General features: G+C 63.7%; 54 protein-coding genes and 1 tRNA gene (2 of these 55 only partly in view). 28 read left to right on the forward strand and 27 right to left on the reverse strand.

Annotation, left to right across the window (positions count from 1 at the left end):
- Positions 1-128, forward strand: the 3' portion of a protein-coding gene (locus tag ACW5CM_RS10110) for a hypothetical protein (RefSeq protein ID WP_457124918.1). It extends 253 nt beyond the left edge of the window; only the last 128 of its 381 coding nucleotides appear in the window; the start codon falls outside the window, past its left edge; its stop codon occupies positions 126-128.
- A 2-nt stretch (positions 129-130) separates the two neighbouring features.
- Here ACW5CM_RS10110 and ACW5CM_RS10115 read toward each other — a convergent pair whose 3' ends face one another.
- Positions 131-2,314 (reverse strand): MMPL family transporter, encoded by a 2,184-nt coding sequence (locus tag ACW5CM_RS10115; RefSeq protein WP_457124919.1) that lies wholly within the window; start codon positions 2,312-2,314, stop codon positions 131-133.
- A 153-nt stretch (positions 2,315-2,467) separates the two neighbouring features.
- On the opposite strand from ACW5CM_RS10115, the gene ACW5CM_RS10120 reads away from it, so the two are divergent.
- Positions 2,468-3,046: a MarR family winged helix-turn-helix transcriptional regulator gene (locus ACW5CM_RS10120; protein WP_438255229.1), complete on the forward strand. Its 579-nt coding sequence runs from the start codon at positions 2,468-2,470 to the stop codon at positions 3,044-3,046.
- Here ACW5CM_RS10120 and ACW5CM_RS10125 read toward each other — a convergent pair whose 3' ends face one another.
- The 3 genes from ACW5CM_RS10125 to ACW5CM_RS10135 all read right to left on the reverse strand — a co-directional run bounded on the left by ACW5CM_RS10125 (position 3,047) and on the right by ACW5CM_RS10135 (position 4,912).
- Positions 3,047-3,385 carry a histone-like nucleoid-structuring protein Lsr2 gene (locus ACW5CM_RS10125; protein WP_457124920.1) on the reverse strand — a complete coding sequence of 113 codons (339 nt, stop codon included), beginning with the start codon at positions 3,383-3,385 and terminating at the stop codon, positions 3,047-3,049.
- An 82-nt stretch (positions 3,386-3,467) separates the two neighbouring features.
- Positions 3,468-4,325: a LuxR C-terminal-related transcriptional regulator gene (locus tag ACW5CM_RS10130; RefSeq protein WP_457124921.1), complete on the reverse strand. Its 858-nt coding sequence runs from the start codon at positions 4,323-4,325 to the stop codon at positions 3,468-3,470.
- Positions 4,326-4,399: 74 nt separating this feature from the next.
- Entirely contained in the window at positions 4,400-4,912 is a 513-nt protein-coding gene (locus ACW5CM_RS10135; RefSeq protein ID WP_438254918.1) for a methylated-DNA--[protein]-cysteine S-methyltransferase, read from the reverse strand.
- A gap of 196 nt (positions 4,913-5,108) precedes the next feature.
- Between ACW5CM_RS10135 and ACW5CM_RS10140 the strand changes: the two genes are divergently transcribed.
- Positions 5,109-8,774: an AAA family ATPase gene (locus ACW5CM_RS10140; RefSeq protein WP_457125046.1), complete on the forward strand. Its 3,666-nt coding sequence runs from the start codon at positions 5,109-5,111 to the stop codon at positions 8,772-8,774.
- Positions 8,767-8,967: a hypothetical protein gene (locus ACW5CM_RS10145; RefSeq protein WP_438254920.1), complete on the forward strand. Its 201-nt coding sequence runs from the start codon at positions 8,767-8,769 to the stop codon at positions 8,965-8,967. The genes ACW5CM_RS10140 and ACW5CM_RS10145 overlap by 8 nt, the downstream gene beginning before the upstream one ends.
- Before the next feature lie 70 nt (positions 8,968-9,037).
- Here ACW5CM_RS10145 and mscL read toward each other — a convergent pair whose 3' ends face one another.
- Genes mscL through ACW5CM_RS10160 form a run of 3 tightly spaced genes read right to left on the reverse strand, consistent with a single transcriptional unit; the run spans position 9,038 to position 10,357 of the window.
- Positions 9,038-9,445 carry a large conductance mechanosensitive channel protein MscL gene (gene mscL / locus ACW5CM_RS10150; RefSeq protein WP_438255232.1) on the reverse strand — a complete coding sequence of 136 codons (408 nt, stop codon included), beginning with the start codon at positions 9,443-9,445 and terminating at the stop codon, positions 9,038-9,040.
- Positions 9,446-9,471: 26 nt separating this feature from the next.
- On the reverse strand, positions 9,472-9,744 hold the full coding sequence (locus ACW5CM_RS10155) for an FmdB family zinc ribbon protein (protein WP_438254921.1): 273 nt from the start codon (positions 9,742-9,744) through the stop codon (positions 9,472-9,474).
- Between the two features lie 16 nt (positions 9,745-9,760).
- A complete protein-coding gene (locus tag ACW5CM_RS10160; protein WP_457124922.1) occupies positions 9,761-10,357 on the reverse strand; it encodes a 5-formyltetrahydrofolate cyclo-ligase in 597 nt (198 codons plus the stop codon).
- 51 nt (positions 10,358-10,408) lie between these two features.
- On the opposite strand from ACW5CM_RS10160, the gene galU reads away from it, so the two are divergent.
- The 4 genes from galU to ACW5CM_RS10180 all read left to right on the forward strand — a co-directional run bounded on the left by galU (position 10,409) and on the right by ACW5CM_RS10180 (position 13,001).
- Complete coding sequence (gene galU / locus ACW5CM_RS10165) at positions 10,409-11,296, forward strand: UTP--glucose-1-phosphate uridylyltransferase GalU (RefSeq protein WP_438254923.1); 888 nt, start codon at positions 10,409-10,411, stop codon at positions 11,294-11,296.
- Positions 11,297-11,317: 21 nt separating this feature from the next.
- Positions 11,318-11,947 (forward strand): GNAT family N-acetyltransferase, encoded by a 630-nt coding sequence (locus tag ACW5CM_RS10170; RefSeq protein ID WP_438254925.1) that lies wholly within the window; start codon positions 11,318-11,320, stop codon positions 11,945-11,947.
- Between the two features lie 75 nt (positions 11,948-12,022).
- A complete protein-coding gene (locus ACW5CM_RS10175; RefSeq protein WP_438254926.1) occupies positions 12,023-12,874 on the forward strand; it encodes a hypothetical protein in 852 nt (283 codons plus the stop codon).
- A 54-nt stretch (positions 12,875-12,928) separates the two neighbouring features.
- Positions 12,929-13,001: transfer RNA gene (locus ACW5CM_RS10180), tRNA-Ala, on the forward strand.
- A 62-nt stretch (positions 13,002-13,063) separates the two neighbouring features.
- On the opposite strand, the gene ACW5CM_RS10185 is transcribed toward ACW5CM_RS10180, so the two are convergent.
- Together ACW5CM_RS10185 and ACW5CM_RS10190 are read right to left on the reverse strand one after the other, a co-directional pair.
- Complete coding sequence (locus ACW5CM_RS10185) at positions 13,064-13,945, reverse strand: metallophosphoesterase family protein (protein ID WP_457124923.1); 882 nt, start codon at positions 13,943-13,945, stop codon at positions 13,064-13,066.
- 27 nt (positions 13,946-13,972) lie between these two features.
- Complete coding sequence (locus tag ACW5CM_RS10190) at positions 13,973-14,893, reverse strand: AEC family transporter (RefSeq protein WP_439255929.1); 921 nt, start codon at positions 14,891-14,893, stop codon at positions 13,973-13,975.
- Between the two features lie 145 nt (positions 14,894-15,038).
- On the opposite strand from ACW5CM_RS10190, the gene ACW5CM_RS10195 reads away from it, so the two are divergent.
- Positions 15,039-15,173, forward strand: a complete 135-nt coding sequence (locus tag ACW5CM_RS10195) for a hypothetical protein (protein WP_438254930.1) — start codon at positions 15,039-15,041, stop codon at positions 15,171-15,173.
- Between the two features lie 139 nt (positions 15,174-15,312).
- On the opposite strand, the gene ACW5CM_RS10200 is transcribed toward ACW5CM_RS10195, so the two are convergent.
- Positions 15,313-16,089, reverse strand: a complete 777-nt coding sequence (locus ACW5CM_RS10200; RefSeq protein ID WP_457124924.1) for an IclR family transcriptional regulator — start codon at positions 16,087-16,089, stop codon at positions 15,313-15,315.
- A gap of 52 nt (positions 16,090-16,141) precedes the next feature.
- On the opposite strand from ACW5CM_RS10200, the gene hutH reads away from it, so the two are divergent.
- The 3 genes from hutH to hutI all read left to right on the forward strand — a co-directional run bounded on the left by hutH (position 16,142) and on the right by hutI (position 20,647).
- Entirely contained in the window at positions 16,142-17,698 is a 1,557-nt protein-coding gene (hutH, locus tag ACW5CM_RS10205; RefSeq protein WP_457124925.1) for a histidine ammonia-lyase, read from the forward strand.
- Positions 17,691-19,355 carry a urocanate hydratase gene (gene hutU / locus ACW5CM_RS10210; protein ID WP_457124926.1) on the forward strand — a complete coding sequence of 555 codons (1,665 nt, stop codon included), beginning with the start codon at positions 17,691-17,693 and terminating at the stop codon, positions 19,353-19,355. The genes hutH and hutU overlap by 8 nt, the downstream gene beginning before the upstream one ends.
- Before the next feature lie 122 nt (positions 19,356-19,477).
- Entirely contained in the window at positions 19,478-20,647 is a 1,170-nt protein-coding gene (hutI, locus tag ACW5CM_RS10215) for an imidazolonepropionase (RefSeq protein ID WP_457124927.1), read from the forward strand.
- Positions 20,648-20,816: 169 nt separating this feature from the next.
- Here hutI and ACW5CM_RS10220 read toward each other — a convergent pair whose 3' ends face one another.
- Both ACW5CM_RS10220 and ACW5CM_RS10225 read right to left on the reverse strand, forming a co-directional pair.
- The gene (locus ACW5CM_RS10220; RefSeq protein ID WP_457124928.1) at positions 20,817-21,719 is read right to left on the reverse strand and encodes an arginase family protein; all 903 of its coding nucleotides are present in this window, start codon (positions 21,717-21,719) and stop codon (positions 20,817-20,819) included.
- Position 21,720: 1 nt separating this feature from the next.
- Complete coding sequence (locus tag ACW5CM_RS10225; protein WP_457124929.1) at positions 21,721-22,998, reverse strand: DUF445 domain-containing protein; 1,278 nt, start codon at positions 22,996-22,998, stop codon at positions 21,721-21,723.
- 79 nt (positions 22,999-23,077) lie between these two features.
- Here ACW5CM_RS10225 and ACW5CM_RS10230 point away from each other — a divergent pair, with 79 nt between their 5' ends.
- On the forward strand, positions 23,078-23,350 hold the full coding sequence (locus ACW5CM_RS10230) for a metal-sensitive transcriptional regulator (RefSeq protein ID WP_438254938.1): 273 nt from the start codon (positions 23,078-23,080) through the stop codon (positions 23,348-23,350).
- A gap of 1 nt (position 23,351) precedes the next feature.
- On the opposite strand, the gene ACW5CM_RS10235 is transcribed toward ACW5CM_RS10230, so the two are convergent.
- Genes ACW5CM_RS10235 through ACW5CM_RS10250 form a run of 4 tightly spaced genes read right to left on the reverse strand, consistent with a single transcriptional unit; the run spans position 23,352 to position 27,412 of the window.
- On the reverse strand, positions 23,352-24,545 hold the full coding sequence (locus ACW5CM_RS10235) for an acyl-CoA dehydrogenase family protein (protein WP_457124930.1): 1,194 nt from the start codon (positions 24,543-24,545) through the stop codon (positions 23,352-23,354).
- Positions 24,542-25,300 carry an alpha/beta fold hydrolase gene (locus tag ACW5CM_RS10240; protein ID WP_457124931.1) on the reverse strand — a complete coding sequence of 253 codons (759 nt, stop codon included), beginning with the start codon at positions 25,298-25,300 and terminating at the stop codon, positions 24,542-24,544. The genes ACW5CM_RS10235 and ACW5CM_RS10240 overlap by 4 nt, the downstream gene beginning before the upstream one ends.
- 4 nt (positions 25,301-25,304) lie before the next feature.
- The gene (locus tag ACW5CM_RS10245; protein WP_457124932.1) at positions 25,305-26,204 is read right to left on the reverse strand and encodes a sugar kinase; all 900 of its coding nucleotides are present in this window, start codon (positions 26,202-26,204) and stop codon (positions 25,305-25,307) included.
- Complete coding sequence (locus ACW5CM_RS10250) at positions 26,201-27,412, reverse strand: MFS transporter (protein WP_457124933.1); 1,212 nt, start codon at positions 27,410-27,412, stop codon at positions 26,201-26,203. The genes ACW5CM_RS10245 and ACW5CM_RS10250 overlap by 4 nt, the downstream gene beginning before the upstream one ends.
- A gap of 365 nt (positions 27,413-27,777) precedes the next feature.
- Between ACW5CM_RS10250 and nrdH the strand changes: the two genes are divergently transcribed.
- The 4 genes from nrdH (at position 27,778) to nrdF (ending at position 31,698) form a co-directional block, all read left to right on the forward strand.
- The gene (nrdH, locus tag ACW5CM_RS10255) at positions 27,778-28,011 is read left to right on the forward strand and encodes a glutaredoxin-like protein NrdH (RefSeq protein ID WP_438254944.1); all 234 of its coding nucleotides are present in this window, start codon (positions 27,778-27,780) and stop codon (positions 28,009-28,011) included.
- A gap of 62 nt (positions 28,012-28,073) precedes the next feature.
- Positions 28,074-28,532 carry a class Ib ribonucleoside-diphosphate reductase assembly flavoprotein NrdI gene (gene nrdI, locus ACW5CM_RS10260; RefSeq protein WP_438254945.1) on the forward strand — a complete coding sequence of 153 codons (459 nt, stop codon included), beginning with the start codon at positions 28,074-28,076 and terminating at the stop codon, positions 28,530-28,532.
- Entirely contained in the window at positions 28,490-30,676 is a 2,187-nt protein-coding gene (gene nrdE, locus ACW5CM_RS10265; protein ID WP_438254946.1) for a class 1b ribonucleoside-diphosphate reductase subunit alpha, read from the forward strand. The genes nrdI and nrdE overlap by 43 nt, the downstream gene beginning before the upstream one ends.
- Positions 30,677-30,717: 41 nt before the next feature.
- Positions 30,718-31,698, forward strand: coding sequence for a class 1b ribonucleoside-diphosphate reductase subunit beta (nrdF, locus tag ACW5CM_RS10270; protein WP_438254947.1), 981 nt, complete (start codon positions 30,718-30,720; stop codon positions 31,696-31,698).
- A 168-nt stretch (positions 31,699-31,866) separates the two neighbouring features.
- Here the strand turns inward: nrdF and ACW5CM_RS10275 are convergent, their stop codons facing one another.
- Entirely contained in the window at positions 31,867-32,865 is a 999-nt protein-coding gene (locus ACW5CM_RS10275) for a magnesium and cobalt transport protein CorA (RefSeq protein WP_457124934.1), read from the reverse strand.
- Between the two features lie 257 nt (positions 32,866-33,122).
- On the opposite strand from ACW5CM_RS10275, the gene ACW5CM_RS10280 reads away from it, so the two are divergent.
- On the forward strand, positions 33,123-34,151 hold the full coding sequence (locus ACW5CM_RS10280; RefSeq protein WP_457124935.1) for an FUSC family protein: 1,029 nt from the start codon (positions 33,123-33,125) through the stop codon (positions 34,149-34,151).
- A gap of 1 nt (position 34,152) precedes the next feature.
- Positions 34,153-35,376, forward strand: coding sequence for an alpha/beta fold hydrolase (locus tag ACW5CM_RS10285; protein ID WP_457124936.1), 1,224 nt, complete (start codon positions 34,153-34,155; stop codon positions 35,374-35,376).
- Positions 35,377-35,427: 51 nt separating this feature from the next.
- Here the strand turns inward: ACW5CM_RS10285 and ACW5CM_RS10290 are convergent, their stop codons facing one another.
- Positions 35,428-36,639, reverse strand: coding sequence for an ATP-grasp domain-containing protein (locus ACW5CM_RS10290; protein ID WP_439255944.1), 1,212 nt, complete (start codon positions 36,637-36,639; stop codon positions 35,428-35,430).
- A 329-nt stretch (positions 36,640-36,968) separates the two neighbouring features.
- Here ACW5CM_RS10290 and ACW5CM_RS10295 point away from each other — a divergent pair, with 329 nt between their 5' ends.
- From ACW5CM_RS10295 to ACW5CM_RS10305, 3 genes are all read left to right on the forward strand, one after another.
- A complete protein-coding gene (locus tag ACW5CM_RS10295; protein ID WP_439255945.1) occupies positions 36,969-38,369 on the forward strand; it encodes a glutamate decarboxylase in 1,401 nt (466 codons plus the stop codon).
- Positions 38,370-38,443: 74 nt separating this feature from the next.
- Positions 38,444-39,154 carry a hypothetical protein gene (locus ACW5CM_RS10300; protein ID WP_438254957.1) on the forward strand — a complete coding sequence of 237 codons (711 nt, stop codon included), beginning with the start codon at positions 38,444-38,446 and terminating at the stop codon, positions 39,152-39,154.
- A 119-nt stretch (positions 39,155-39,273) separates the two neighbouring features.
- Positions 39,274-40,356, forward strand: coding sequence for a linear amide C-N hydrolase (locus ACW5CM_RS10305; RefSeq protein ID WP_439255946.1), 1,083 nt, complete (start codon positions 39,274-39,276; stop codon positions 40,354-40,356).
- 102 nt (positions 40,357-40,458) lie between these two features.
- Here the strand turns inward: ACW5CM_RS10305 and ACW5CM_RS10310 are convergent, their stop codons facing one another.
- Entirely contained in the window at positions 40,459-41,424 is a 966-nt protein-coding gene (locus tag ACW5CM_RS10310; RefSeq protein ID WP_439255947.1) for a DMT family protein, read from the reverse strand.
- A 218-nt stretch (positions 41,425-41,642) separates the two neighbouring features.
- Here ACW5CM_RS10310 and ACW5CM_RS10315 point away from each other — a divergent pair, with 218 nt between their 5' ends.
- Genes ACW5CM_RS10315 through ACW5CM_RS10325 form a run of 3 tightly spaced genes read left to right on the forward strand, consistent with a single transcriptional unit; the run spans position 41,643 to position 47,331 of the window.
- Positions 41,643-43,814 carry a YhgE/Pip domain-containing protein gene (locus ACW5CM_RS10315; RefSeq protein ID WP_438254962.1) on the forward strand — a complete coding sequence of 724 codons (2,172 nt, stop codon included), beginning with the start codon at positions 41,643-41,645 and terminating at the stop codon, positions 43,812-43,814.
- Positions 43,811-45,985 (forward strand): YhgE/Pip domain-containing protein, encoded by a 2,175-nt coding sequence (locus tag ACW5CM_RS10320; protein ID WP_457124937.1) that lies wholly within the window; start codon positions 43,811-43,813, stop codon positions 45,983-45,985. The genes ACW5CM_RS10315 and ACW5CM_RS10320 overlap by 4 nt, the downstream gene beginning before the upstream one ends.
- Positions 45,982-47,331: a threonine/serine exporter family protein gene (locus ACW5CM_RS10325; protein ID WP_457124938.1), complete on the forward strand. Its 1,350-nt coding sequence runs from the start codon at positions 45,982-45,984 to the stop codon at positions 47,329-47,331. Before ACW5CM_RS10320 ends, ACW5CM_RS10325 begins: the two co-directional genes overlap by 4 nt.
- 42 nt (positions 47,332-47,373) lie before the next feature.
- On the opposite strand, the gene ACW5CM_RS10330 is transcribed toward ACW5CM_RS10325, so the two are convergent.
- The 4 genes from ACW5CM_RS10330 to ACW5CM_RS10345 form a co-directional block, all read right to left on the reverse strand.
- Entirely contained in the window at positions 47,374-48,630 is a 1,257-nt protein-coding gene (locus tag ACW5CM_RS10330) for an ankyrin repeat domain-containing protein (RefSeq protein ID WP_457124939.1), read from the reverse strand.
- A gap of 33 nt (positions 48,631-48,663) precedes the next feature.
- Positions 48,664-49,350, reverse strand: coding sequence for a DUF4822 domain-containing protein (locus ACW5CM_RS10335; RefSeq protein ID WP_457124940.1), 687 nt, complete (start codon positions 49,348-49,350; stop codon positions 48,664-48,666).
- Positions 49,351-49,482: 132 nt separating this feature from the next.
- Positions 49,483-50,100, reverse strand: a complete 618-nt coding sequence (locus ACW5CM_RS10340) for a response regulator (protein WP_438254968.1) — start codon at positions 50,098-50,100, stop codon at positions 49,483-49,485.
- Positions 50,097-51,296 (reverse strand): sensor histidine kinase, encoded by a 1,200-nt coding sequence (locus ACW5CM_RS10345; RefSeq protein WP_457124941.1) that lies wholly within the window; start codon positions 51,294-51,296, stop codon positions 50,097-50,099. Before ACW5CM_RS10345 ends, ACW5CM_RS10340 begins: the two co-directional genes overlap by 4 nt.
- Before the next feature lie 75 nt (positions 51,297-51,371).
- Here ACW5CM_RS10345 and ACW5CM_RS10350 point away from each other — a divergent pair, with 75 nt between their 5' ends.
- The gene (locus tag ACW5CM_RS10350; protein ID WP_457124942.1) at positions 51,372-51,785 is read left to right on the forward strand and encodes a DoxX family protein; all 414 of its coding nucleotides are present in this window, start codon (positions 51,372-51,374) and stop codon (positions 51,783-51,785) included.
- 67 nt (positions 51,786-51,852) lie between these two features.
- Positions 51,853-52,059, forward strand: coding sequence for a hypothetical protein (locus ACW5CM_RS10355; RefSeq protein WP_438254972.1), 207 nt, complete (start codon positions 51,853-51,855; stop codon positions 52,057-52,059).
- Positions 52,060-52,079: 20 nt separating this feature from the next.
- On the opposite strand, the gene ACW5CM_RS10360 is transcribed toward ACW5CM_RS10355, so the two are convergent.
- Together ACW5CM_RS10360 and ACW5CM_RS10365 are read right to left on the reverse strand one after the other, a co-directional pair.
- Positions 52,080-52,691, reverse strand: coding sequence for a flavodoxin family protein (locus ACW5CM_RS10360; protein WP_457124943.1), 612 nt, complete (start codon positions 52,689-52,691; stop codon positions 52,080-52,082).
- An 83-nt stretch (positions 52,692-52,774) separates the two neighbouring features.
- Positions 52,775-53,377 carry a GNAT family N-acetyltransferase gene (locus ACW5CM_RS10365; RefSeq protein ID WP_457124944.1) on the reverse strand — a complete coding sequence of 201 codons (603 nt, stop codon included), beginning with the start codon at positions 53,375-53,377 and terminating at the stop codon, positions 52,775-52,777.
- Positions 53,378-53,458: 81 nt separating this feature from the next.
- On the opposite strand from ACW5CM_RS10365, the gene ACW5CM_RS10370 reads away from it, so the two are divergent.
- Positions 53,459-53,833, forward strand: coding sequence for a PLD nuclease N-terminal domain-containing protein (locus ACW5CM_RS10370; protein WP_457124945.1), 375 nt, complete (start codon positions 53,459-53,461; stop codon positions 53,831-53,833).
- Here the strand turns inward: ACW5CM_RS10370 and ACW5CM_RS10375 are convergent.
- Positions 53,830-54,804, reverse strand: a complete 975-nt coding sequence (locus tag ACW5CM_RS10375; protein ID WP_457124946.1) for an epimerase — start codon at positions 54,802-54,804, stop codon at positions 53,830-53,832. The genes ACW5CM_RS10370 and ACW5CM_RS10375 overlap by 4 nt on opposite strands.
- On the reverse strand, positions 54,801-55,111 hold the 3' portion of the coding sequence (locus ACW5CM_RS10380; protein ID WP_457124947.1) for a DUF4166 domain-containing protein. Its footprint extends 310 nt past the window's final position; 311 of the gene's 621 nt are visible here — the last part of the coding sequence; its start codon lies off the right edge, out of view; the stop codon is at positions 54,801-54,803. Before ACW5CM_RS10380 ends, ACW5CM_RS10375 begins: the two co-directional genes overlap by 4 nt.

Genomic DNA, 55,111 nt, shown 5'->3' on the forward strand with positions numbered 1-55,111 from the left:
TGCGAAGCCCCGGTCATGTGCGGATGACCGCACCGATGCTGCGCCGGCTCTTGGCAACCCTCGGCATCGTTTTCGCCGGCGTGGGGATCATCGGGCTCGTCGTGTCGATGATCCCCGCCTTCACCTGAGCTCAGCGCTTGCCGCGGCCCAGCTTCGACGGCCACCAGATCGAGCGGCCGATGTCGTAGGAGAGCGCGGGCACCAGCAGCGATCGCACGACGAAGGTGTCCAGCAGCACACCGAAGGCGACGATGAATGCCAGTTGCACCAGGAACAGGATCGGAATCACCGACAGTGCGGCGAAGGTCGCAGCCAACACGAGGCCCGCTGAGGTGATCACGCCGCCGGTGACCGAGAGTCCGCGCAGCACCCCCTCGCGGGTGCCGTGCTTGATAGATTCCTCACGAACGCGCGTCATCAGGAAGATGTTGTAATCGATGCCGAGCGCCACGAGGAACACGAATCCGTACAGCGGCACGGCCGGGTCAGCACCCGGGAAGTCGAAGACACCGTTGAACACCAGTGCTGACACGCCCATCGCTGTACCGAACGAAAGCACCGTGGTCAGGATCAGCAGCACGGGTGCGAGCACCGAGCGCAGCAGCAGCATCAGGATGACGAGGATGACGACGAGCACGATCGGAATGATCAGGTTGCGGTCGTGGATTGAGGCATCATTCGTATCGACAGAGGTCGCCGTCACGCCGCCCACGAGGGCATCGAGGTCAGCCAGCTCGCCGCGCAGTTCGCGAACCGTCTCAGCAGCAGCATCGGAATCGGCGGCGTCGGTCAGCGTGCCCTGCAACATCACATCACCATCGACCACCGTCGGCTCGGGGGCAGGCGATCCCGGAGGGCCGAACGCCGTGATGCCATCAGCATCCACGCTCGCAGTACCACTGGGCGAGTCTGCGGCAGACACAGCGACGGAGTCGATGCCGCTGTTGGCTAGGAGAACATCGGCAGCGTCCTGCAGTGAGTCCTCGGCCACAACGACGTACACGGGGCTTCCGGATCCGCCGGGGAAGTGCTCGCCGAGCGCCACCTGACCATCGCGCGCCTCAGAAGCGCCCAGCACCAGGTCCGACTGCGGGATGCCCGACGCATTGAACTGAGTGAACCCTGCCGCACCCGCGACGAGCACGAGGGTCGTCACGATCCAGATCAGGCGCGGGCGGCGCTGGATGCCGCGCGCCAACCACGCCCACAGGCCCTTCGTCGCCACGCCGGTCTCAGCCGCGACAACATCCGGCTCGAACGCCGGGCGCCGGGGCCAGAACACCGCGCGACCGAACGTGAACAGCAATGCCGGCAGCAAAGTGAGGGCTGAGAGCATGGCGAACAGAATGCCGATCGCGGCCACCGGGCCCAGTGTGCTGTTCGATTTCAGATCGCTCAGGAGCAGGCACAGCAGCCCGGCGATCACTGTTCCACCGGATGCCGCGATCGGCTCCAGCGATGCCTTCCACGCAGCCATCGTTGCAACGCCCTTGTCCTGGGTGCTGCGCAGCTCTTCTCGGAACCGGGCGACGAACAGGAGCGCATAGTCCGTCGCCGCGCCGATGACAAGGATGAACAGAATTCCCTGGGTCTGCCCGCTCAGCAGCAGAATCTCCCATTTGGCCAGCCACCAGACAACCAGCAGCGCGACGCACAGGGCGAACAGGCTCGTCGATAGGACGACCACGGGAAGCAGGAACGACCGGTATACGAGGATGAGGATGACGAGCACGGCGAGCAGCGCGACACCCAGCAGCAGGCCGTCGATTCCGGCGAAGCCGGCGACTAGGTCGGCGGAGAATCCTGCAGGACCGGTCACATAGACGACGACCCCATCGGGCGCCTGGCTGCGAAGCTCGTCTCCGAGCGCCGCGACCGCATCGCCGAGGTCGGCGTCGCTGGAGATCGGGACGAATGCCTGAACTGCACGGCCATCTTCGGAGGGGATGGCGGGGGAGACCTCAGCGGCCACGCCCTCGATGTCGGGCGCCGCGGCGACAGCATCCGCAATCGCGGTGAGCTGATTCTCGTCGAGTTCACCGTCACCGACGAAGACGACGATCGCGGGGATCGCGTCTGAGTCGTTGAACTCGCCGAGGAGGTTCTGCACCTGGGTTGCATCCGCCGATGACGGCAGATAACTCGTCTGATCGTTCGATGACACCTCGCCCACCTTGCCGAACAGCGGCCCGCCCAGCCCCGCTCCGGCAAGCCAGGCGATGATCAGCATGGCGGGCAGGAGCACGCGCAGCCAGGAGCGCCGCCGCACACGTCGTCGCGGGGTGTCGCTTCGGAGAGAATCCGGAGAAGTCATGGAGAAGCCCTTCAGCAAGATGGCGCAAGCGGCGGAACGGCCACGTCATCGATTTCGTTAGCCAAGCAAGTAATAACGCTAGCATCTAATCATCATGTGTAGAGTGATGCAAAATGCCGGCGCACGGTTCGCGGCCGGAGGATGCAGGTGAAGATGATCTCCCCGGGGCCCGACGCCGCACACCTGGAGACGTCACCGCCGATCTATGACGTCGATGCGAGTGATCCGAGCGGAACTCTTGTGGATCGTTCGGGGATGGCGGCTGAAGAGGTCGCTCAAGTCACACGTGTCATGGCTGCGCTGGGTGCGCTGCGCGAAGCGGAGCAGCGCCTGTCCGAAGCGTCTCGTCGCTACATGAAGCTGAACGAGACCGACATGCGCGCTCTGCACTTCTTGATCGTGTGCAGCAACCGTGGCACAATCGCCACGCCGGGGGCTATCGCCCAGCACCTGAACATTTCCAGCGCGTCTACGACGAAGTTGCTCGACCGGCTCGAGAAGGGGGTGCACATCGTGCGATCACCGCACCCGACCGACCGTCGAGCGCTGGCCATCACGATTACCCCCGAAACGTATGAGGCGGCAATGGAGACGGTCGGGCGCCAGCAGGCAAAGCGGTTCTATTCCGGGGCACGGCTGAATTCCGATGAGCGAGAAGTGGTGATTCGCTTTCTCGAAGATATGACTCGCGAAATTGCGATCACAGACGAACTGTGGGCTCGCGAGGAATGATCAGTGCGCTGCGCGGTACGCCTCAGCCAACGTTGCAGGAATACGGCCACGCTCCGAAACGGCGTGCCCATTAGCACGTGCCCATTCCCGGATCAGGGCGCTTTCCGGCGAGCTCGTCGCGCGCTTGCGGGTCGTCCCACGCGAGGCGGATGCTGATGAGCGTCGCGCCGCAGAGACATAAGGTGCCATTGCTTCGCGGAATTCCTCAGCATTCGCTGATGTGAGATCAATCTCATAAGCGGTGCCATTGAGGGAGAAAAGCACGGTCTCACCCTCGCCGATTCCGAGTACCGTTCCATCGATGTCGTCAACCAACTGGTGCACAATACGTCGAGCCATTTCGCCAGCTTACGTGTAAACAATTCACTTGTCACTGATGAGGCAATTGTCGAGGACAATCGGTGCGCGGTAAACAGCGTGGTTACGGCAGCAGCCCGGCGCGGCGTGCTCGAGTAACGGCGGAGTGCCTGGTGGAGGCATCCAATTTCGACATCGCTGTGCTCAGATAGGCCTTTACCGTGCCCGCCCGCAATCCGAGTTGCGCGGCGATCTCGGCGTTCGTGCATCCCAACGCCGCGCAGGCGAGCACATCGGTCTCGCGTGGAGACAGGTGAACCGTGGGGATCGCGCCGGTCGTCGCAGGCGCCTGCTCACCGGCGACCGCGAGGAGCTGATTCTCGAGCCGGGAAAGACGCTCGCGCAGCGCCGGTTCATCGACTTCTCCGGCGATGCTGCGCAGTTCGGCAAAACTTTCGCGCAGCTGTTCTCGATCGGAGGTGGTGAAGGCTGACGTCGACAGGTTCATCGACTCCACGCGTCGGTCCACCTCGTCGCGGATTCGCAGTTCGGATGCCACGGAATCAGCGATTGTCATCGCCGGTGCGGTGGTGACACCGCCGATCGGCGATTCGCTCCATGCCCCGGCGTAGAGGACCCCGCGTGAGCGACCGTTGACAATGATCGGAAGCGCCAGCAGTGTTCGCAATCCTTCGCCGAGCACGAAACCGTCGTAATCGTGGGTGATGTGCAGCGACGCTCCGTAGTCGTTGGTCATTCGCGGTCGCAACTCGGTCATTGCCCGTCCGCCGAGGCCGCGTTCGGGACGCACCTTCAGGCCTTCCAGGCTGTGCGTGCGGTTTCCGACGATGCTGGTCACCGAGACGATGCCGTCTTCGATCAGGCCACCGAACGCGACCGGGAACCGGGTGCGCGCAGAGAGCTCTCGCACTGCTTGAGCGACGAGGTCGGTATCGGGATCGAGTGTGATCGTGGTGTTCATCGACTGCCTGCTTTCGGGAGACATCGCTGTTCCCCGTTTCGTAGCGTCGACCCTACCATTCGCCGGGTATCGCCTCACTGCTTCTCGAGATCAAGCAGGTAGCGCTTGTGTTCGGGATGAGCACCGTACTGCCCCGGCGTGCCATCAGAGCGCACGACCCGGTGCACCGGAACGAGGACGGAGAAGGGCGTCAATCGACACGCCGTTCCGACTGCGCGGGCGGCACCGGGGCTGCCGGCGAGGGCGGCGACTTCGCCGTAGCTCATCGTCTCGCCCCATTCGATTGTGTTGATCGTCTGCAGGGCAGACAGGTGGAAACCGTTCACCAGGCGCCAATCGAGCCGTACAAGCTCATCAAAGCGCACGGGGGAGCCGGCGAAGTAGTCATCGAGCAGATGAGCGAGTTCGTCGGCCGCACCCGGATCTGCCACGGGCACACTGCGAAGGCGCGCGGAGATGCTCTCCAGCAGCCAGGGAACGGAAGGGTCTGCTGATTCTGAGAGGTCGAAGCGCACGATCCCCTCGTCGGAGAAGACCACCAGCGCATCGCCGAAGGGCGTGGGTGCGAAGTCGTAGCGGAATGTCATCACCCCATCCTGACGTGCAGACCGAACTTTTGAGGTGCTGATCGCGCGGATGGGGGAGAACCTGGGAAAGGGCATGATCGGTGGAGAAAAAGTGGCTCAATCCGAGGAAACCCGCCGGGGATACAGGGATCGCGCACCTGCGGAGCTTAGTGTGTTCTATGTGTGGCGACGTGAAGATAAGGCTGCGGATGCCGCGATGACGCTTGATGGTCAGCATGATGACCACACCGCCATCGCGCTCGCTCACGTTGCCGACGCCGAACGCACTCGGCTTCGCGCCGAGGCCGCTGACCTTGGTGGCCCCTCACCCCTGATCACGTACCGCGACACCGTCGAGGGTGGGATCGATATCTCCAAGGCTCATCCGGGGAGCCTGCCGCAGTTCATCACCGGAAAATCGACGCTGCTGTCCAACCTCTTCCGTGACGAGGTCGGGCTGCGAACTGCGCGATTGGCTGCGGAGCGGATCACCGCGAAGCACACGGAATTGCGCACCGTGCGCGGCGTCGACGCCGTGCATCTGGCCGTGGGGCTGGCCGGGTGGCGCATCGGCGGAGCCGACTTCGCCGCTCCCGTGCTGCTGCGTCCGCTTGCGATCCGGCGGCACCATGCTGATTTCGAGCTGAAGCTGCAGGGATCCTTCACCGTCAACCCGGAACTGGTGAGCGTTGCGCGCGAGCACTTCGGGATCACCATCGACGCGGAGGCACTGGCTGCCCTCGCCTACGACAGTGGCATCTTCAAACCGCAGCCGGTCATCGATCATCTGCGCGCAGCCACCCAATCGATCGATACCTTCACGGTGCTGCCGCGCCTGGTCGTATCGACCTTCGCCGACATTGCCTCATCGATGTCGCGCGACAGCACTAGCCTCGATCACCAATTACTGAACGCCCTCGCCGGGCACGTCGACGATCGTGAGCAGGTCACCGCTGCCCGTCCCGCGCCGCGAAGCACCAGCCCGGATGAGCGCGCACCAGCATCCGACACGCTCCTGCTCGATGCCGACGCCGAGCAGGAGTCGGTGTTGGCACGCATCACCGCGGGCCACTCGCTCGTCGTCTCGACCCTTCCGGGAACCGGCGGAACGCAGACCGTCATCAACGCCCTGGGTGAACTGGTGCGGGCCGGCAAGCGTGTGCTCGTCGTGTCTGCTCGGCGCTCCACGCTCGATGGTGTGCGCCACCGATTGGCGGGAATCGGTTTGGACAGCCTCGCGGTCTCGCCCGCCAGCATCCGTCGTGATCTCGTCCGCGCGATCGGGCGCAACGAGAAGGCGACCGCTCCCAAAGTCAGCGATGTCGATGATGCACTCGTGCGCCTTCGGGCCGTGCTGCTCGATTACCGTAAGGCGCTGACGGCGCCGATCGCCGGACTTGAAGCATCCGTGCTGGATGCCACCCGAAACCTCACGCGCCTGGCCCTGCTGCCGGTGCCGCCGTCGACGACTGCGCGACTGAGCACTGAGACGCTGCGCCGGCTGTCGGGAGACCGCAGTGACGCCGCCGCCGCGCTCGTGCAGGCCGCGCGCCTCGGTGAATTCCGTTTCGGACCGGATGATTCGCCCTGGTACGGCGTCAGCTTCACGAGTACCGAGTCAGCACGCGCCGCACACGAGCTTGCCGGTCGGCTGCACGCGTCAAGCGTTCCAGCACTGCTGGAGCGAGGTTTCGAGCTCATCTCGCAGACGCGCATGCGTCCGTTCACCACGATTGACGAGCTGGGGGAGTATCTGAGCCTTCTGGAGGGCATCCGGGACTCGCTCGACCGCTTCAGCCCGACTGTTTTCGAACGCCCGCTGGGCGAGCTGATTCAGGCGCATGGCTCCCGCCGCGATGCCCCGAAGCTGTCCGGAGCGAACCGCCGACGCCTGCGTCGCCTCGCCCGAGAGTATGTACGGCCCGGCGTGCACATCCCGGAAATGCACGAGGCGCTGTTGCGCATCCAGCAGCAGCGCACCCAGTGGCAGCATTACGTCGATGCCGGTGCTGCGCCCGAAATTCCGCTCGGACTGTCTGACGTGCTCGGATCCTGGCGGCGGGTGAGTGCCGAGCTCGCAGAGCTCGACGCTGCACTCGGACGGCGCGAGCCGCTGGCCACCCTCCCGATCGAACGGGTTCAGCGCACGCTTGCCGGGCTCGCTGCCCGCTCGGATGTGTTCGACAACCTGGTCGAGCGTGCGACCATCCGCGACAAGCTCGCAACGCTGGGACTCGAGCCGCTGCTGGCAGAACTCTCGGTGCGCCACGTGTCTGAAGAACAGGTCGCCGAAGAGCTGGAGTTCGCCTGGTGGCAATCGCTGCTGGAGCGTGCACTGCAAGACAACCGGGCACTGCTCGGAGCGAACACCGCAGTCGTCGATCGACTCGAACGAGACTTCCGCCTCGTAGACGAAGCACATGCGGCGATGGGTGGGCCCCTGCTCGCGTGGCAGCTCGCCAACCAGTGGCGCATCGCCATTGTCGATGAGCCCACTGAGTCGCAGAACCTCCGTCGTGCGCTGACGCAGGGCACCCCGTCGACAGCGGAGATCGTGTCGGCGGCGTCGACCCTGATGAGCGTGCTCGCACCGGCCTGGCTCTCCTCGCCGTACCAGGTGCCGGAGATCCCCGACTCTGTGGAGTTCGACACCGTGCTGCTGGCCGACGCTGCCGCCATCAACCTGGCTGAGGCCGCCCCCGCGATTCGCCGGGCACGCCAGGTCGTCGCGTTCGGCGACCCGGTGACGCAGCGCCCGACGCCGTTCACGATGGCGGTGGACCCCGATACCGAATGGGAAGCGGAGGTGCCGTTCGACGAGGTCAGTGTGTTCGAGCGCCTCGCCGAACTACTCCCGGTGATGACGTTGACGCGCAGTTACCGCGCTGGCGGAGAAGACCTTGCCGAACTGATCAACGACGCCTTCTACGGCGGCGAGATCGTCTCACTGCCCTGGGCCGGCTCATACCTCGGTCGGGGCAGCCTCACAGTCGACTACGTCGAGGGCGGAGTCGGAGCACCCGACCCGATCTCTGGGGCCGTGGAGAGCCCGAACGCTGAGGTGTCGCGCGTCGTCACGCTGGTGGTCGAGCATGCAGTGCACCGTCCGACCGAGTCGCTCATGGTGATCACCGCCAGCGCGAAGCACGCCGAGCGCATCCGTGCAGCGGTGACGTCGGCGTTCGCCGGCCGCTCCGATGTTGCCGATTTCGTCGGACGCTACACGGCAGAGCCGTTCGCGGTACTCACGCTCGAGGAGTCAGTGGCAGAGAGCCGCGATCGTGTGATCTTCTCGTTGGGGTATGGACTCACCAAGCACGGCCGCGTGCTCAGCGATTTCGGAGACCTGTCCACACCGGACGGTGAGCGGCTGCTGACAGTCAGCATGACCAGGGCCCGGCGCTCGATGGTTCTGGTGTCGTCCATTCGCCCGTCGGCATTCGATGACGGACGCCTCATGCACGGGGCATCCACGCTGATGTCGATTCTTGGTGGACTGGCCTCACGCAGCCGCGAATCACGGTTGGAAGACCTCGCCGACCCGCTGACGCTGGCGCTTGCCCGCGAACTGCGGCGCCTCGGGGCATTCGTCGATGTCGACTATCGCGGCCTGCTGCCGTTGGTGGCGCAGTACAACGGCAAGGCCGTTGTGATCGAGAGTGACCCCGAGACGCTGGGTGACTCGCTGCGTGAGACCCTGCGACTGCGCCCGCACGTGCTGCGCCGACTCGGCTGGCACTACGTACGCGTGCACGCCTTTGATCTGTACAGCGACCCGGTCACCGCGGCATCCCGAATCGCAGCTGTGCTCGGCATCGCGGCGGATGCTGCGAAGGTCGAAACCGACACGCAGCCGATCAACCTCCCCGATCTCGATGGGTGAGCACAACCCTGAGGAGAGTCCGCGTCAGCGGATCGTCCGGGTGACGGGAAGCCGTCGTGCGCGACTGACGGCAGTGGCCGGCACCGACACCTCTCCGGACGTGGTCACGCATAAAGCGCCGGCCAAAGAGAAGATCACCGGGCGCGGTCCTAATGATGACCGGATGCTCGGCGACGTTCCGCCGCACTACTGAAGGTCCCCCACGATACGGAAGGGCCCCCACCTCCCGAAGGAGATGAGGGCCTGACGCTGTGGTCCTGCGTTCAGCGGATGCTGTCCTTGCGGAGAAGATCACGGATCTCGATGAGCAGGTCCTGCTCGGTCGGCAGGGTGTCCTCCTCGACCGCAGGGTTTCGCGCGGCCTTGCGTTCGTTGTACTTGTTCATCGGCACAACGAAAACGAAGTAGACGACGAGCGCGACAGCGAGGAAGCTGATGATCGCGCTGATGAGGTCTCCCAGCGGGAAGGTCACCTGCTGGCCGTAGATTCCGGTGAGTGTCGGGCCGATGTTGCCGGACGCGTCGGGCTGGTAGAACAGGGCGACGATCGGGTTGATGATGCTCGACACCACCGCGTTGACAATGGCTGTGAACGCGCCGCCGATAACGACCGCGACGGCAAGGTCGATGACATTGCCCTTGGTGATGAATTCTTTGAATCCCTGAAACATGGGAACCCCCATCTATCGATGCTGCCTCAGGCTGAGGCAGGAGCCGACGCAGGCGCCGGAGTGGAACTCGTCGGCGACTCCGATTTCGATGATGCCGAACCATTCGGCTTTGCACCAGAGCCACTCCGGGAATCCGTCCGATAGAAACCGGAACCGTTGAACGTCACCCCGATCGACCCGTACTGCTTGCGCAGGGCGCCGCCGCATTCAGGGCAGATGGTGAGGGCATCGTCGGAAAAGCTCTGGACGGCGTCGAAAGCGTGGCTGCACGCGGTGCAGGCGTAGGCGTAGGTAGGCATGTTCGTTTCAGGTGGTTCAGTGTCGCGCTGGCGACAGGGTGAGGATGCGGGAAGGAGTCACGATGCCGTCAACCGGCTGATCGTGCATCTCCCGCGGGAGGGAGTCGAGTATCTCGGAATCATAGATCACGGCATACACCGGAGGGCATTTCTCCATGGACCCGATGGTCTTGTCGAAATAACCGCGTCCCCAACCGAGCCGTGTGCCGGTGGAGTCGATCGCTGCGGCGGGGATGATCATGAGGTCGACGTCGTTGACAGCGATCGGACCGAGCACTTCACCCTGCGGCTCGGGCAAACCGAACAGGCCCTCGGCGACCTGTGTCGAGTCGTCTGCCACGGCCCAATCCAGCAATCCGTCGGCGCGTGTGATGGGGAGAAGTACCCGCATGCCGCGCTTGACAGCGGCGGTGACGAAGTCCCGGGTTCCCGGCTCCGTGGTCGTGGACAGGAAGCATGAGATCGACTGCGCATTGCGCGTGTTCACAAGGATGTCGAGCTGTTCGGCGATGCCGGATGCCGCGGCTTCGCGCTGCGAGTCAGAAAGCAGCTGCCGGCGCTCGCGCAATTCTGCACGCAGTGCCCGCTTTTGCTGTTCGATGTCTGTCGACATGTTTCGAGTCTACGTGTCGGGCATGGTGCGCCTCGCCGCTAAGCTGGCCAAATGGGAAAACAGTCAATGAAGGCAGTCATTCCGGCGGCGGGTCTCGGCACGCGATTCCTGCCTGCCACCAAGGCCATGCCGAAGGAGATGCTCCCGGTAGTCGACAAGCCGGCCATCCAGTACGTGGTGGAAGAAGCAGCGGCCGCGGGCATCGATGACATCCTCGTCATCATCGGACGCAACAAGAACGCCATCTCCGACCACTTCGACTCTGTCCCGGAGCTCGAGGTCAGGCTCACGGAGAAGGGCGACCTCGATCGCCTGAAGCACGTTATGAAGTCCAGTGACCTCGCTGACATTCACTACCTTCGCCAGGGCGAGCCGAAGGGGCTGGGGCACGCAGTGCTGCGCGCCAAGACCCACGTCGGTGACAGTCCGTTCGTGGTCATGCTCGGCGATGACCTTATTGATGAGCGCGACGAGCTGATCACGACGATGATGGCGGAGCACGAGCGCACCGGCGCAGCAGTGGTCGCTTTGATGGAGGTCGATCCCGACCACATCCACATGTACGGCGCGGCCGCTGCCCAGCCCACCGATTCGGATGATGTCGTTCGTGTCACCGGACTGGTGGAGAAGCCGTCCAAAGAAGAAGCTCCCTCTAACCTGGCCGTGATCGGTCGCTACGTGCTGCCGGCATCCGTGTTCCCGATTCTCGAGCGCACGAAGCCCGGCAAGGGTGGCGAGATCCAGCTGACGGATGCTCTGCAGGAGCTGGCCGCAGACGAGAACGGCCCCGGTGTTGTGGGTGTGGTCTTCCGCGGACGCCGCTATGACACCGGAGACCGCGTCGACTACATCAAGGCGATCGTTCAGCTCGCTGCTGACCGTGAAGACCTCGGACCAGACCTTCGTCCGTGGTTGAAGGCGTTCGGCGAACGCCTGTAGGCGTTCAGTCTCGAGGGTCGGATGGATCTGTTGCCGGGGCGTCGTCACGGGCCGATCGAGTTGCGGCTCGTCCGCACGCGTGATGCACGTGTGCTGCAACGCGAGTTGCTGCAGAACCGCACTTGGTTGCAGCAGTGGGAAGCGACGATTCCCAACGGTGTCGCGTCGTTCGATATGCGCTTCGGGATCAGGCGACTGCTGCAGCAGTACCGCGACGGTGCCGGGTATCCCTTCGTCATGGAATACGACGGTGAGATCGCCGGGCAACTGAATGTCTGGGGCGTCGCCCGGGGTTCGCTGTGCTCGGCGACCATCGGCTACTGGGTGAGTGAGCGTTTCGCCGGTCGCGGCATCACCCCGACAGCGGTGGCCCTGGCGACGGATGCGTGCTTCAACGAGTTCGGGCTGCATCGGATGGAGATCTGCATTCGCCCGGAGAACATCGCGAGTCTGCGGGTGGTGCAGAAACTCGGATTCCGGTACGAGGGATTGCGGCGTCGGTACATTCACATCGACGGCGATTGGCGTGACCACTACGCCTTCGCGTTGACTCGCGAAGATGTGCCCCAGGGTGTCCTGCGTCGTTGGATCAGTGGCGAAGCGCCGCAGGAAGCTGCCAGCATTCCGCCGTCTGATCGTCTTTCGATCTGAGTTTTCTGAAATCCCGGGAACGACACGCGACGCCGGTGAGGCGAAGGCCGGTCACGGTCGCATACCGTTGTCCCTATGAACGGGCCAGTACTGAGCGGGGGCGTCATCGTCCTTGTGTCGGTGTTGCTCTGGATGCTGTACCTTTTGCCCTCCTGGCGCGGCAGGTACCAGTACAACTCGTCAGAAAGAAACGCGGTGCGACTGAATCAGGCACTGCGTGTGCTGGCGGAGACGAGTGAGACACCCGGCGAGGTGCACCTCGAACTCAACGCCCGCACTGCGCTCGCCCAGCAGAAGCTGGCAAGACGGCTGCAGTCCGAGAAAGAAGCTGGAGAGCTCGTGCGTCTGCGCGCCGAGCTTGCTGCCGCTCGAGCGGATCCCATTGTTCGTCAGGCTCGTGCCCGCCGCACAGTGCGGATGACGGCGACCGTGCTGCTGCTGGCCGGTCTTGTGCTGGCAGGGCTCGGAATCTGGCAGGTCGTCACCGGCGGCGCGCAGCTGATGATCTGGCTCGGTGGAGCACTCGCTCTGGTGGCCGCGGTCACACTGCAGAAGATGACAGCTGTGGCACGTCGCATCGATCGCCTTCCGGTGCGCAGCGTCGCCACCGACACTGCACCGCGCGTCTCGCCGCCGCTGCATGACCAAGGGCGTGCAACGTGGACGCCACGGCCGCTGCCTGCGCCGATGGCCTCGGTGAGCGGTTCGCTCACCCATACCGCGCGGGCCGAGATCGAAGCCACCCAGGAGCTGCGTCGTGCCGAACGCGTCGCGCGCCTGCGTGAGCGCGCCGAGCAGATGGGGCCGCCGGCACCGGTTGCTCTTCCTGCCGCCCAAGCCTCGCCATACGCGCAGATGGGTTTTGTGGATGACGCGGAGATCGAAGAACACGTGCGCCAGTTGCTCACCCGCCGCGCTGTCGGGTGATCGCGCCCTCGTCGCTGTCCCTGTTTCCGGCGTGATAATCTAGCTGAGGTTCTTGGGCCTATGGCGCAGTTGGTAGCGCGCCTCGTTCGCATCGAGGAGGTCAGGGGTTCGAATCCCCTTAGGTCCACACTGTGTTGAGACAGTAAGAAGAAGCCCCGCCGACAGGCGGGGCTTCTTCGCTTTCCGGTGTCAGTGCGGCCGACCGGCATCCTGAATGATCTGCTCGACGACCTGGGCATCGAAGTGGAAGACTTCGTCATCGGGCGTCAGACGTTCGAGGAACGGCACTACTCGGACGCGTGCGCCATCGATCTCGACCAACGCGCCGCCGAAGGCATCGATCGCCGACTCCTCGGCAGCGTCGGCGAAAGTGCGGGAGACGTTCGCCACCCCTGCGGTGACGACTACGGGAACGCCGTCGACGAATTCGACGATTGGCGCGTGGTAGTGGCCGGAGAGGCTGACGCGCACATCCGTGTCGCGCGTGATGTCGATGAGGGACTGGGCGTCTTCCTCGTCGAGCGCGAGAGCCTGCAGCAGGTCAGTGTGCGCACGAACCGGCGGATGATGGATCACCACGACTGTGCCGTGCTGGGCGGGCGTGGACAGGGCGTCGCGCAGGAACTGCTGCTGGGGGGCATCCACCCGCCCGTAGCCTGCGCCCGGCACCGAACTGTCCAACACGATCACACGCCATCCACTGCTCTCGGCGGTTGAAGCCACCGGACGATCGAGGTCGATGCCTGCGAGCTCCTGCTCACCGGCATCCGGCTGTCCGCCACCGAGGACCGCACGAAACGTGTCCCGACGATCATGGTTTCCCATCGCGAATACGAGGCGCGCACCTCGCGCCAGAGCCCAGGGGAGCACCGCATCGTGAACCTGCCGGTACGACTCTTCGGAGCCGTCGTCGCTCACGTCTCCCGAGATGACCACGAGATCGAACAGCAGATGACCTACGTGCGACAAAGCCCGCTGCAGATGTTCACGGGTGTCAACCACGCCGTAGTGGCGGCCGCCGTCGCCGGCGAAATGGGTGTCGCTGAGATGCAGGATGCGCAGACTGCTCATGGCGACACTCTGCCAGAAGTGCGCCAGTCAGCCCAGCAGCAGTGTTGCGATGAGCAGTACCGGCACACAGCCGACCGTGGTGATGAACACCGTGTCGCGGGATATCGGCTCGGCGATATCGTAGCGCTGTGAATAGTTGAAGACGTTCTGCGCGGTGGGAAGAGCTGCGAGCACGACGATGATGAGCACCTCGTGGGTCGACAGGCCGAACAGGAACTGTGCGACCACCCAGGCGATCAGTGGCATCACCAGCAGCTTCAGAGTGCTGGCCAGCAGCACATCACGGCGGTGGCCTGCGGTGCCCAGAACCTTCTGCCCGTGCAAGGAGATGCCGTAGCTGATCAGCAGTACGGGAACGCAGGCGTTGGCCAGGAGTGTTGCCGGTTCCATCACGATCGGCGGCAGATCGATACCGATCACGGAGACGAGAGTTCCCAGCACGGAGCCGAGGATGATCGGATTCGTCACCGTGCGCACGACGGTGCGGATGGGGGAGGTTCGACCACCCGTGATGGTGTCGAGAATGGTCAGCGAGATCGGTGTGAAAACCAGGAGCTGCATGAGGATCACCGGCGCGGGATAGGCAGCGCTTCCGAGCAGGTAGAGCGAGAGGGGAATGCCGATGTTGTTCGAGTTGACCTGGCCCGCAGCCAGGGCGCCGATCAGCGTCTCGCCGACGTTCCGCTTCCAAACGAGCCTAGCGACGAGCGTGTGCAGAGCGATCACAGCAACGGCCGCGACCGCGGACGCCGGCAGCAGCGCGGAGAAGAGCATGGATGCGTCGGCTTGAGAGAGCACCGTGAACAGCAGGAACGGCGACAGGACGAAGAACGTCAGCCGGCTGAGCACGTGACGTGCGTGCGGGCCGAGCAGATCGATGCGGCCGAGGATGTACCCGACGGCGATCGCGACTGCGACAACGGCGAAGCCGGTGAGTGTATCGAGCACGTTCTGAGCGTAGTGGCTCCGAGTGAGCGCGCCGGTTTCGCGAGCACGTTTTTTCCTTCTCATCGGGAAATTTGACTTACCTGCAGGACTGGCTATGGTCAGTGGTGACACCCGCCCAACCGCCCGAAAGGGGAAGCGAGTCCCGATGGCTGGAAAGACGCCCACTACACGAGCAGGAAAGAAGGCAGCCAAGCTGTCGCCGAAGGAGAAGCGCGCGGCCAAGCGCGAAAAGCAGGAGCCGGAGAGCTTCCTCAAGCCCCGCAAGGGTGCGGCCGGCTGATCTACGGAGAGATCCGGCTCCTCGGAGGGGGTCGCGGGCGAGTACGCCTGCGGCTCCCTCCGCATTTTGTCAGCGCAGTGCGATCTGTGCGCGCGCCAGCATGCGCGCCGCTGCAGCACTGTCTCAGTTCTGCGACAGATCAGTGGCGCAGTCTCCGCTGGAGATCTGCCGCCGTCTGGATGACCGCGCTTGCCGCATCGGATTCTGCGGGACCGGTATCGCTCGCCCATGTGACCGCGACGGCGGCCAGCGGCCATCCTGATGCGTCTTGCACCGCAACACCCACCGAGCGCATGCCCTCCGTCACTTCGCTGTCCTCCGACGCGAAACCGGCGGCGCGGATGCTGCGCAGCAATTCACGAAGCGCCCGGGGCGTCGAGGGGCCACGGTCGGTGCGGGTGGAGAACACTCCGGCGTTCGGATACAGCGCCCGTACTTGCTCACGGGGAAGGGCCGCAAGCATCGCACGTCCGGTCGCCGTCAGATGCGCTGGCAGCCGCACACCCACATCGGAGACCAGTGCCGGACGCCGGGGGGCACGCTCTTCGACGATGTAGACGACATCGCTGCCGCTCAACACGGCCAGGTGCGTACTCTGTCCCAGCCGGTCGGCGAGCGCCGCGACCAGAGGTCGACCGAGCCGGGCCAGTGGCTGCTGGCGGGCGAATCCGCCGGCGAGCTCGGATGCCGCGATGCCCAGCGCCCATCGTCGTTCCTCGCGCAGGTGCAGCACGAACCCGTGCGCGGCGAGCGTATTGAGCAGGTGGTGCACAGTCGACCGGGGAAGGGCAAGCTCGCGAGCGATCGCGGATGCCGCGACGGACGCGGGGCGCCCGGCCAGATACCGCAGAATGCGCAGGGTCTGGTCGGCAGCAGGAACCTGCGTGCCGCTCCTATTGTCTGGTATCACAGACAAAGGATGTCACGCGCCCCTGTTCGTCGCCACTGCCAGGGTGTGGAATCAAGACATGGCAGAGTTCCCCCACACCCACGCGGACGGCGCCGTGCGCGTCGGCGCCGACGTCCTGAGCCCGGCCGACGTCGTGGCGATCGCTCGCTACGGTGCGCAGATCGTGCTCGATGACGCCGCACTCGACCAGATCGCCGAGACCCGCGGCATCGTCGACGCGCTCGCGGCAGACCCGGATCCGCACTACGGAGTGTCCACCGGCTTCGGTGCGCTCGCGACGACGTTCATCGCGCCGGAGCGCCGGCACCAGCTGCAGGCCAGTCTCATCCGCTCACACGCTGCCGGAACGGGGGCCGAGGTTGAGGCCGAGGTCGTGCGGGCCCTGCAGCTGCTGCGGCTGCAGACCCTGGCATCCGGTCGCACCGGCGTACGTCCCGTCGTCGCTGAAACCTACGCCGCCATGCTGAACGCAGGTGTCACCCCTGTCGTCAGGGAATACGGCTCGCTGGGCTGTTCTGGCGATCTCGCACCGCTGGCGCACATTGCACTGGCAGCGATGGGCGAGGGGAACGTGCGCGTTGATGACACCCTCCAGCCCGCATCAGAGGCGCTCGCGACCGCAGAAATCGAACCGCTCGTCCTCGTGGAGAAGGAGGGGCTCGCCCTCATCAACGGCACGGACGGCATGCTCGGGATGCTGCTGCTCGCCCTGCACGACCTCGAAACCCTCGTCACCACCGCAGACCTGGCGGCGGCGATGTCGATCGAGAGCCAATTGGGCACGGATGCCGTGTTCGCCGCTGATCTGATGGCGCTGCGCCCGCAGGTCGGGCAGGCACAATCGGCGGTGAACCTGCGTATGTTTCTGGCGAACTCGCCCATTCTCGCCAGCCACAGGGGCCCGGAAGACGGCCGAGTGCAGGACGCGTACTCGCTGCGCTGCTCACCCCAGGTACACGGGGTGATGCGCGACACGATGGCACACGCCGCCACCATCGCCTCGCGGGAACTGGCGAGCGTGATCGACAACCCCGTCATCACCGTGGACGGACGCATCGAATCGAATGGCAACTTCCACGGGGCTCCGGTCGCGGCCGTACTCGACTTCCTGGCGATCTCGGTGGCCGATGTCGCCAGTGTCTCCGAGCGCCGTACCGACCGCGCGCTGGATCCCGCCCGCAACCGCGGCCTGCCGCCGTTCCTCGCACATGAGGTCGGCGTGGACTCCGGGCTCATGATCGCGCAGTATGCCGCAGCGGGGATCGTCTCTGAGCTGAAGCGCCTGGCCGCTCCAGCATCCGTCGATTCGATACCGTCATCCGCGATGCAAGAGGACCACGTCTCGATGGGATGGTCTGCGGCCCGTAAGCTCCGTCGAGCGATCGACGGGCTGACACGGGTGATCGCGATCGAGGTGCTCACGGGCGCTCGCGCTCTCGACCTTCGTGCGCCGCTTTCGTCTGGAGCCGCCACCGGAGCCGTCCGCGACCTCGTCCGCACAGTCGTCGAGGGCCCAGGCCCTGATCGCTTCCTCTCACCCGAGATAGAAGCGGTCACTGAGCTCGTCCGATCGGGCGCCGTTGCCCGCACCGCGAAGGAGAACGCCGATGTCTGACAAAACCCCGCTGTCTCATAGGGGCATCCATGCCGCTCGTGGCAACGAACGCACCGCTCAGAGCTGGGGTGCGGAGGCTGCCAAGCGCATGCTGATGAACAACCTCGACCCGGACGTCGCCGAGCACCCCGAAGAACTCGTCGTCTACGGCGGTACGGGCCGAGCGGCGCGCAGTTGGGAAGCGTATGACGCGATCATCCGCACGCTCGATGAGCTCGAGCCCGATGAGACCCTGCTGGTGCAGTCGGGAAAGCCAGTCGGAGTCTTCCGCACGCACGAATGGGCGCCGCGCGTACTGATCGCGAACTCGAACCTCGTGGGCGACTGGGCGACGTGGCCGGAGTTCCGCCGACTCGAGGCGCTCGGGCTGACCATGTACGGACAGATGACCGCGGGGTCGTGGATCTACATCGGCACACAGGGCATTCTGCAGGGCACCTACGAGACATTTGCGGCGGTGGCGCGATCGCTGGGTCGGGACTCACTGGCGGGGACCTTGACGCTCACCGCCGGTGCCGGCGGGATGGGCGGCGCTCAGCCGCTGGCCGTCACGATGAACGGGGGAGCGGTGCTCATCGTCGATGTCGACGAGACGCGCCTCGCCCGTCGTGTCGAGCGTCGCTACCTCGACGAGTACACCGTCGACCTCGATCACGCTGTCGCGCGTGCGCTTGCGGCAAAGGATGCCGGTGAGGCGCTCTCGATCGGGGTCGTCGGTAACGCGGCCGAGGTCTTCCCGGAACTGCTGCGTCGTGGCATCCCGATCGATATCGTCACCGACCAGACCAGTGCGCATGATCCGCTTGCCTACCTTCCGGTGGGGATGCCGGTGGCGGAGTGGAAGGCCGAGGCGGAGCGCGATCCTGAGGAGTTCACACGCCGCGCGCGCGAGTCGATGGCAGCGCACGTTGCAGCGATGGTGGGATTCCAGGATGCCGGGGCGGCCGTGTTCGACTACGGCAACTCGATTCGGCGAGAGGCTGAACTCGGCGGGTTCGAGCGGGCCTTCGCATTCCCCGGATTCGTGCCGGCGTACATCCGTCCGCTGTTCGCCGAGGGCAAGGGGCCGTTCCGATGGGTGGCGCTGTCGGGGGACCCGGCCGATATCGCCGCAACCGACCGTGCGGTGCGAGAGCTGTTCCCCGAGGATGCGGCGCTGCACCGCTGGCTGGATCAGGCGGCGGAGAAAGTGCAGTTCGAGGGCCTTCCGGCGCGGATCTGCTGGCTCGGGTACAAGGAACGGCACCTCGCGGGGCTGAAGTTCAATGAGATGGTGGCGTCCGGCGAACTGAAGGCACCGATCGTCATCGGTCGCGACCACCTGGATGCCGGTTCCGTTGCCTCGCCGTACCGGGAGACAGAAGCCATGGCTGACGGTTCGGATGCGATTGCGGACTGGCCGATGCTGAATGCACTGCTGAACACGGCATCCGGCGCGTCATGGGTCTCGCTGCACCATGGCGGAGGCGTCGGAATCGGGCGGAGCATTCATGCCGGGCAGGTATGTGTCGCCGACGGCACTGCGCTCGCCGCAGAGAAGCTCGAGCGCGTACTCACCAACGACCCGGGAACGGGTGTGATGCGCCACGCCGATGCCGGATACGAACGTGCCCGCGAGGTTGCCCGCACTCGCGGCCTAAAGCTCCCGATGCCATGACCCCCCACCCCCCACACCCCCACCCCACCCCACCCCACCCCGTGCGAGTGGGCGCTCGTGGCTCGGTTTCGCGGGATTTTCGAGCCACCAACGCCCACTCGACGACTGATAAGAGGTAGATGATGCGCACCTTGATCTCGAACATTGGGGAGCTGGTGACGAACGCCGACGCGGGGATTCTGCGTGACGCGGCGGTGCTCATCGAGGACGGGCGCATCGCATGGGTCGGGCCAGCAGCATCCGCCCCCACCACTCATGGGCAGGAAATGGAGGTGGTGGATGCTGGGGGACGCGCGATCATTCCGGGATTCGTCGACAGCCACAGTCACATCGTGTTCGCCGGCGATCGCGCTGCCGAGTTCGCGGCGCGGATGGCGGGGGAGAAGTATTCCGCCGGCGGCATCCGATCCACCGTTGCCGCCACGCGCGCGGCCAGCGACGATGCGCTGCGCGCGCGGCTGCGGGGATTCATTGATGAGATGCGTGCACAGGGCACCACCACCGTCGAGATCAAAAGCGGCTACGGGCTCGACGTCGACACCGAAGAGCGGCTGGTGCGCCTTGCCGCGAAGGTCACCGACGAGGTGACATTCCTCGGCGCGCATGTGGTTCCTTCCGAGTACGCCGATCGGCCGGATGACTACGTCGACCTCGTCGTCGGGCCGATGCTGGATGCCTGTGCCCCCTACGCGAAATGGATCGACGTGTTCTGCGAGACGGGTGCTTTCACCGTTGCTCAGTCCCGCCGCGTGCTCGAAGCCGGAATAGCTCGTGGCCTGATGCCGCGGGTGCACGCCAGCCAGCTCGGACCGGGCGGCGGAGTACGCCTTGCAGTCGAACTCGGCGCAGCATCCATCGATCACGGCACGTATCTGACCGATGAGGACGTCGCGGCGCTGGCTGGTTCCGACACGGTGCTGACGCTGTTGCCCGGTGTGGAATTCTCGACCCGTCAGCCGTATCCCGACGCCCGGCGCCTCATTGATGCCGGCGTCACCGTCGCGATCGCGTGCGACACGAACCCCGGCTCGAGCTTCACCTCATCGATGCCGCTGTGCATCGCCCTCGCTGTGCGTGAGATGGGGATGACACCGATGGAGGCGCTCTGGGCGGCAACCGAGGGAGGCGCCCGGGCGCTGCGCCGGGATGACATCGGCATCATCGTCCCCGGTGCCCGTGCCGACCTGGTGCTGCTTGATGCTCCGAGTCATGTGCACCTCTCGTACCGACCCGGTGTCCCGCTGGTCCGGACCGTGTGGAAGGACGGTGCGCGGGTCTTCGACCGTTCATAACTCCTGAAGAACGACGCCAGCAAGGGGGAAAACCGGCCGAGATTCGACATCTCTGGCCATTCTTCAGGAGTTGTGCACGCAGAAGGTGTGCACGCAGGAGTTGTGCACGCAGAAGGTGTGCACGCAGAAGGTGCGAACGCAGAAGGTGTGCACGCAGAAGTGGCGAACGCTACACCGCGCGCCGCGCGGCGAGACCTGCCAACAGCTCCAGCACGCACAGAGCGGCGAGACGCACGGTCCGAGCATCGGCGGCATCGGCGGTCGCGTCGACCTCAGCGATGTCGGCGCTGACCACACGATGATCGACAGTGACTGCCCGGCTGAGCGCTCGCAGCTCCCACGCGGCCAGGCCGCCCGGGACACTCGCCGGGCAGCCGGGGGCGACAGAGCGGTCGCAGACATCCACATCGATATCGAGATGGATGCGTGACCGAGAGTCCGCTCCAGCGATAGACAATGCCTCCTCGACGACGGCATCGATGCCGCGACGCCGCACCTCGTCAACAGTGATGACCCGGATGCCCCAGGCCTCAGCCCTGCGCGCGTATGCTGCCGAGTTCGCGAAATCGGCGATGCCGATCTGCACGATCCGCGTCGGATCGATGCGAGAGCCGTCCGGTGCATCCTCGATGAGGCGGCGCACCGGTGACCCATTGGAGACGCCGTCGCGCAGATCGAAGTGCGCGTCGAATGTGATGAGGCCGTCGGCCCCAGCGCCCTGCGCGACCGGATAGGTCAACGAGTTATCGCCGCCGAGTGCGATGACGAAAGCCGGCGCCAACTCCTGCATGCGGGCGATGACCGAGGCGATGCCGCTGTCGCCGTCCGGCTCATCGATGTCGCCGGCATCGGCGATCCGCAATGCGGCGTTCAGATCCACGGCGGGCGGTCCCATGAGCGTTGCGCTGTACCGTCGCAGCGCTTCACGGATCGCGCCGGGCGTGGCATGCGCGCCGGTGGGGGACAGCGATGTCCGCCAGGTGGGAACGCCCAGGAGCACAGCGTCTGCCGCACCGTCGAAGGAGGGCCAGCCGCCGGCCCGGGGCCAGAGCGCGTCGTAGGAAAGTGCCATGTCAGACTCCTGGAATCACAGCGTGGGCGATGGTGAAGATCGCCAGCCCCGCGAGGGCTCCGACGACCGTGCCGTTCAACCGGATGTACTGCAGGTCCCGGCCGACCATGAGCTCGATCTTCTCCGTCGTCTCGGCCGGATCCCAGCGCTCGACGGTGTCGGTGATGATCGAGGCGATGTCGTGCCGGTACCGGTCAACGAGGAACACTGCGGCGTCGGAGACCCAGGTATCCACGCGCTTCTGCAGCGCAGCATCCGTCGTCAGCCGCTCGCCAACCTCCTGCACGGCCTGCGCCGCGCGTGCACGCAGACCGCTCGCCGGATCCGCGAGAGACTTCAGCAAGCCTGCCTTCGCGGTGTTCCAGGCATCCGCTGCCAGCGCACCCACGCGGGGGCTGTCGAACAGCGATGCCTTCGCATTCTCCAACTTCGCGCGGGTGGCGGGATCGGTCTGCAGGTTGTCGGCGAGGCGACCGAGATAGCCGTCGATCGCCAGGCGGGCCGGATGCTGCGGGTCTGCCTGCACAGCATGAACGAACTTGACGGCCTCGTGATAAACCGTGTCGTCGACGAAGCGGTGCGCGAGGCGCGGCACCCACGATGGCAGCCGCCGCGAGACGAGGCCGGTGAATGATTCGGCGTTGGAATCCAGCCATGTCGAGATGCTGTCTGCCGCGAGGTCTACGGCGCCATGGTGGGCATCTGCTTCGACGATCTTCTCGAGCCAGGCGCCGACGGGTGGGCCCCATTCCGGATCGACCAGATGCTCGCGGGCAAGGTCGGTGATGAGGTCGCGGACGTCATCGTCGCTGAGCGCGTTGAGGACGGCAGTCGCGATCGTCGCACCTTCGGCTGCGACCCGCTCAGCGTGCGCCTCCTCGCGCAGCCACTCTCCGGCGCGCCGGGCGATGGCTGTGCTGGCGAGCTTCGTGCGCACCACATCAGCGGCGAGGAAGTTCGTCTCCACGAACTCGCCCAGGGTGCGCCCGATCTCGTCCTTGCGGTTCGGAATGATCGCGGTGTGCGGAATCGGCAGGCCCAGCGGTTTCCGAAACAGCGCCGTGACGGCGAACCAGTCGGCGAGGGCACCGACCATGCCGCCTTCGGCTGCGGCACGGACATATCCCAACCATGGATGCCGGCTCTGCAGCCAGAACGCGATTACGAACACGACCGCCATGAACACCAGCGCGCCGACCGCGATCGCCTTCATTCGGCGCAGCGCCCGCAGGCGCTCCTGGTCGGCAGGAGAGAGGAGGGCCATCGGAGTGCGCGGCATGGTTGTCATCCTCGCACGCGCTCGGCCGCTGAGTCCTTCGGCAGGCCCGCAAGTGCCTGTCGAAGGGTACCCTCAAGAGGTGATCGAAGACATCAAGAAGCGCGCTCTGCACCGCACCAGCATCCTCGAAGGGCAGCTGCGCGGAGTCGCCAGGATGATCGAAAGCGAGGAGTACTGCATGGATATCATCACGCAGTCCCGCGCAATCCAGAAGTCACTGGAATCCCTCAACCGTCTCCTGCTCGAGAATCATCTGCGCACCCACGTGACGCATATGTTCGAGGAGGGCGGCGATGAGCGTGAGCAGGCCGTCGGTGAGCTGTTGAAGGCGTTCGACTTCGAGCGGAAGTAGCTCAGGGAACGGTAGGCGGGCCCAACAGGGCACTCGCTGCGGTGGAGTGCGCCGACTCCGGGTCGGACGGATGGAACATGCCGGCCAACACGTCGCGGTAGAGGCGGGAGAGCTCGTTCGATGAGAAGTATGACCCGCCGCCCGCGGTCAGGATCGCTTCATCGACCACGCTCTTCGCCATCGTCACAGCGCGGTGCTTGACGCCCGACAACAGGGTGAACCAGCGGGCGCCGTGGTCTGCCTGTTCGTCGACGTCGCGAGAAAGGGCAGTGATCTGCGGCGGGAGAGCGTCGTAGGCGAGGCTCATCTCGGCGATGCGCCAGCGGATGTCGGGATCCTGGCTGTAGGTCAGCCCGGTCTTCTTCGACGTGCGCTTCTGCACGGTGGCGACAGCAAGATCCAACGCGCGCCGGGCGATGCCGGTGTAGACCGACGCGAGCAGCAGTTCGAACACGCTGAAGATCCCGAAGATGATCGGGTCGGGGCCGGGCCCCGGATCGATGCGGCGAACCACGTGCTCCGGGCGGGCGAGCGCGCCATCGAGGACTGTGGTTCTGCTCTGCGTGCCGCGCATGCCCAGGGTGTCCCAGTCATCTTTGGTGGTGACCGCATCGGTGCGGTCGATGAACGCGAACACGAGCTTCGGAGCATCCGGTGACGTCGTATCGAGGCCGTGCAGACCGAGCTTCGTCCACACGGGCGCGAGTGAGGTGAAGATCTTGGTGCCGGTGAAGGCGAAGCCGCCGTCCGGCTGCGGCGCGGCGTCGGTGTCACTGCCGAACAGCACCAGGTCGTTTCCCCCCTCGCTGATCCCGAAGGCGAACACCTCGCCGCGGGCTGCTCCGTCCTGGACGAACTCCATCCCGGTGATGCTGCGGTCGCTGAAAACCTTCGCGACGCCGGTCCAGACGAGGTGCATGTTGATGGCCAGCGCGGTGGCCGGCGATGCGGTCGCGAGTCGCTGCTGCAGAACTGCCGCCTGCTCGAGACCGAGCCCTGCGCCGCCGCGCTCGGTGGGGACGAGGATCTTCAGATACCCGGCATCGCGAAGCTCCTCGAGGTCCTGTTCCGGAAAGGTGTTGTGGCGGTCGTGGATCGGCGCCCGCTCACGGATGCGCTCGAGCAGATCGTCGGGCAGGTGGGTTGCGGGATCGAAGGTCACTTCGACTCCCGTCGGTCGCTCAGTACGTGTCATGCGAGTGCCTCCAGAATCTGGTGGATGGTGTCGTCGGGCTTGTCGCGGTGCGGGGAGTGCCCCGCGCCGGTGACAACCGACATCGAGATCTTCGCGTTGGCGGTGAGTACCGATTCGGCGGTGGCACCGGTGAACAGACTGTAGATCTTCGGGTCGGCGCCGATGATGTGCGTGGGGATCGTCAGGCGCGCAGCATCCGCCCGCACATCCCAGGGCGTGTTCTGTGCACTGGTCTGCTCAACCGCCCAGCGGCTCGCCCGGTTGACGGCGTCGACTTTGAGTTCGATCTCCTGCGGATGCCAGTGCGGATGCTCCTCTTGCACGACCTCGGTGCGGTTGTCTGCGAACGCCCGCTCCTGGCTGCGCCGGATGATGGTCTCGTCACGGCCTTCAACGAGGATGGCCGGGTCGATGAGGATGAGCCTGTTCGTCCACGAGGGATCGGATGCTGCCGCAACTGTGCTGGATGCGCCGCCGAGTGAGTGTCCGATCACGGCATCCCAGGCACCGCCTCGACCGGGCAGGGCGGCACCGAGGTCAGCAGCGTAGGCGGGGATCGTGTAGTCCAGAGCTCGTGGAGCGTCGCCGTGACCGCGAAGATCGACAGCGACGGCATGCCAACCGGCATCGGCGAGCGCTGCGCCCAACCGCCACATGAGCGCGGCAGACGAGCCGAGTCCGTGCACGAGAAGCGCCTCGTGGGCGGCATCCGATGATCCCCACGAGATTCGGGGCAGCTGAACGGGGGCGGGCATATCTTCAGCCTATGGGCGGCATGTCTGCGGCGATGGTGAGCACGCGTTCCGCGGCGACATGGCCGGCCTGGAGACATTCGGCGAGAGGGAGTGCCTCCATGGTTGCGGCGAGGAAGCCTGCGGCGAATGCATCGCCCGCGCCGACGGGCTCGACCACGTCGACCGTCGGTGCCGCCACGAAAACGGGATCGGCGTCGCCGTCGAACGCGGTGGCTCCGATGTCGCCGTCTTTTACGATGAGCACAGCGCAGCCCGGGAGGTAAGCGCGGATCTCAGCGGCAGTTGCCGTTCCCCAGATGCGCTCGGCCTCATCGCGGCCGACGAAGGTGATGTCGGCGGCATTGGCCAGGCGTGCGAGGGTGGCGGCGGCATCCTCCATCGACCACAGTGCGCGGCGATCGTTCACGTCGAACGAGACGCGTGCCCCAGCGGCACGTGCGTCGATGAACAGCTGATCGACCATCTGGCGGCAGGTCTCGGAGAGCGCTGGCGTGATGCCGGTGGTGTGCACGAACCGGACGCCGGCGAGCTGCTCTGCCGACAGGAATCCGGGCATCATTGCGGATGCTGCCGAGCCGCGGCGATAGTAGTAGACAGCGGAGCCCTCGGCGCCGGGGTCTTTGAACATGACGCCGGTCGGGGCATCCGGATCGTTCTCGGTCCACAGATCGACGCCGCGTCGTTCCAGTTCCGAGCCGATGCGCGCGCCGAGCGGATCAGCGCCGAGCCGGGAGGCCCACGCCGCTCGCCGTCCGGCCGCGACGAGTCCCGCTGCGACGTTCGACTCCGCTCCGGCGAGGCCGATACTCGCCTCGTGGGCGTGGGAGAGCGCAGCATCCACCGGTGTGATCAGCGCCATCGTCTCGCCGACGCAGACGATCTCGGGAAGGGGAGAGGAATTCATGAGGATACGACCGCCACAGGCTCGGTGTCAGGAATGGGACTGGGATCGCGGTGGCGCAGATCAGGAAGTGCGCGGACGAACACCACCGAGACGATGAGACCGACGATAGCGAACAGTGCGGCGGCGAGATAGGCGCCTGTTGCGCCTCCCGTGCCGTCTACGAGGAAACCGGCGATCGCCGATCCTGCGGCGGCGCCGATGAGCTGTCCGGTGCCGGCCCAGCCGAACGCCTCGGCAGTCTCGCTGAATTTGACGCTTGCCGTGGTGATGGCGAACATCACGGCGAACGCCGGGGCGACGCCGAGGCCCGCGAGGAACAGCGCGCCTCCGAGCCAGTAAACATTGAGCATCACCATAGTCAAGCCGAGGCCGACGGCGACGATGATCAGTCGCCGGGCCATCGCCCAGGGGCCGATCGGGATGTGACCGAACGACAGGCCACCGGCGAGGCTTCCCGCGGCAAACACCGCCAGCACCAGGCCGGCGTTGAGATTGCCGTGATCGAACGTGGCGACGACGCCCACCTCGACCGCGGAGCACGCGCCGACGACGAGGAATCCGAGGACGGTCGCCAATGCCACCGGTGGGCGCAGCAGCACGCGACCGAATGCGCGGCGACTGCGCGGGATGCGTACCCGTCCGACTTCCGGTGAAGAGATGAACCAGCCGCAGCCCAGCACGAGGATGATTGCCACCAGCATGAGCCCGGTGGTCGTGCCGATCTGGGTGGAGACCAGCGTGATGACGACCGGGGCGATGATCCAGATGATCTCCTGCAGAGAGGCATCGAGTGAGAACAGCGGCGTCAGCTGGGATGAGTTGACGAGCTTGGGGTAGATCGTGCGCACTGCGGACTGGACCGGCGGGGTGGACAGGCCGGCGATCAGGCCGCAGACCATGTATCCGGGCAGGCTCAGCGGCAGCAGTCCCAGGGCCAGCACGGCGAGGGTGCATACGGCGGCGGTGAGGGTGAGCACGCGGCGCATGCCCCACACGCCCATCCACCGGCTGGTGACGGGCCCGGCTGCTGCCTGGCCGACTGAGGTCGCAGCAAGTACCAGGCCGGCTGCGCCGTACGATCCAGTCTGCTGTTCGACGTGCAGCAGGATCGCCAGCGATGTCATTCCGCTGGGGAAGCGCGCCGTCAGCTGAGCAATGATCATGCGCCCCACGCCAGGGGTGCGAAGAAGGTCCCGATATCCCGCCACGAGGCAACGATACTCGCGGCCGATGAACACCCTCGAGCGCGACTCGGAACAACACGCCGCGACACGCCGGAGAGGACTTTTCCACAGAACATTGAATGTCTGAACCCGCTCGTAGGGTGCCCCCTGTGGATGGATCCGGGACCGGGGCCCGGGAGCCGCGAGATCATGCGCTTCGCGGGGCTGAAAAATAGATGGCGATCTGTGGATGAAACGGTGGACAACCTGTGTTGTACCAGTGGAGAGCGGTGGAAAACTACACGGATGTAACTACTAGACCTTGTGGTCGCTCTCAATGTCCGTACCTATATGTAGTATTGAAGTCCCGGCGGGGGTCTGCCGGAAAACCTAGATTTGAGGGGAAAGAAATGTCGATCACGGTCTACACCAAGCCGTCTTGCGTTCAGTGCAATGCGACCTATCGCGCGCTGGATGCACAGGGCCTCGAGTACGAGATTCACGACCTCTCTGAAGATGCTGCGGCGCTCGAGCAGGTCAAGGCTTTGGGCTACATGCAGGCACCTGTCGTCGTCACGGACGAGGACCACTGGTCGGGCTTCCGTCCCGACAAGATCAGCGAGCTCGCTTCTCGCTTGGCGTAAGCCCTTCTGGTCGCGAGCAGGGCCACAGAACAAGCTCAGGATCGAAAGAAACGGGGTGAGTCATGACAGTCGTCGCAACGGCTGCGCCACTCCTTGTCTATTTCTCCAGCGTGTCCGGCAACACTGCCCGGTTCGTCGAGAAGCTTGGTCTGCGAGCGGAGCGCATTCCGCTGTATCGCAACGAAGATCCCCTGCTCATCGATGAACCGTTCGTCCTTGTCACGCCCACGTATGGCGGGGGACAGGGACGCGACGTGGAAAAGGGCGCAGTGCCCAAACAAGTGATCCGATTCCTCAACGACGAGCGAAACCGGCGTCACATTCGCGGAGTGATCGCCGCGGGAAATACCAACTTTGGCGATGCATTCTGCCTCGCTGGAGAGATCATCAGCCGCAAGTGCCAGGTGCCGCACTTGTATCGGCTCGAAGTATTCGGCACACAGGATGATGTTGATCGCGTGAGCGACGGATTGGAGCGATGGTGGGCATTGCAATCGACGAGCATGCAGAGCGTGCAGTGACGAACGACCAGGTGGCGTTCAAGGCCAACCCTGCTTTCGAGGGTCTTGACTATCACTCGCTCAACGCGATGCTGAACCTGTACGACGCGAACGGCAAGATTCAGTTCGACGCCGACAAGCGGGCTGCGCAGGAGTACTTCCTGCAGCACGTGAACCAGAACACGGTGTTCTTCCACTCGCTCAAGGAGCGCCTGGACTATCTCGTTGAGAAGGAGTACTACGAGGGTGCTCTCATCGAGAAGTACTCGATGGAGTTCATCCAGAAGCTCAACGACTTCGCCTATGGGAAGAAGTTCCGTTTCGAGACCTTCCTGGGTGCCTTTAAGTACTACACGAGCTACACGCTGAAGACCTTCGACGGCAAGCGCTACCTTGAGCGTTTCGAAGACCGCGTCGTGATGACCGCTCTCGGCCTTGCCGACGGCGATGAGCAGGTCGCACTCGACCTCGTCGAAGAGATCATCTCCGGCCGCTTCCAGCCGGCGACTCCGACGTTCCTGAACTCGGGCAAGGCGCAGCGCGGCGAGCTCGTCAGCTGCTTCTTGCTGCGCATCGAAGACAACATGGAGTCGATCTCTCGAGGCATCAACTCGTCGTTGCAGCTGTCCAAGCGCGGCGGCGGCGTGGCGCTGCTCCTGTCGAACATCCGCGAGGCCGGTGCGCCGATCAAGCAGATCGAGAACCAGTCCTCGGGCATCATCCCCGTCATGAAGCTTCTCGAAGACAGCTTCAGCTACGCCAACCAGCTCGGCGCCCGTCAGGGGGCAGGTGCCGTCTACCTCAACGCGCATCACCCCGACATCATGCGCTTCCTCGACACCAAGCGTGAGAACGCTGACGAGAAGATTCGCATCAAGACGCTGTCTCTGGGCGTTGTCGTTCCCGACATCACGTTCGAGCTCGCCAAGAACGGCGAGGACATGTACCTGTTCTCACCGTACGACGTCGAGAAGGTCTACGGCGTGCCGTTCGGCGACATCTCGGTCACCGAGAAGTACCGCGAGATGGTCAACGACCCGCGTATCAAGAAGACGAAGATCAACGCGCGCGAGTTCTTCCAGACCATCGCCGAGATCCAGTTCGAATCGGGCTACCCGTACATCATGTTCGAGGACACGGTGAACGACGCGAACCCGATCAAGGGCCGCATCAACATGTCGAACCTGTGCAGTGAGATCCTGCAGGTGAACACGCCGACCACGTACAACGAGGACCTCTCGTACGACCAGATCGGCAAGGACATCTCGTGCAACCTCGGCTCGATGAACATCGCGCTGGCGATGGATGCCGGTGACCTGGGCAAGACGGTCGAGACGGCAATTCGCGGCCTGACCGCGGTGAGTAACCAGAGCCACATCTCCTCGGTGCGCTCCATCGAAGACGGCAACGACCGCTCGCACGCCATCGGCCTCGGCCAGATGAACCTGCACGGTTACCTGGCTCGCGAGCACGTGCACTACGGCTCCGAAGAGGGCATCGACTTCACGAACATCTACTTCTACACGGTGCTGTTCCACGCGCTGCGCGCGTCGAACCTGCTCGCGAAGGAGCGCGGTGTGGCCTTTGACGGGTTCGAAGACTCGACATACGCGTCGGGTGAGTTCTTCGACAAGTACACCGAGCGTGCCTGGGTGCCTGAGACCGAGAAGGTCAAGGAGCTCTTTGCAGGCCAGCACATCCCGACGCAGGAAGACTGGGCTGGGCTGAAGGATTCCATCCAGAAGCACGGTATCTACAACCAGAACCTGCAGGCTGTTCCGCCGACCGGCTCGATCTCGTACATCAACAACTCGACGTCGTCGATCCACCCGATCGCATCCAAGGTCGAGATCCGCAAGGAAGGCAAGCTCGGACGCGTCTACTACCCGGCGCCGTTCATGACGAACGACAACCTGGAGTACTACCAGGACGCCTATGAGATCGGCTACGAGAAGGTCATCGACACCTACGCCGCCGCCACTCAGCACGTCGACCAGGGTCTTTCGCTGACCCTGTTCTTCAAGGACACCGCCACCACGCGCGACATCAACAAGGCGCAGATCTACGCATGGCGCAAGGGCATCAAGACGATCTACTACATCCGTCTTCGCCAGATGGCGCTCGAGGGTACGAACATGGACGAGTGCGTCAGCTGCATGTTGTGATGCTTCTGACCAGGTATTTTTCTGAGATTGAGAGATAGACGATGACCCCCTCACCGAAGCTCGCGCTGGTCGACCACGTGCAGGCGATCAACTGGAACCGTATCGAGGACGACAAGGACCTCGAGGTCTGGAACCGCCTGGTGAACAACTTCTGGCTGCCCGAAAAGGTGCCGCTGTCGAACGACATCCAGTCGTGGAACACGCTGACACCCGAGGAACAGCTGATGACGATGCGCGTCTTCACCGGACTGACCCTGCTCGATACGATCCAGGGCACGGTCGGCGCGGTATCGCTGATCCCGGATGCGATTACCCCGCATGAGGAAGCCGTTTACACCAACATCGCATTCATGGAGTCGGTGCACGCGAAGAGCTACTCGTCGATCTTCTCGACGCTGTGCTCGACGAAGGAGATCGACGAGGCATTCCGTTGGTCGGTGGAGAATCAGAACCTTCAGAAGAAGGCTCAGATCATCACCGACTACTACCGGGGCGATGACCCGCTCAAGCGCAAGATCGCCTCGACGCTTCTCGAGTCGTTCCTGTTCTACTCGGGTTTCTACCTGCCGATCTATTGGTCTTCCAAGGCGAAGCTGACGAACACGGCCGACCTCATCCGCCTCATCATCCGCGACGAGGCTGTGCACGGGTACTACATCGGCTACAAGTATCAGAAGGGCCTCGAGAAGGAGACGCAGGAGCGTCGCGACGAGTTGAAGGATTACACCTTCAACCTGCTCTACGAGCTCTACGAGAACGAGGTGCAGTACACACAGGATCTCTATGACGGCGTCGGCTTGACCGAGGACGTGAAGAAGTTCCTGAACTACAACGCCAATAAGGCTCTGATGAATCTCGGCTATGAGGCAATGTTCCCCTCCGAGGTGACGAACGTAAACCCGGCGATCCTGTCGGCGCTGTCTCCGAACTCGGATGAGAACCACGACTTTTTCAGCGGGTCGGGTTCGTCGTACGTCATCGGCAAGGCCGAGGCGACTGAGGATGATGACTGGGACTTCTAGAAGTTTCTTGAAGAGCCCCGGCTGAAAAGCCTGGTCAGAGGCCCGGATCCGCGAAATCTCGCGGGTTCGGGCCTTTTCAGATTCTGTGGGTGAAAGTGCCGGATGATGTTTGCCGTCGTTGCCGCCAGGTTGGCGAGTTCACGCGTACTCCACGCGACATTCGACTCCTCAGATCCATTTACTGCGTTTGAAGACGAGGTAGAGCATGACGGCGAGTGCGAGCATCAGCCCCAGAGCGAAGAGATACCCGAGCCCCCAGCTCAGTTCGGGCATGATCTCAAAGTTCATGCCATAGACCCCACCGATCAAGGATGGTGCGAAGAGAATCGCGGCCCACCCGGAGATCCTCTTCATGTCTTCGTTCTGCCGCTGGTTCACCAACGTCGCATTCACACTCAGGATCTGTGTGAGCGCATCTCGAAGCATCGCCGCCTTCGCGGCTGCTTGCGTGAGATCATCGGCTACCGCATCCAAGCGCATGAGCAACTCTTGTGAGATTGCCTGCTTATCCGTACCCGATCGCAGCATGTCGACGGCATCCGTCATCGAGGTGATTGCCTGTTGAATCTCTATTACTTCCCGGCTCAGCCGATAGATGCGCTCGGCAACGGAGATATCGCCGCTGAATACCTGTCGTTCGATCTCTTCTTTATCGTGCGCAATGCCGCGAAGGACCGGTCCGTACCCGTTGACGATCGTGTCGAGGAGCATATAAACGACTGCGATCGGCCCCATTCTGAGCAGCGTCTGGTCGGCGAGCAAGGCACGTTCCCGATCGCCGAAGTCGACGTTGTCCTCGTCAACGGTGGCGGTCGCTGGGGCGCTGATCCACCGGTCATCCTGACAGATCACTGCAACCGCACCCGGACGCAAGAGGACGTGAAACTCCCCGAAGTCCACTTCCTCGGTCTTGTCAACATATCTCGCTGCCCGCGCGACGAGGAAGAGTGTTTCGCCGTAGCGCTCGAGCTTGGGTCGTTGTCCCGCATTGATGAGATCCTCGATCAGCACCGGGTGAAGATCCCACGCTTCTGCGAGTTCGTTGACCTGATCAGCGCGGGGATTCGCGTACAGGAACATCGCCATATGACCTGAGTTGTCACGAGCGAACGCGGTGGCCTCTGCCACCGTCACACCCTCGGGAACGGGCGCGGGAAGACCGTCCACGACATATCTGGCCAGTTTGCCGCTCAGATAGGCGGTGTCAGAGCTCTGTTCAACTGGCTGACGATGAAAAAGTCCTCCGAACCCGAAGTCATTCGGCCACACTCTTCGCACGGGTGCCCCCCTCAAGACGTGAATTCTCTGCGGCGCTCCGTTGCCCGCAGGTCGTCCGGCGCGTCACGCTGAGCCTATCCGAGCGCGGCGGGTGCGGTGGGCGAGCTCGGCACGGTAACCTCGGTGCAAGCGCAGAGGGAGTGAGCATGCAAGGTTCCACAGTGGAGGCCTCGCCCGCAGCGGCAGGTCGAAGGCGCATCGTCGGCCTCGCTCTGAAGCTGCTCGTCGGTCTGGTGATCATCGCCGCGCCCGTGCTGATCGCCTCGAACTGGGTGCCCGGCATCAGCGAGGTCGCGTTCTACGGGGTTCTCGCAGCGTCCTTCGGCTGGATCAGCGGTGGTCCACGGGGTGGGGCAGCGATCGTGGCCTCCCTGGCGGTGCTCGGCGTGGTCTCGGTCCTGCTGCACGGACAGACATGGGCGCTCGCCCTGATCTTGCTACTGCTGGGGCTGGCATATGGCGTCGCGGCCAGTCGAGGCGTTGGCAAAATCGTGCTGCAGCTGCCGATACTCACGCCCTATTTCATGCTCAAACCTCCGGCGCTCTTCAACAATCCCGCCGTCATCGATGCCACGTACATTATCGGCGTGATCGTCGTCATGATCGCCGTCGGGTTCTGGACGATTCTGGTTCTGCACCTGGCCGTAGGCAAGCGCGCTCTGAAGCCGTTGGAAGCGCACAATCTCCGTATTCCACTGATCTACGGTGCGATTCTCGGACTGTTCTCTGCGGCGGTGATGATTATCGGGACCACCACCGATGTCAAGACGCATTGGGTCTGGATCACACTCACGCTTTACGTGCTCGCTGATCCGCAGCAGCTCTATTCGCGCGCGAAGACGTGGGGCCGGGTGCTGGGCACACTCGCCGGGTTCGTGGTGGTCTCGCTGATTTCGCTTCTCGGTGTACCCGATGGGGTGCTGATCTACCTGGCGATACCGGCGCTCTGGCTGTGCTTGTTGTACATGCTCCTGAAGAAGCCGTACTGGCAATACGCCTTCTTCCTCACAATCACCGTCGTACTTATGGACACGTCGGACGTAAGCACCTTGTTGCTCGATGCGGAACGGTTCGGTTTCACCATCGTGGGCGCCGGACTCTCCGTGGTTGCCGCGCTGCTGGTGAACTTCCTCGGATATGGCCGCGCCGGTCTCAGATCCTCGGAACGCCAGTGAGATGACACGCTCAGCTGAAGCCGCGCAGCAGAGAGGACCGCTGGATCGAGTGCTGCTGGCGATCGCCAAACGCACGTCGGGCGTGCGGTTCGTGCGCCGTCCCGCCACCGCTGACGCGCCGGCATTCGACCTCGCCTATGTCCGCACCGGGCCGGTCGGACAGCGGCCGCCCGCGGTCGTGATCCCGGGCGGACCGGGGCTGGGATCGGTCTTGCCCTATCGGGCACTGCGTAGCCTGGCATCCCGGCGGGGGCTCGACCTGATCATGGTGGAGCACCGCGGGATAGGGCTGTCACGGAAAGACGTGTCCGGAAGAGACCTCCCTCGCTCGAGCATGCAGATTACTGACGTGCTCGGTGATATCGCGGCAGTTCTCGATCACGAAAAGGTTCAACAGGCGCACATCGTCGGATCGTCATACGGCAGCTACCTCGCCTCGAGCTTCGGAGTCGCGTACCCTGATCGCGTCGCAGGGATGCTTCTTGACTCAGCTCTCCAGTCCGCAGGTGACATCGACATCGAACGAGCCGCCGTACGCGGGGTGCTGTGGGATGCGCACGGCGAATCAGCGCGTCTCGTTCGGCGCCTTGCCGAGGCCGGGATCAGTCAGCGCATACTGCTGGACGTAGCGCGTGCCGCATATGAGCTGGGCGGAGACGCGCTCTTGATCCCGTTGCTTCGTCATCGGCTGCGCTGGCAGCGCAGCTGGGCATGGCGGATGCTGGAGTCATACGCCACGCGGGATTCTTCGCTCATCCGCTTCCCCGGTATCTACGAGTTCGATCTTGCCGGAACGATCGGCTTTCGCGAACTTGGTTATGGGGGACAGAGCGACGGGCTGCCGCTCGATCCGGCGCTGACATACGCCCCGCTCGCTTCGCAGTTCCCTGCGTTCGAGAGGGAGCCGTTCGACCTGATCACCGGCGTGCAACGCTTCGACTGGCCGCTGGTGGTGTTGACCGGTTCCCGGGACCTGCGCACACCCCCCGCGATCGCAGCGCGTGTAGTGGTGGCGGCACCCCAGACGATCACCGTGCCGATCGAGAACGGGCACAGCGCGCTGGACACCCATCCCGTTGCACTCTTGAACGCGCTCGACTGGCTTGTCCGTGGCAAACAGAATGGATTGCCTGGAATCGTTGCACAACTGGACCGCTTGCCTCGCAAGGGCATTGCAGCACGCGCACCCGGTGTGCTCGCGGCGGTGATTGGCGGCAAGAACTAGGCGCACAGGCCAACGGGTTACCGTAACCGTTGGCCTGTGCTTTCGCGAGCGTCAGACGCGCTGCGCGTGTACGTTCATCAGTGCCGCGGCGTCTTCGTCGGTCATGCCAGCGATCGGCTCACCGTTCCACACGATGTCCGCGCCCATCGCCTTGAGCAGTTCCTCACGATGTCCGTCGGCGAGCTTGGCGCCGTGGACGAGCGCAGCCGGTCCCCACATCATTGCGAGGGAGTCGTGCCATCCGTGCCCGATGTCGTGCACGTGCAGCAGGTCGTGCAGCGAAGTCTTCAGGTGCTTGACCGGTTCCGCGAACGAGTCGGCGAACACCGCGAGACGGACCTGGCGCTCCACGCCCGGGTGAACGAGAATGGGCTCGTCGACCTCGCCGCTGAATGCCTTCAGGAACTCTGCGGTCTCAAGAAGAATCACGCCGTTCGTCGGACGCGGGTTGCACTCGATCGCGTAGAGCTCGCCATGGTGGTTGACGAAGTCGAATGAGAGCTGGCCGGTGAAGGTCGGGTCGAGCTCGTCAACGAGTTTCTGCGTGTACTCGAGCGTCTTCGTGCTGTCTTCGGCCAGGAACGCGATGCCTGTGCTGTGCGCCCACTGTTCCGGCGCACTGTACGTGCACTGCGCGGTGACCCGACCGTTCACGATCACGCTGTACGTGCAGATCATGGGCCCGTCTGTGAACGGCTGGACCAGCCAGGGCTGCTCGGGGGTCGGGTGGCAGTCTTCGACGGCCATTTTCCCCGCGAGGGGGCCGGTGTTCGTCAGCAGTCCCACACCGCCTCGCGAGTAGACGGCGCGCGCGAAGAACTGGGGGAAGCGGGCGATCGCCTCGTGGAGCTCTTCCTCATCGGAGACGACGACTGTTTCGGGAATGGGCACTCCCGCCCGCTCCACGAGGCGCTGGAAACTGCCCTTGTCGTGAAGCTGCGCGAGCGCACTGAAGCTGCCGGTGAAGAGGCGGACGCCTTCGGAGAGGTCCGCGACCCGGGCTGCGAGGTAGAAGGCTTCCTCGAAGGTGGGAATGATCGTGTCGATCTGGTGCGCGGCGACGATCCGGTTCACATCCGCGATGAACTGATCAGTCTCGAACCGTGGTGACGCCGTCACCTCGTGTGCGGCGAGGAACCGGGAGTGGCTTCCCATCGCGCCTGCGAAAGTGTCAGCGGCGACAACATAATTGCCGGCGCTGCCGAGCTTTCGGATGAGATCTAAGGCGAACGTATTACGTGAACTGGTGACCAGGATGCGCATTGAGCGTCCTCTCAAAGGGGCAGCATGAACATTTCACGCTGAGACTATCGGATCGGCGAGCCGCCGACGTACACGCCCGGCCGACGCGATATCCCTTGGTCGTTCGGCACTGCTATGGTGACCGGTAACTGAGGTTGCACAGGGGGGTGAAACGAGAAGCGGCGCGTATTGTCGCCCATTTTCCATGCGGGTGCAGCGAACCGGATCAGGCTTCGTTGCGGCTGCCGAGTAGTCGAACGAGTCCGTTTCTGAGGCGGATGCCGATCGCGCTGATCCGCACCAAGTGCGGACGACTGTATTTCCATCTTTCACATCCGAGAGGACGATCCATGTCAGAACGTTTCCGTATCGCGTCCGAGCAGAGCTCCGATGCAGCGCTTGAGCTTGCCCCAGTTTTCACCCGCCCGGGCGAAGCCTCGACGCTTCCGAAGTTCAAGATGCCCGAAGGCATGATGGCTTCGGACACCGCATACCAGATCGTGCACGACACCGCCATGCTCGACGGCAACTCCAGGCTCAACCTCGCCACGTTCGTCTCCACCTGGATGGATGAGAACGCGCAGAAGCTGCACCTCGAAGCTGCCGATAAGAACATGATCGACAAGGACGAATACCCCGCAACTGCGGAGATCGAAGACCGCTGCTGGAGGATTCTCGCCGACCTGTGGAGCGTGCCGGACGCAGACGACACCATCGGTACCTCCACGATCGGTTCCTCTGAGGCCTGCATGCTCGGCGGTCTCGCGCTGAAGCGTCTGTGGCAGGAGAGTCGCAAGGCGGAAGGCAAGTCAACGGAGAAGCCGAACCTCGTGCTCTCGTCCGGTGTGCAGGTCGTGTGGGAGAAGTTCTGCAACTACTGGGATGTCGAGGCTCGTTACGTTCCGGTGAGCGAGGAGCACCTCGTGCTGGACGGCTTCGAGCTGGAGAAGTATGTCGATGAGAACACCATCGGTGTCGTCGCCATCCTCGGTCAGACCTACACGGGGCTTTATGAGCCGGTCAAGGAGATCGCTGCGAAGCTCGATGAGATTCAAGCGAACACGGGCGTCGACGTGAAGATCCACGTGGACGGTGCCTCCGGTGCAATGATCGCACCGTTCTGCCAGCCGGACCTTGAGTGGGACTTCCGGATCGACCGCGTCAACTCGATCAGCACTTCGGGTCACAAGTACGGTCTCGTCTACCCGGGCGTCGGTTGGGTTGTCTGGCGAAACAAGGCGGTCTGCCCGGAGAGCCTCATCTTCCACGTCAGCTACCTCGGCGGCGACATGCCGACGCTCGCGTTGAACTTCTCGCGCCCCGGCTCGCAGGTGCTGCTCCAGTACTACCAGTTCCTGCGTTTGGGCCGCGAGGGCTACACGGCGATCCAGCAGGGCTCGATCGACGTGGCGACCTACTTGTCGTCAGAGATCGCCAAGATGGAGAACTTCGAACTCGTCAGCAAGGGGGACACCATCCCCGTGTTCGCATGGCGGCTCACTGCGGAAGACCGCAACTGGGACCTGTATGACCTCGCCGATCGACTCCGCATGCGTGGTTGGCTCGTCCCCGCGTACCCGATGCCGGACAACATGAGCGACATGATCGTGCAGCGCATCGTCGTGCGTTCCGACCTGAGCAAGGATCTTGCGGGCACGTTGCTCACCGCGATCAAGGAAGAGGTCTCGTACCTGGAGGGTCTGTCCACGCCGCTCCCGCGTGAAGCGAAGAAGCAGAGCTTCGCGCACTGACCGTTGAGGTGGGTGCCGCTGAATGGCGGCACCCACCACCGAACTCAGCCGACTGTAACCGAACGGAATCCGCGATGACATCGAAGCCGAGCGCCGACCTCCGCGCGCCCTTTCTCACGCCGAGTCTCACAAAGCAGAGCGTGTACTTCATTATTGGAGGCTCGCTGTTCGCTCTCGGATCGGCGGCCTCGATCTGGGGATTCGGTGACGTCGCATTCACCAACTGGGTCTGTTTCATCGGCGCGTGGTTCTTCACCACAGCCGGACTTTTCCAGCTGGTTCTCAGTGGTGACGCGACGGTCCGCGTCCATAAAGGTCAGGCGAAAGCGTTCCGTGCCGAGTGGTTGGCTGCGGCGACGCAGAGTTTCGGCACGATCCTTTTCAATGTGAGTACGACGACGGCACTCACCGCGAAATCCGTCGCCGTGGAGAAGCACTTCGTGTGGAATCCCGATGCCGGTGGCTCGGCAGCCTTCCTCATCAGCGCTTTCTTCGTCTATATAGCCTTTTATCGCGAGCAAGACACGCTGTGGGGCCTGACCAAGCCCGCCTGGTGGGCAGCCCACGTCAACATGGCGGGATGCATCGCGTTCGGCGTCTCCGCGATCGGCGCCTTCGTGACGGACGACGGCGGCAGTAAAGACGCGAACGTCGCCAACTGGGGCACGTTCATCGGCGCGCTCTGCTTTGTCGGAGCTTCCGTCATCGCGCTGCCGAAGATGCCCTGGAACACCGTGCGATTCGATTCTGCGACGGTGCCGCTCAAGAAGCCGGCGAAGCGATGAAAGTTCGGCTCGTTCTCTCCGCATCCGTTGGAGGATGCTGAGCACCTATTCTCATCGGATCACCTCGATACCGGTGTAACGCACTCCAGGAGTGCATGCAAAGAAAGGGAACCAACCCAATGTGCACACGAGTACTCTGGCCCGACGCAAACGGCGCGGTAATCGTCGGCCGAAACATGGATTTCCACATGGATTTGCTTACCAACCTGTGGAAAATGCCCCGCGGTATCGAACGCAAGGATGGCGCTAACGGCAAGCTCACATGGAAGGCGAAGTACGGCAGCGTCATCGCGACGGCGTTCGACCTGATCGCTACTGATGGCATGAACGAAGAGGGCCTCGCAGGACACATCCTGTGGCTCGCGGAGTCGAATTACGGCAAGCCCGAGGACTCTGATGTTCAGCTCAGCCAGTCGATCTGGCTGCAGTACTACCTCGACAACTTCGCCACGGTCGCCGAAGCCGTTGAATGGACGAAGAGCAGCGATGTACGCATCGCGCAGCTGTTCGATCCGACTGGACATCTCGTCCCGACGTTGCACCTGGCGATCAACGATGCCACCGGTGACTCCGCGATCATCGAGTACACCCAGGGGTCGGCGACGGTTTACCACAACCGTGACTACAAGGTCATGACAAACTCTCCGACCTTCGACAAGCAGCTCGAGCTGGTCAAGGAGATCGATGGCCTCGGCGGCGACAAGCCGCTTCCCGGGTCGACGCTTGCGTCGGACCGCTTCGCTCGTGCCTCCTATTACATCGAGCACCAGGTGCAGCCGAAGACCGAGCTGCAGGCGATGGCGGCGATGTTCAGCATCATCCGCAATGCTGCGCAGCCGTTCCGGACTCCGGAGCCCGGGAAACCGGATGCATCGCAGACGATCTGGCAGGTTGTCGCGGATATGACTAACAAGCGCTACGCATTCGAATCGACGACGCGCCCCAACATCGTGTGGCTCGACTTCGAGAAGATGAGCTTCAACGAGGGAACGGAGATCCTCAAGCTGGATCTGATCGGAAAGCTCTCGCTCGAAGGCGGTCTCGCGGGGGACTGCAGCCACAAGTTCGAGGCAGTCGACGACCTCGGTCTCGGCCTTGTGGACACCGGGCGTGAGGCGCTTGAGTTCGTCGCGCGCAAGCAGGATGAGTTCGCTCAGCTTGCCAAGGGCTTCAAGGCTCTGAAGTTGGCGAAGGCCAGCTGACGCTCTCTGCCAGCGAGCATACGAAGAGAGGGGGGCCGGTCCGAGAAGGGCCGGTCCCCTTTCGTGTTCACAGGCTGATGAGCGGCCGCAGGGGTTCCGTGGTCACCGTTCGGGAAGGTCGCTGGGCGCGTCTGCGTCGTCAGCATCTCGCGTCTGGGAGACGTCCGCATCAGAAGCCTCTTCGAGCTTTTCGGCCTGGGCAAGCTTGAAGACGCCGATCGTGGCGACGATACCTGCACCGCCGATCGCGAGCAGCGACCAGACAGATGCGCCCGCAGCCTCGTGCAAGATGACGATTCCGATGAACACTGAGATCGCAGGGTCGATCACCGTTGTGCCGGCGACGACCACATCCGACGGATTGCACGTGTACGCCGTCTGGACGAAGTAGATCGAGAGAGCCGAGGCCACACCGATGCCGAGCACGCACGCGAGGGTCAGGATGCCTTCGGAGTCAAGCGTGAACGGATGCCCGGCGAACAGTCCCTGCACGCGCAGGAGCACCGTTTTGCCGAGCGCTGCGACGAACGCCGAGAAGAGCCCGCCGAAGAGGACGTAGACGATGGGGGCGAGCTTCGATCTGCCGCGGCTGAGCAGCCAGGCGGCGGCCGCGAGGACGAGACCGGTGCAGAGCGCGACCAGCACCCCGATGAGCTCCGCGTCCGTGATCGCCTTCTGCTTGCTCACCTGCGCTGCGATGATCACGTATGCGATGACGCCGACCAAACACAGCAGAATCGATCGGTAGATCCCGCGAGTGGGCATCTTGCCGGACATCTTCGCGCCGAGGAAGACCGCGAATACGAGAGCCAGCACGCCGACGGGCTGCACGAGCATCAGGGGAGCGAAGGCGAGGCTGGCCACCTGCAGCAGTATTGCGATCCCGTAGAACGCGGTGCCCAGCAACCAGATCGGCGTCTTGACCATCGTGATGAAGAGCTTGCCGTCGCCTTTGCTTGCGGTGGCGACCGCGATGCCCCTGGCCTGCCAGAGGTTTCCGAACGACAACGCTGCGGCGGAAAGCACGGCAAGGCTGATGCCGAGGATGTGCATTGTGGTGTGTGACAACGGAGGGCCTCTCACTGCCGGGCGGTCGCAATCGGGCCTCAGTCTATCCACCGGGCACGCGCAACACCGACCAGGCCGGCATCTCGCACATTTCTGAGGGGTGCGCATCGCGGCGCTCGCCTGCCGCTAGGGTAGGGCACATCGGAGCTATGGATTGACCGTCGGAGGCGTCGCGTCCGACGGTGTAGGACTGATCAGGTGTCGTGAGGGGCGAACGAATGCGCAATGTCTGGCGGGTTCTGAAACGGGATATCAAACGGCTCGTTCGTGTGCCGCTGGCACTTGTGATCATCGGTGGTGCCCTCATCACGCCCGCGTTGTATGCATGGTTCAACATCACGGCGTTCTGGAACCCGTTCGACAACACGAAGAACTTGAGCATCGCGGTCGTCAACCTCGATGCTGGGGCATCCAACTCGCTCACGGGCGAGGTGAATGTCGGCGATCAGCTCGTCGCAAAGCTCAAAGACAACGACGATCTCGGCTGGCATTTCCTCTCAGAGGACGCCGGCATGGAATCCGTGCGCAGCGGCGAGAGCTTTGCCATGTTCGTCGTTCCAGAGAACTTCTCGAAGGATCTGCTGAGCATCACTTCGGGGGATTTCACCAAACCCAAGTTGCTCTACTACGTCAACGAGAAAGAGAACGGAGTCACGCCGGAGATCACGGACACCGGGGCAACAACGTTGCAGACGCAGATCACTGACTCGTTCACCCAACAGGTCGCGGATGCTGTCGCGACGGCGATCCAGAAGGGTGGCGTCGCAGCCGAAGATGACCTGCTGGCCGCCGAGGCCCAAGTCGTCAGCGACTTGCAGCGAGTAGCGGAGGCCATTGGGCAGACTCGTGCCAGCCTGAGCGTGCTCGACGGTGATATCACCGATGCACGGGCGGGATTGCAAAGCAGCGAAGTGGTCTTGGGCGACATCGACGTTGCCCTCGCAGATGCTCAGACGACGCTCACCGACGTCAGCGCACTCGCGGAACGCGCCCAGACGGAGTTGCTTCAACTCGCCGGAGAGGCGACGACTGGTCATGTGATCGGCTCCGCAGAAGTGGGCGAGGCAGCCTCAGGTGCTTTGGGTGCCGTCGGACGCGTGAGCGCGGCGAGCAGTGCGCTCTTAGCGGCGGTGGACGCGCAGCGTGTCATTCTGGGGGAGTCGTCGGTTCTGCTGGGAGGCCTTGACCACCAGCTCGAGCAGACATCGAGCGCGCTGAGCAGTCTCGATGGCAACCTCGCTGCAGTGGAAGCGGATATGGGCGTCGCGGTCTCTGATCTGCAGACGCTGGGAGGGGTGGCCCTCTTCCAAGATCTTGAGGCCCTCACTCATCTGAATGCCGAGCAGATTGCTGAGTTCATGGCGACGCCCGTGCAAGTGGATCAGCACACCATCTTCCCGACCCCGGCATACGGATCACTGATGGGAGCTCTGTTCATCAACCTGTCGCTGTGGATCGGCGCTTTCGTGCTCGTCGTGATCTTGAAGCTTGATGTTGACGATGAAGATATCGCCGACGTCACGGAACGTCAGAAGTACCTCGGTCGCTGGTCATTGTTCGCGTGCATCGCTGTGATGCAGGCGATCGTCCTCAGCATTGGCAACCTGATAATCGGGGTGCAACACGTCAACGTGTTCGCATTCGTCGTCACGCCGATACTGATCGGACTGGCCTATCTCAGCGTCATCTACGCCCTGTCTGTGACATTCGGGTACGTCGGCAAGGGGCTCGCTGTCGTTCTCGTGATCATGCAGATCCCTGGAGCTTCTGGAATCTATCCGATCCAGCTCATGCCGGAGTTCTTCCAATCGCTGTACCCCTTCTTCCCTTTCACATACGGGATCGACGCAATGCGTGAGGTGATCAGCGGTTTCGCTGGGTTCGCTTATTGGCGCTACCTCGGGATGCTGGCAATTTTCGTTGTACTGTCCTTCTTCCTCGGGCTGGTGCTTCGACGACACGTCGCCAACGTCACGCGGCTGTTCACGAGCCAGGTCCGCGAAACGGAGCTGTTCACCAGCGAGGACGGTGCTCCTACCGGCCGCGGCTACCGGCTCAATCACGTGCTGCGTGCCCTGGCCAATCGCGCCAGATACAAGGAGAGCCTCAAGAAACGTGCCCTGCCGTTCGCGCGGTCATACCGAGGGTTCCGTAGCGGGATCGTCGTCGTTGGGCTGATCGGTGTGTTGGTGCTGGCCGTGTGCGCAATAGTCTTCCCGAGCACGAAGATCGAATTCGTGGGTCTGTGGATTCTGTGGCTCATCATAGTTTTCGTCGCGTTGGTCGCACTGGAGTACATCCGCTACAGCCTGCGCCTTTCCGCGGAGGTGGGGGACATGCCCGAAGAGAAATTGCGTGAAGAGCTGGCGGAACTGGAGTCCAAGCGATGAGGGGAATCGTGCAGCAGTTCCGATCGGACCTGCGTCGCGTGACAAGCAATGTGATGGCGGTCATTGTGTTGTGCGGACTCGTTGTCATTCCCTCCGCGTTCACCTGGTTCAACGTGATCGGCAGCTGGGAGCCTTTCGACAACACCAAGAACCTCAAGGTCGCTGTGGCGAGCGTGGACAAGGGCTACACCAGCCCGCTGATCCCGATCCACCTGAACATCGCGAGCTTGGTCGAGTCAGCGCTTCGTGCGAACGACCAGCTCGACTGGGTCATCACAACCAAGGAAGATGCGATCGCCGGCACAGAGTCCGGTGAGTACTACGCCGCGATGGTGTTGCCGGAAGACTTCAGCGAGCGCATGCTCACCTTCTATACGGCCGGTTCCCAGCAGACCAAGATCAATTACTACACCAACGACAAATCGAATCCGTTGGCACCCCTCATCACCAGCGAAGGCGCCGACGACCTTTCTGCGAAGATCAACTCCGAGTTCATGAACGAGCTCAGCGACATCGCTTTGAGCCTCGTTTCGTCGATCGCGAAGAACCTGGGCAGTAGTGACTCTCACGCAACATTCGTTCGCATCGAGGCGCACATCAGCGACGTGGCAGCGCAGCTGCGTGCAGCATCGGGCACTGCCACGATGTTCACGGGGATCCTCCAAGCGAGCATCCCGCTGGTCAGTAGTAGCTCCAGCCTGTTCGGAGCCGTCGAATCCGAGTTCTCTACCGCGACGGGAAAGATCCAGGAAGGTCTCGCCGCCGCGCAGGATGCGGATGCTGCGGTCATTCACGCGTCCGATGTGCTGACTGCGGCCTTCGAAGCCAGCTCGGCTCAGCTCGGCCGTTTCTCCGGAGAAGTCGATCGAGTGTTCTCTGGCCTCGATTCCGATGCCGCGTCCAGCGTCGAGCTGATCGGGGTGATGGTCACCGACATTGGCGACCTCATCGATCGGCATGTGCAGCTGCGAGAGCGACTCATCAACGACGTAGCGCCGACGCTGTCCGACGAAGAGCGCCCCGCGCTCGATGCCGTCGTGGCAGATCTTGACGCTGCGATCGCCGGGGAGCAGGCTCTGCAATCTCGCCTTCAGGAGACGGCGGACGGCGTGGCTCAGGGCAACAACGATGTGCAGGGGTTCCGTGCCGATATCGATGGACGGATCGTGGCTGCGCAGGCTTCACTCGATAACGCCGGGGCCGTGTTCACGAACAACCTCAAGCCAACGCTTGATGAGCTCGCAACAACACTCAACGCGGTCAGTATCGGGCTCGGGGGCATCGCCGGCAGCGTCGCGGGCCTCGGCAACACAGCAAACGGCGTCACCAGCATGCTCGACAATGCCGTAGCGCAGAATGGCGAACTCGCCACAACCTTGGGTGATACCGCAGTGGAGGTTGAGCGGGTCGCTGGCCTGCTGTCCACAGCAGTCGACTCCGGCGACTTCGGTGAGATCAGCAAGATCATCGGCTCGAACCCGGCAGTGCTGGCCACCGCGCTGTCCCAGCCCATCGGACTCGATCGGATTCCGCTGTTCCCGGTGGTGAGCTTCGGGGCCGGGATGGCACCGCTGTACTCGACCCTTGCGCTCTGGGTCGGTGCTTTGCTGATGTGCGTGACCTTGCGCGTCGACCCGCCCGCACGGCCCTTCGACGGCGGGCCCGAGCTGAAGCTTCATCAGCGGTTCCTCGGTCGCTACGGTCTTTTCGCGCTGCTCGGGTTGGCTCAGAGCACCCTGGTGTTCCTCGGGAACATTCTGATCGTTGGGCTGCAACCCGTGCATCCGTTCTTGTTCCTCCTGCTCGGCTGGGTGACCTCGCTCGTCTTCACCTTCGTCATCTATACGCTCGTGGTGTCGTTCAGCGATGCAGGAAAGGCGCTAGCCGTCTTTCTGCTGGTCATCCAAGTCGCAGGTGCCGGAGGTGCGTATCCGCTCGTCCTGCTACCGCAATGGTTCCAGAACATCAGTCCGTTCCTGCCGGCCACGCATGCCATCGACGCCTTCCGGGCCGCGCTTGCCGGCATCTACCACGCGGACTACTGGATCTCACTGGGTCTGCTGCTCGCGTTCATCCTGCCGATGCTGCTTCTGGGCTTGGCGCTGCGCAAGCCGCTCATCGGCGTCAACGCGAAGATGGAGGGCATGCTGAAGTCGACGAAACTCATGTGAGATCGAAGTCGTCACCATCCACGACCGGGAGGATAGTTCTGAACCTTCGTCGAACGCGCCTGCAACGTGCGCTGTCTGTCCTTAAGAAGGAAGACTCCGCGCCACCGACCAGTGCGCATGACGCGCAGCTGGTCGACATGCTCGGCATGCTCGGACGTATGCTGCTGGCCGGGTCGCAGCCCACCAATGAGGTGGCAGCATCGCTTCGCTCATTGGCCGGCACTTATGGAAATTCTGAACTGCGCATCATCACCCTTCCTACCCTCGTGTTGATCGAGGATCCGCTGGCCGTGCCGGCGAACACATCGGTGTTCGACGCCGATCAGCCCGCGTTGCGCCTCGACCAGGTCGATGCAATCGAACGCCTCATGCACCGGGCGGCCGAAACCCAACTCGCGCCAGCGGCCGTGTCGGAACAGGTAGCGCAGATCATCAGAACTCCGCCACGATTCGGTTTCTGGGCATCCTTGAGCGGTCACGTCCTGCTGACCGTCGGATTCGGCCTCGTGTTGAGCCCCACGCTGCCGGCGTTGCCCATATATGCGGCGCTCGGGCTGCTCGTCGGGCTGCTCGTGCTGCTGGGTTCACGGGTGCGCACGCTCGCGCTCGTGCTCCCGGTCGTGGCTGCTTTCATCGCAACGGCGATCGCCGGACTGATCGCTCCTGAGCTGGCGAGTCAGAGCATGCTCAGCCTCGTCACGCCTGCCATCGCCAGCATGCTTCCGGGGCTGACCCTCACGATCGCCACTGTCGAACTCACGAATGGTCAGATCATCGCCGGCGCGAGCCGTCTGCTCTACGGTTTCGCGACTCTCTCGCTGCTGGCCTTCGGGCTCTACATGGGCATTGTCGTCACGGGCATCGCGACCCCGCACACTGCCACGGGAGATCGTCTCGGTGCCTGGGCTCCGTGGGTGGGCATCGTGTTCGTGGCGGTTGGCTACTATCTCTATTCCGTTGCGCCCAAAGGCTCCCTGATCTGGATTCTGTTCGCATTGAGCGTTGCTTACGCCGGACAGCTGCTCGGACACCTGCTCCTCGGCGCAACGCTGTCCGGGCTCGTGGGGGCTCTCATCGCGGTGCCTGCCATCTATCTCGCCTCGCATATTCCTCGCGCTCCGCAACCCGCGGTGATGCTCACGTGCGCCTATTGGATGATGGTGCCCGGCACTCTGGGCTTCATCGGTCTGACCGAGACAGTGGTGGGAACTGCCGGTGGCGGAAACGCCCTACTGCAGACCATCGGCGGTATCTTCGCGATTGCGATCGGCATGGTCATCGGCACGGGTATCAGCCGCGACACCGGTGCTGTCGCACGCGCGTGGCATGGCGGTCGCATACGCTGAGCGGCGGTACCAGCGGTGCTGCCAGGGCGAGCCCTGTGCCCGTCAGCGAGAAGCCTTCTCTAATGCGGCCGCGATTTCTCCGAATCCGCGAGACTGAGCGTGCTCGAGAGGCGTGACACCGTTCTTGTCTGCGATGGTGACATCTGCGCCAGCGTCGATGAGCGTGGCGACGATGTCCTGGTAACGCGTGGAGCCGTCTCCGAAGATGACTGTTTCCAGGAGCGCCGTCCAGCCGAGGTTGTTCACATGGTCCAGGTCCACGCCTGTGCTCACGACCCGTTTGATGTAATCTGCGTGCCCGCGTTCGCCAGCCGGGATCGGGGAGAGTCCTCCGAACCGATTGGGAATCGACATGTCCGGATCCGCGGGAAGAAGGGCTTCGAGCATCGCGACGCTGCCTGTTACCCCTGTGACGAGCCAAGGGGTGTCGTGCTGATGATCGAGGGCATCAACGTCGGCGCCGAGGGCGACGAGCAGACGAGCAACCTCGACGTGATCATGAGCGGATGCCAGGAGAAGGGGAGTCTGTTCGAGATCATTTCGTGTCTCCAGATTTGCTCCGGCGCGCAGCGCGAGCGCTGCCGCATCAGCATCGCCTGCCTGCGCAGCCGTGAGAAGCCGCTGGTCGGCTTCACCGTCACCGGTCGTGGCAGTGTCGTCGGCAGCAGCAGCGCGCAGCAACTCGGACTGAGGCGTCAGAGAGTGCTCTTCGGCGAGCTGCGCCGGGCTCATCCCGTCGCGTTCAGATGGAATAGTCACGTCGGCTCCTCCTGCCACGAGCACGCGCACGGTTTCTACGTAGGCTTCGACTTGTTCGGGCTTCGCGAAGACCAGCGCCTCGTGCAGCGCCACCCAACCGAGATTGTTGACATGGTCAGTGTCGATCCCCGCCTGTATCAAGCGTCCCACGACGTCGGCATGACCCCGCTCGCTCGCTCTGATGAGGCCGGTGCCGTTCCAGGAATCAAGGCTTGCGACGTCGGCTCCGTTCTGGAGAGTGAGCTCCAGCAGCGGAAGGTACCCCTCGCTCGTGGCGATCAGGTACGCGCTCTGAGTGGTTGAATCCTTGGCATTGACATCGGCGCCCGCTGCGATGAGCTGCGCGGATGTTTCGAGATCGTTGGCCCAGGCGGCCTGAATCAGGTTCATGTTCAGCTCCTCCTGTTCGAGAGCCTCTGCGGACGCCTCCGGAGCGGGTGTCGTGCTTGTGCTCGGCGTCTGCTCTGTCGCGGCACAGCCTGCAAGAAGGATAGCCGTAGACAGAGCGGTGGCAGCGAGGAAGATCGATCGCGGTCTCATGATGGTGGCCTTTCGGAGAGGTGGGCAGGCGGGTCAGGCTTGGTTGCTCGGGCGCATCCGGCGGGTTACGTAGATTGCGACACCGCCGACCAGCGCGACCAATCCTGCAGCGAGTGCAACGATCGGGCCCGCATTGCCCGTCGCGGCCAGCCCTTCGTCGTCTGTCCCGGCTTCGCTGTCATCCGGGGCGGTGGCTGCGGGCTCGGCGTGCTCGGTGGGAGTGTGGATGATGTCGTAGTAGACCTCGGGGTTGGCCTCGTCGGGGATGACGCGGTAGGTGAACTCTTCGGGGGTGAGTTCGGTGATTGGCACTGCGCGCTCGAAGAGCACGTCGCCGTTGGTGTCCTTCGCGATGAGGACACGCTCTGAGCCGTCGGCCGATACGGTCCAGTCACCCTGCATCTTCGGGGTGTCGTCCAGGTTGTACATCGTGAACGTGCCGTCGGTGTTGTAGTAGGCCCAGCCGACGAAGTTGGCGACGTTTTCGTCTGTCAGCGGGACGTTGTTTCCGTCCTGGTCCACAGTGCTTGTGGTCTCCCACGGTGTGCCTGCCAGTACATCTGACGGCGTGGCAACCGCAGCAGAAATACTTGAGACGGGGGCGGCCGTGGTTTCAGCGGCGAATGCGCTTGCGGTCGGGGCGAGGCTGATAGCTACAGCGGTGACCACCGACGCGGTGATCATGGTGCGGCGTGTCGGCACGATGCGATTCTTCGTCAAGTCTTCTTCTCCCTGAAGTGAGTGTGAAACTCCGACTCAAGTAGTCGAAGCGAACACATTCCACGTTAGGAATTCGAGAAAACCGGCACATCAATCGATCAGTTGAACCTGCCTGATAGGAACCTGAATGCTTCAGATTCGGATGAACCCGCGTTTGACCGCGATGGCAATCGCTGCCTGACGATTATCCGCGCCAAGTTTGGTGAAGGCGTGATGCAGGTGAGTCTTGATCGTCGCCTCGCTGACGTGCAGCGCTCGCGCCAGGTCACGGTTGGAGAGTCCGTCGGCAGCCAAGGTGAGAACCTCGAGCTCGCGCAGCGTGAGCGCGCCCGGTCGATCAATGCGTTCGAGAGCCTGTGCGCTGATCGCGCCGTGCGGGCGACTCTTTCTATCCGCGGCCGCGCGGATCGCTTGAAACAGTTCCGCGGGTCTGCTGTCCTTGACGAGGTAACCCGCAGCCCCGGCATCCAGCGCTCGCACGATATCTGCGTCGGAGTCGTAGGCCGTGAACACCAGCACGCTCGTGGTCGGGCTCGCCCGGCGGATCTCGCGGATCGCTTCGATTCCGTCTGGGACATCGTCGCCGAGGTCGAGATCGACGAGCGCGACATCGATTCCCTGAGCTGCCGCGGTTGCCTCCGCAGCAGAGCCCACATCGGCGACGACCTCGAAATCGTTCTGAGTGTCCAGCAATGACCTCACGCCGTGCCGCAGGACAGGGTGGTCATCCAGCAGCAGAATCCGGATCATGATCTGCTCTCTTCCTGCGCGGCATCCGGCACGATCGCGGACACGGTCGTTCCTTCGCCCGCGTATGACTCGACGGTCAGCATTCCGCCCAGGTTCTCGACGCGCCACGTCATCGCTCGAATGCCGAAGCCACCGGAACCGGAATCGATCATCGTCGAGTCGTGTGCAGCGGCGGCGAGCCCGATCCCGTCATCGGCCACGTCCACACCGATCTCTGAGTCGAAGAAGGTGAGGGTGACGCGTGTCCACGTTGCCTGAGCGTGCTTGTGAGCGTTGACCAGAGCTTCCTGAACGACGCGCTGGAGTGCGTGAGAAATCGTATCGGAGACCGCGCGCTCGTCCCCGACGACGACGAACTCTGCGCCCGCGGCCCGTGCCTGCGCCTGAAGTGCGATAGCGAGGGAGACGCCGCTCTCCCGCGGGTCAGCGAGCCCGTGAAGAAGCTGCCGTGTTTGCACGAGGCCGTCGCGCAGCGCTTCACGCGCTTTCCCGACCGCAGTGGATTGCTCACCACGCAGGTCATCTGATTCGAGCATGAGAAGAGCCGTCGCTGTTCGCTGCACCACCGTGTCGTGCAGTTCGCTGGCCACGCGTTCACGTTCCGCCAGCGCTCCGGCATCTCGCTCAGAACGTGCAAGTTGTTCACGTGTATCGACCAGTTCCGCGATGAGCGTTCGTTGCGCGTCCAGCGCACGATCGAGCGCGGTGTAAGCGTAGGTGAGCACGACGCCGCCGAAGAACGGACCCAGTACCAACCCGAGGTCGTCCCCATTCGACATGAGGAAGAGCCCCACGCTCACGGCCACGACGATGGCAGCGGAGATGATGATCGCGAGGCGGCCGCGAATCACTCTGTGCACCGCGAAGAAGAGCGCGAAACCGCACCATCCGAAGGACGGAGCGAGCACGGCGAGAGGTAGCCAGAAGCCCGTAGCGATGAGGAGTCCTATCGCCTGTCTAGATCCGACCGTGTCCAGTCCCGCAGCGTGCGCAGCAGAATCGAGGCTGCGGCGGCCGATCACCGCGATCGCGTAGCTCACACCCGCTCCGATCGCGAGGATAAGCGCGGCAAAGCCGACGCCCTCAAGCGGATGCCTGCTGAAATACCGTATCCCGCATACGACGAGCAGGATGGCGAATCCGATATCGACGACGCGATCCATCGCGCTCAAGCGCTGACGGCGCGAAGCTTCCATGAGATCAGACTACGAGACAGCTCTCCTGCACCCCGGCCGGTACGCTGAGCACGTCACGTTCGACAGGAGCACAGGATGCCGCGTACCGTCTCTCGTTGGGCCCTCGCCGTTCTGCTCGCCGCCGCGGGGCTCGGTCACCTGAGCTGGGGGCGGCGCGGTTTCCGCATCACCGTGCCGGACTGGGCGACACGGTTGTCTCACCTGGACAAGGACGCGATCGTGGTCGCATCCGGCGCCGTCGAGGTGATGCTCTCTGTGGCACTTGTCGCGCTTCCGAAGGAGCGCAAACGCATCGGATGGGCGGTCGCCGCTTTCTTCGTCGCTGTGTTCCCGGGGAACGTGCACCAGTGGCGCACCGGTCGATCCGCGCCTCTGCTGGACACTGATCGTCGACGATTCGCACGCTTGCTGCTCCAGCCGGTGCTTGTCGTATGGGCGCTGTGGAGCACCTCCTCGCCGCCGATTCGAGCCCGACGCAGATGCTCGTGATGCGGGGCGTCTGCGACCGTCGCGGCGCCGGGTATCCTGGAGAAGGCAGTCACAACAGGAGGCAATCGTGATCTTCAGCTTTATCGTCTACGTCGTCCTATTCCTCGGCGGAATCATCCTGATGGGTAAGTCCTTCGAGGTCGCTGGCTTCGAGGCGCTTGTCTTCTGCGCGGGCCTCGTGGCGTTCTGCCTGTCGCTTGCCTGGATCATGCGGCAGCCCGGCAGTGCCACGCGTCGCGCCAACAACTGGGATGGCGGTCCCGGCGCTCAGTGAGCGCCGCACGGCGTGAGCGGTCAGGCTACTGAGTAGCTGCGCTCACGCAACAGTTCAGCGATGTGCACGGCGTTCGCCGTCGCAGTAGCGGTCGCTTGTGCGACCTTCTCCGGAACCTCGTCGAGATCCTTGTAGTCCACAGCCTGCATCGCCTCCCCGTTCCAATACACCGATCCCTGTGCTGCCACGGTGAATCCGACGTCGTTCAGCGCCTGGAACAGGACCGCTGCGATGTGATGAGCCCCGTCCTCATTTCCGACGATCCCGGCGATCGCGACCTTGTTGAACATGGTCGGCCGACCTTCTTCGTCGGTTTCGCTGAGTTCGGCGTCGAGCCTTTCCAGCACGCGCTGAGCGACACTGGAGTGCTGTCCGAGCCAGGTCGGGGTGACGAAAACAAGAATGTCTGCGCGCAGGATCTGCTCGCGTAGCGATGGCCACTGGTCTCCCTCGCCCATGTCCGTCTGTACACCGGGGAAGATCAGATGATCTACCGCGCGGATGCTGGCGGGAGAGACGCAGTGCGCAGCAAGCGAGGCGAGGATCTGTCCGCCCAGAACGTCCGAGCTGGAATCGGCGGGCGACGGCTTGAGCGTGCAGTTGATCATCAGCGCGGTCAATTGAGTATCCATGACCGCAGGCTAGCCACCGTTCGTCCCACCCAGGAGGGGGTTTCGCCGCGGGGCAGAACTCGCTAGCGTCGCTCTGATCAGTCTCAGCGCCGCTTTGCGAGCCGCGCTTCGAGGTTCGCCTTGACCGCCGGCCACTCCGGTTCCAGGATCGAGAACTCCACGCTGTCGCGTAGCGCGCCGTTTCGATAACGCGAGATCGCGCGCATCACGCCGTCCTGCTTCGCCCCGAGCCGTTCGATGGCTGCACGCGACTGGAAGTTCACCCATTGTGTTGTGAACCCCGCCCGGAACACGCCGAGCGTCTCGAAGGCATGCGTCAGCAGCAAAAGCTTCGACTCGGCATTGGTGCCGCTGCCGTGCGCGGAAGGACGGTTCCAGGTGTACCCGATGTGCAACCGGGGAACATCCGCCGCCATGTCGTAGTACGTCGTCATCCCGATCACGCGTCCGGCCGCATCAAACGCGGTGAACGGCACCATCTCGCCCTTCTCGGAGAGGCCGAGCCGGCGTTCGATCTCCGCTGCGACGCCGTCCGGCGAGGGGACTGAGGTGTACCAGGCGGTCTGCCAGAGGTCGTCCTCGCGGACGGCATCCACCAGCCCATCGTGATGCGCCCGGTCGAGGGGACGCAGCTCGACCAGCGAGCCGGTCAGCGTGAGCGGTGCAGGGTCGGTGCGAAAAGCCATACCTCATTAAATCAGCGGCTGGTCTGCCATCGCGCCGGACGAGCGCGAGCAACGTCTCGGCCGACTCGCTACCCTAAAGCCATGCCGTTCATTCTCATGATTCTCACCTTCGCGCTAATGGTCGGTGCGTTGATCAGCATCATCACTCGTGATGACTCGCAGGTGAAGTACCTGCCGAAGATGGTGTGGCTGATCATCGTCATCCTGCTGCCGCTGGTCGGCAGCGTTCTCTGGTTCGCCCTCGGGCGCGAGCCCGGCGAGGGCGGTGTCTCACTGCCGAGGATGCCCCAACGCGCACCGCGCACGACGACGCAACCGCCGATCCAGCAGACGTGGACCCAGACATCGGCCGTTCGAACCACTGAACAGCAGATCGAAGACCTCGACCGTGAGATCGAGGAGTGGCGCCTGCGCCAGGAGATCGAGAAGCGCCGCGAGCAGGGCGACGCAGACTAAGCGCGCTCGAAAGACTCCCGCACTGCTGGTTCCATCGTCGGATACGCGAACTCGAACCCGGCCGCGGACAGTTTCTCTGGAAGCACCCACCGGCTCTTGAGAATGAGCTCCGTCTCCGTGCGGATGCCGATGGCACCGAGCTCCAGCATCCATCGCGGCATCGGCGGGCCGAACTTCGCACCGAGAACCCGCCGCACCGTCGCCATGAACGTGGTGTTATCAACGGGGAAGGGGGCGGCAGCATTCACCGGACCATCGATTCCCGGATGCTGCTCGACGAAGTCGATGATGCGGGCGATGTCGTCGATGTGCACCCAGCTGAACCGCTGCGCGCCGCGTTTAGCTCCGGGAAAATGACCCGTCCCCGCCGCGCGTCGAGACTTCGAAACCGGCCACCAGCCGTCGTGCTGTGCACCACCGAGCCCGATCCGTGCCAGGTTCTTCAGCGGTCCGAGCACACCGCCGTGCCCGAGCACGATGGTGCTGCGCAGGGCAACCCGACGCGTCTGCGGCAGGTCATCGGCGAACAGCGCCCGCTCCCATGCCTGGGCGACCTCGACCGAGAATCCGGTGCCGATCTCTCCATCTGCTTCGGTCATCGGGCGGTCTTCGGCATGCCGGTAGATCGTCGCGGTGGATGAATTCACCCACAACGCCGGCGGCGCTGACGCCCTGGTGATCGCGGCGCTGAGCGACGCCGTCGTGTCGAGGCGGGAGCGGAAGATTTCAGCCCGATTCTCTGGCGTGTACCGGCAGTTCACGCTTTTTCCGGCAAGCCCGATCACGAGAGTCGCGCCATCGACTGCCTGGTCGATGCCGTTCTGGTCGCCCCAGCGCAGATCCGCACTCGAACGCGAGATCGTGACGACCTCACGCCCCTCTGCCCGGTATTTCTGCTGCAGGTGCTGTCCCATGAACCCGGACGACCCGCCGATCACCACGCGGCCGGTCGCCACTTCGCCTGCGCTCACGGCTTCTCCTCCTCGATGCGATAGCTGAAGTCGCCGGCGTACTCGTAGATGCGGCCCACGATCGGAAGCTCCATCGTGACCAGGACGCGCTGCCGGCCGATCACCTCGTCGAAGCTCTCGGTGAGATCGACGACGGGGGAGAGGAACCGCGGAAGCCTGAGCCGCAGCGATCCCCACCGGATGCCGACCGTGTGGCTGCGCATCCGCAGTGCACCATCGCGCACGTCGACCGCGAAGCTCGCCGCCACGACGCCGGATTCGCCGAGCTCGTCAACGAGTCGTCCATGCGGATTCACCGATACCGCGT

The organism is Microbacterium wangyouchuni (genome assembly GCF_054072595.1).

What these genes read in the sequence shown, in the direction of transcription:
- ACW5CM_RS10115 (WP_457124919.1), bottom strand. Translation starts at nt 2,314, where the DNA reads ATGACTTCTCCGGATTCTCTCCGAAGCGACACCCCGCGACGACGTGTG.
- ACW5CM_RS10120 (WP_438255229.1), top strand. Translation starts at nt 2,468, where the DNA reads ATGATCTCCCCGGGGCCCGACGCCGCACACCTGGAGACGTCACCGCCG.
- ACW5CM_RS10125 (WP_457124920.1), bottom strand. Translation starts at nt 3,385, where the DNA reads ATGGCTCGACGTATTGTGCACCAGTTGGTTGACGACATCGATGGAACG.
- ACW5CM_RS10130 (WP_457124921.1), bottom strand. Translation starts at nt 4,325, where the DNA reads ATGAACACCACGATCACACTCGATCCCGATACCGACCTCGTCGCTCAA.
- ACW5CM_RS10135 (WP_438254918.1), bottom strand. Translation starts at nt 4,912, where the DNA reads ATGACATTCCGCTACGACTTCGCACCCACGCCCTTCGGCGATGCGCTG.
- ACW5CM_RS10140 (WP_457125046.1), top strand. Translation starts at nt 5,109, where the DNA reads ATGACGCTTGATGGTCAGCATGATGACCACACCGCCATCGCGCTCGCT.
- ACW5CM_RS10145 (WP_438254920.1), top strand. Translation starts at nt 8,767, where the DNA reads ATGGGTGAGCACAACCCTGAGGAGAGTCCGCGTCAGCGGATCGTCCGG.
- mscL (WP_438255232.1), bottom strand. Translation starts at nt 9,445, where the DNA reads ATGTTTCAGGGATTCAAAGAATTCATCACCAAGGGCAATGTCATCGAC.
- ACW5CM_RS10155 (WP_438254921.1), bottom strand. Translation starts at nt 9,744, where the DNA reads ATGCCTACCTACGCCTACGCCTGCACCGCGTGCAGCCACGCTTTCGAC.
- ACW5CM_RS10160 (WP_457124922.1), bottom strand. Translation starts at nt 10,357, where the DNA reads ATGTCGACAGACATCGAACAGCAAAAGCGGGCACTGCGTGCAGAATTG.
- galU (WP_438254923.1), top strand. Translation starts at nt 10,409, where the DNA reads ATGGGAAAACAGTCAATGAAGGCAGTCATTCCGGCGGCGGGTCTCGGC.
- ACW5CM_RS10170 (WP_438254925.1), top strand. Translation starts at nt 11,318, where the DNA reads ATGGATCTGTTGCCGGGGCGTCGTCACGGGCCGATCGAGTTGCGGCTC.
- ACW5CM_RS10175 (WP_438254926.1), top strand. Translation starts at nt 12,023, where the DNA reads ATGAACGGGCCAGTACTGAGCGGGGGCGTCATCGTCCTTGTGTCGGTG.
- ACW5CM_RS10185 (WP_457124923.1), bottom strand. Translation starts at nt 13,945, where the DNA reads ATGAGCAGTCTGCGCATCCTGCATCTCAGCGACACCCATTTCGCCGGC.
- ACW5CM_RS10195 (WP_438254930.1), top strand. Translation starts at nt 15,039, where the DNA reads ATGGCTGGAAAGACGCCCACTACACGAGCAGGAAAGAAGGCAGCCAAG.
- hutH (WP_457124925.1), top strand. Translation starts at nt 16,142, where the DNA reads ATGGCAGAGTTCCCCCACACCCACGCGGACGGCGCCGTGCGCGTCGGC.
- hutU (WP_457124926.1), top strand. Translation starts at nt 17,691, where the DNA reads ATGTCTGACAAAACCCCGCTGTCTCATAGGGGCATCCATGCCGCTCGT.
- hutI (WP_457124927.1), top strand. Translation starts at nt 19,478, where the DNA reads ATGCGCACCTTGATCTCGAACATTGGGGAGCTGGTGACGAACGCCGAC.
- ACW5CM_RS10220 (WP_457124928.1), bottom strand. Translation starts at nt 21,719, where the DNA reads ATGGCACTTTCCTACGACGCGCTCTGGCCCCGGGCCGGCGGCTGGCCC.
- ACW5CM_RS10225 (WP_457124929.1), bottom strand. Translation starts at nt 22,998, where the DNA reads ATGCCGCGCACTCCGATGGCCCTCCTCTCTCCTGCCGACCAGGAGCGC.
- ACW5CM_RS10235 (WP_457124930.1), bottom strand. Translation starts at nt 24,545, where the DNA reads ATGACACGTACTGAGCGACCGACGGGAGTCGAAGTGACCTTCGATCCC.
- ACW5CM_RS10240 (WP_457124931.1), bottom strand. Translation starts at nt 25,300, where the DNA reads ATGCCCGCCCCCGTTCAGCTGCCCCGAATCTCGTGGGGATCATCGGAT.
- ACW5CM_RS10245 (WP_457124932.1), bottom strand. Translation starts at nt 26,204, where the DNA reads ATGAATTCCTCTCCCCTTCCCGAGATCGTCTGCGTCGGCGAGACGATG.
- nrdH (WP_438254944.1), top strand. Translation starts at nt 27,778, where the DNA reads ATGTCGATCACGGTCTACACCAAGCCGTCTTGCGTTCAGTGCAATGCG.
- nrdI (WP_438254945.1), top strand. Translation starts at nt 28,074, where the DNA reads ATGACAGTCGTCGCAACGGCTGCGCCACTCCTTGTCTATTTCTCCAGC.
- nrdE (WP_438254946.1), top strand. Translation starts at nt 28,490, where the DNA reads ATGGTGGGCATTGCAATCGACGAGCATGCAGAGCGTGCAGTGACGAAC.
- nrdF (WP_438254947.1), top strand. Translation starts at nt 30,718, where the DNA reads ATGACCCCCTCACCGAAGCTCGCGCTGGTCGACCACGTGCAGGCGATC.
- ACW5CM_RS10280 (WP_457124935.1), top strand. Translation starts at nt 33,123, where the DNA reads ATGCAAGGTTCCACAGTGGAGGCCTCGCCCGCAGCGGCAGGTCGAAGG.
- ACW5CM_RS10285 (WP_457124936.1), top strand. Translation starts at nt 34,153, where the DNA reads ATGACACGCTCAGCTGAAGCCGCGCAGCAGAGAGGACCGCTGGATCGA.
- ACW5CM_RS10290 (WP_439255944.1), bottom strand. Translation starts at nt 36,639, where the DNA reads ATGCGCATCCTGGTCACCAGTTCACGTAATACGTTCGCCTTAGATCTC.
- ACW5CM_RS10295 (WP_439255945.1), top strand. Translation starts at nt 36,969, where the DNA reads ATGTCAGAACGTTTCCGTATCGCGTCCGAGCAGAGCTCCGATGCAGCG.
- ACW5CM_RS10300 (WP_438254957.1), top strand. Translation starts at nt 38,444, where the DNA reads ATGACATCGAAGCCGAGCGCCGACCTCCGCGCGCCCTTTCTCACGCCG.
- ACW5CM_RS10305 (WP_439255946.1), top strand. Translation starts at nt 39,274, where the DNA reads ATGTGCACACGAGTACTCTGGCCCGACGCAAACGGCGCGGTAATCGTC.
- ACW5CM_RS10315 (WP_438254962.1), top strand. Translation starts at nt 41,643, where the DNA reads ATGCGCAATGTCTGGCGGGTTCTGAAACGGGATATCAAACGGCTCGTT.
- ACW5CM_RS10320 (WP_457124937.1), top strand. Translation starts at nt 43,811, where the DNA reads ATGAGGGGAATCGTGCAGCAGTTCCGATCGGACCTGCGTCGCGTGACA.
- ACW5CM_RS10330 (WP_457124939.1), bottom strand. Translation starts at nt 48,630, where the DNA reads ATGAGACCGCGATCGATCTTCCTCGCTGCCACCGCTCTGTCTACGGCT.
- ACW5CM_RS10340 (WP_438254968.1), bottom strand. Translation starts at nt 50,100, where the DNA reads ATGATCCGGATTCTGCTGCTGGATGACCACCCTGTCCTGCGGCACGGC.
- ACW5CM_RS10345 (WP_457124941.1), bottom strand. Translation starts at nt 51,296, where the DNA reads ATGGAAGCTTCGCGCCGTCAGCGCTTGAGCGCGATGGATCGCGTCGTC.
- ACW5CM_RS10350 (WP_457124942.1), top strand. Translation starts at nt 51,372, where the DNA reads ATGCCGCGTACCGTCTCTCGTTGGGCCCTCGCCGTTCTGCTCGCCGCC.
- ACW5CM_RS10360 (WP_457124943.1), bottom strand. Translation starts at nt 52,691, where the DNA reads ATGGATACTCAATTGACCGCGCTGATGATCAACTGCACGCTCAAGCCG.
- ACW5CM_RS10365 (WP_457124944.1), bottom strand. Translation starts at nt 53,377, where the DNA reads ATGGCTTTTCGCACCGACCCTGCACCGCTCACGCTGACCGGCTCGCTG.
- ACW5CM_RS10370 (WP_457124945.1), top strand. Translation starts at nt 53,459, where the DNA reads ATGCCGTTCATTCTCATGATTCTCACCTTCGCGCTAATGGTCGGTGCG.